Source organism: Blautia sp. MSK17_66 (genome assembly GCF_020538025.1).
Lineage (GTDB): Bacteria > Bacillota > Clostridia > Lachnospirales > Lachnospiraceae > Blautia_A.
In genome coordinates this window covers 115,344-173,014 of sequence record NZ_JAJBNQ010000001.1, presented here as the reverse complement: position 1 = coordinate 173,014, position 57,671 = coordinate 115,344, and the positions used below count along the sequence as shown (strand labels likewise).

Annotated in this window: 56 protein-coding genes (2 of these 56 cut by a window edge); 42 read left to right on the top strand and 14 right to left on the bottom strand. The window is 42.7% G+C overall.

Annotation, left to right across the window (positions count from 1 at the left end; all coding sequences use genetic code 11):
• From LIR34_RS00805 to LIR34_RS00790, 4 genes are all read left to right on the top strand, one after another.
• Positions 1–731, top strand: the final stretch of a protein-coding gene (locus tag LIR34_RS00805) for a GerAB/ArcD/ProY family transporter (RefSeq protein ID WP_173901554.1). 931 nt of this gene lie to the left of the window's left edge; only the last 731 of its 1,662 coding nucleotides appear in the window; its start codon lies beyond the left edge, outside the window; the stop codon is at positions 729–731.
• A 69-nt stretch (positions 732–800) separates the two neighbouring features.
• Complete coding sequence (locus LIR34_RS00800; RefSeq protein ID WP_161285029.1) at positions 801–1,046, top strand: hypothetical protein; 246 nt, start codon at positions 801–803, stop codon at positions 1,044–1,046.
• Between the two features lie 83 nt (positions 1,047–1,129).
• Positions 1,130–1,951 carry a glutamate racemase gene (gene murI, locus LIR34_RS00795; protein WP_173901555.1) on the top strand — a complete coding sequence of 274 codons (822 nt, stop codon included), beginning with the start codon at positions 1,130–1,132 and terminating at the stop codon, positions 1,949–1,951.
• A 19-nt stretch (positions 1,952–1,970) separates the two neighbouring features.
• The gene (locus tag LIR34_RS00790) at positions 1,971–2,417 is read left to right on the top strand and encodes a DUF1934 domain-containing protein (RefSeq protein ID WP_161285031.1); all 447 of its coding nucleotides are present in this window, start codon (positions 1,971–1,973) and stop codon (positions 2,415–2,417) included.
• A 58-nt stretch (positions 2,418–2,475) separates the two neighbouring features.
• Here the strand turns inward: LIR34_RS00790 and LIR34_RS00785 are convergent, their stop codons facing one another.
• The gene (locus LIR34_RS00785; protein WP_161285032.1) at positions 2,476–2,925 is read right to left on the bottom strand and encodes a hypothetical protein; all 450 of its coding nucleotides are present in this window, start codon (positions 2,923–2,925) and stop codon (positions 2,476–2,478) included.
• Positions 2,926–3,237: 312 nt separating this feature from the next.
• Between LIR34_RS00785 and LIR34_RS00780 the strand changes: the two genes are divergently transcribed.
• The 11 genes from LIR34_RS00780 to LIR34_RS00730 all read left to right on the top strand — a co-directional run bounded on the left by LIR34_RS00780 (position 3,238) and on the right by LIR34_RS00730 (position 19,463).
• On the top strand, positions 3,238–4,686 hold the full coding sequence (locus tag LIR34_RS00780) for a polysaccharide deacetylase family protein (RefSeq protein ID WP_161285133.1): 1,449 nt from the start codon (positions 3,238–3,240) through the stop codon (positions 4,684–4,686).
• 24 nt (positions 4,687–4,710) lie between these two features.
• On the top strand, positions 4,711–6,096 hold the full coding sequence (locus LIR34_RS00775; protein ID WP_173901556.1) for a polysaccharide deacetylase family protein: 1,386 nt from the start codon (positions 4,711–4,713) through the stop codon (positions 6,094–6,096).
• 32 nt (positions 6,097–6,128) lie between these two features.
• Positions 6,129–7,430 (top strand): trigger factor, encoded by a 1,302-nt coding sequence (locus LIR34_RS00770; RefSeq protein ID WP_173901557.1) that lies wholly within the window; start codon positions 6,129–6,131, stop codon positions 7,428–7,430.
• Between the two features lie 156 nt (positions 7,431–7,586).
• A complete protein-coding gene (locus LIR34_RS00765) occupies positions 7,587–9,092 on the top strand; it encodes a polysaccharide deacetylase family protein (protein ID WP_173901558.1) in 1,506 nt (501 codons plus the stop codon).
• A gap of 273 nt (positions 9,093–9,365) precedes the next feature.
• Positions 9,366–11,252, top strand: a complete 1,887-nt coding sequence (gene glgB, locus LIR34_RS00760) for a 1,4-alpha-glucan branching protein GlgB (RefSeq protein WP_173901559.1) — start codon at positions 9,366–9,368, stop codon at positions 11,250–11,252.
• 99 nt (positions 11,253–11,351) lie between these two features.
• Positions 11,352–11,585, top strand: coding sequence for a polya polymerase (locus LIR34_RS00755; RefSeq protein WP_161285037.1), 234 nt, complete (start codon positions 11,352–11,354; stop codon positions 11,583–11,585).
• 183 nt (positions 11,586–11,768) lie between these two features.
• The gene (locus tag LIR34_RS00750) at positions 11,769–12,926 is read left to right on the top strand and encodes a CobW family GTP-binding protein (protein WP_173901560.1); all 1,158 of its coding nucleotides are present in this window, start codon (positions 11,769–11,771) and stop codon (positions 12,924–12,926) included.
• Between the two features lie 21 nt (positions 12,927–12,947).
• Positions 12,948–13,901, top strand: a complete 954-nt coding sequence (locus LIR34_RS00745) for a TIGR03943 family putative permease subunit (RefSeq protein WP_173901561.1) — start codon at positions 12,948–12,950, stop codon at positions 13,899–13,901.
• A 20-nt stretch (positions 13,902–13,921) separates the two neighbouring features.
• Positions 13,922–14,500 carry an aminoacyl-tRNA hydrolase gene (gene pth / locus LIR34_RS00740; protein WP_173901562.1) on the top strand — a complete coding sequence of 193 codons (579 nt, stop codon included), beginning with the start codon at positions 13,922–13,924 and terminating at the stop codon, positions 14,498–14,500.
• On the top strand, positions 14,497–17,817 hold the full coding sequence (mfd, locus tag LIR34_RS00735; RefSeq protein WP_173901563.1) for a transcription-repair coupling factor: 3,321 nt from the start codon (positions 14,497–14,499) through the stop codon (positions 17,815–17,817). Before pth ends, mfd begins: the two co-directional genes overlap by 4 nt.
• Before the next feature lie 170 nt (positions 17,818–17,987).
• Entirely contained in the window at positions 17,988–19,463 is a 1,476-nt protein-coding gene (locus tag LIR34_RS00730; RefSeq protein WP_173901564.1) for an FKBP-type peptidyl-prolyl cis-trans isomerase, read from the top strand.
• A gap of 59 nt (positions 19,464–19,522) precedes the next feature.
• Here the strand turns inward: LIR34_RS00730 and LIR34_RS00725 are convergent, their stop codons facing one another.
• The 3 genes from LIR34_RS00725 to LIR34_RS00715 all read right to left on the bottom strand — a co-directional run bounded on the left by LIR34_RS00725 (position 19,523) and on the right by LIR34_RS00715 (position 21,799).
• Positions 19,523–20,674, bottom strand: a complete 1,152-nt coding sequence (locus LIR34_RS00725) for a DUF4317 domain-containing protein (RefSeq protein WP_173901565.1) — start codon at positions 20,672–20,674, stop codon at positions 19,523–19,525.
• 77 nt (positions 20,675–20,751) lie between these two features.
• The gene (locus LIR34_RS00720) at positions 20,752–21,393 is read right to left on the bottom strand and encodes an orotate phosphoribosyltransferase (RefSeq protein ID WP_161285044.1); all 642 of its coding nucleotides are present in this window, start codon (positions 21,391–21,393) and stop codon (positions 20,752–20,754) included.
• Positions 21,394–21,412: 19 nt separating this feature from the next.
• A complete protein-coding gene (locus LIR34_RS00715) occupies positions 21,413–21,799 on the bottom strand; it encodes a DUF6483 family protein (RefSeq protein WP_173901566.1) in 387 nt (128 codons plus the stop codon).
• A gap of 238 nt (positions 21,800–22,037) precedes the next feature.
• Between LIR34_RS00715 and LIR34_RS00710 the strand changes: the two genes are divergently transcribed.
• Positions 22,038–24,107 (top strand): diguanylate cyclase, encoded by a 2,070-nt coding sequence (locus LIR34_RS00710; RefSeq protein ID WP_173901567.1) that lies wholly within the window; start codon positions 22,038–22,040, stop codon positions 24,105–24,107.
• 20 nt (positions 24,108–24,127) lie between these two features.
• Positions 24,128–24,478, top strand: coding sequence for an Hpt domain-containing protein (locus LIR34_RS00705; protein ID WP_161285047.1), 351 nt, complete (start codon positions 24,128–24,130; stop codon positions 24,476–24,478).
• 54 nt (positions 24,479–24,532) lie between these two features.
• Here LIR34_RS00705 and LIR34_RS00700 read toward each other — a convergent pair whose 3' ends face one another.
• Positions 24,533–24,859 carry a branched-chain amino acid transporter permease gene (locus LIR34_RS00700; RefSeq protein WP_276530623.1) on the bottom strand — a complete coding sequence of 109 codons (327 nt, stop codon included), beginning with the start codon at positions 24,857–24,859 and terminating at the stop codon, positions 24,533–24,535.
• A 2-nt stretch (positions 24,860–24,861) separates the two neighbouring features.
• On the bottom strand, positions 24,862–25,560 hold the full coding sequence (locus tag LIR34_RS00695) for an AzlC family ABC transporter permease (RefSeq protein WP_173901569.1): 699 nt from the start codon (positions 25,558–25,560) through the stop codon (positions 24,862–24,864).
• Between the two features lie 342 nt (positions 25,561–25,902).
• On the opposite strand from LIR34_RS00695, the gene LIR34_RS00690 reads away from it, so the two are divergent.
• Together LIR34_RS00690 and LIR34_RS00685 are read left to right on the top strand one after the other, a co-directional pair.
• Complete coding sequence (locus LIR34_RS00690) at positions 25,903–26,280, top strand: VOC family protein (protein ID WP_173901570.1); 378 nt, start codon at positions 25,903–25,905, stop codon at positions 26,278–26,280.
• Between the two features lie 14 nt (positions 26,281–26,294).
• Positions 26,295–27,293, top strand: a complete 999-nt coding sequence (locus LIR34_RS00685) for an asparaginase (protein ID WP_173901571.1) — start codon at positions 26,295–26,297, stop codon at positions 27,291–27,293.
• A 7-nt stretch (positions 27,294–27,300) separates the two neighbouring features.
• On the opposite strand, the gene LIR34_RS00680 is transcribed toward LIR34_RS00685, so the two are convergent.
• Together LIR34_RS00680 and LIR34_RS00675 are read right to left on the bottom strand one after the other, a co-directional pair.
• A complete protein-coding gene (locus LIR34_RS00680; protein ID WP_173901572.1) occupies positions 27,301–27,960 on the bottom strand; it encodes a helix-turn-helix transcriptional regulator in 660 nt (219 codons plus the stop codon).
• A gap of 61 nt (positions 27,961–28,021) precedes the next feature.
• A complete protein-coding gene (locus tag LIR34_RS00675; RefSeq protein ID WP_161285053.1) occupies positions 28,022–28,426 on the bottom strand; it encodes a MerR family transcriptional regulator in 405 nt (134 codons plus the stop codon).
• A 231-nt stretch (positions 28,427–28,657) separates the two neighbouring features.
• On the opposite strand from LIR34_RS00675, the gene LIR34_RS00670 reads away from it, so the two are divergent.
• Together LIR34_RS00670 and LIR34_RS00665 are read left to right on the top strand one after the other, a co-directional pair.
• On the top strand, positions 28,658–29,782 hold the full coding sequence (locus LIR34_RS00670) for a DUF362 domain-containing protein (RefSeq protein ID WP_161285054.1): 1,125 nt from the start codon (positions 28,658–28,660) through the stop codon (positions 29,780–29,782).
• 167 nt (positions 29,783–29,949) lie between these two features.
• Positions 29,950–31,323: a sodium-dependent transporter gene (locus tag LIR34_RS00665; RefSeq protein WP_173901639.1), complete on the top strand. Its 1,374-nt coding sequence runs from the start codon at positions 29,950–29,952 to the stop codon at positions 31,321–31,323.
• Positions 31,324–31,389: 66 nt separating this feature from the next.
• Here the strand turns inward: LIR34_RS00665 and LIR34_RS00660 are convergent, their stop codons facing one another.
• Both LIR34_RS00660 and LIR34_RS00655 read right to left on the bottom strand, forming a co-directional pair.
• Positions 31,390–32,244 (bottom strand): YitT family protein, encoded by an 855-nt coding sequence (locus LIR34_RS00660; protein ID WP_173901573.1) that lies wholly within the window; start codon positions 32,242–32,244, stop codon positions 31,390–31,392.
• Positions 32,245–32,279: 35 nt separating this feature from the next.
• Positions 32,280–32,840, bottom strand: a complete 561-nt coding sequence (locus LIR34_RS00655) for a prolyl-tRNA synthetase associated domain-containing protein (protein WP_161285057.1) — start codon at positions 32,838–32,840, stop codon at positions 32,280–32,282.
• Positions 32,841–33,094: 254 nt separating this feature from the next.
• Here LIR34_RS00655 and LIR34_RS00650 point away from each other — a divergent pair, with 254 nt between their 5' ends.
• The 3 genes from LIR34_RS00650 to LIR34_RS00640 all read left to right on the top strand — a co-directional run bounded on the left by LIR34_RS00650 (position 33,095) and on the right by LIR34_RS00640 (position 34,638).
• Positions 33,095–33,412 (top strand): (2Fe-2S)-binding protein, encoded by a 318-nt coding sequence (locus LIR34_RS00650; protein ID WP_161285058.1) that lies wholly within the window; start codon positions 33,095–33,097, stop codon positions 33,410–33,412.
• Positions 33,413–33,437: 25 nt separating this feature from the next.
• A complete protein-coding gene (locus LIR34_RS00645; protein ID WP_330603576.1) occupies positions 33,438–33,899 on the top strand; it encodes an NAD(P)/FAD-dependent oxidoreductase in 462 nt (153 codons plus the stop codon).
• Positions 33,900–33,972: 73 nt separating this feature from the next.
• Complete coding sequence (locus LIR34_RS00640) at positions 33,973–34,638, top strand: amino acid permease (protein ID WP_173901574.1); 666 nt, start codon at positions 33,973–33,975, stop codon at positions 34,636–34,638.
• A 9-nt stretch (positions 34,639–34,647) separates the two neighbouring features.
• Here the strand turns inward: LIR34_RS00640 and LIR34_RS00635 are convergent, their stop codons facing one another.
• Both LIR34_RS00635 and LIR34_RS00630 read right to left on the bottom strand, forming a co-directional pair.
• A complete protein-coding gene (locus tag LIR34_RS00635; RefSeq protein WP_161285060.1) occupies positions 34,648–35,829 on the bottom strand; it encodes a sensor histidine kinase in 1,182 nt (393 codons plus the stop codon).
• Positions 35,826–36,503, bottom strand: coding sequence for a response regulator transcription factor (locus tag LIR34_RS00630; RefSeq protein ID WP_173901575.1), 678 nt, complete (start codon positions 36,501–36,503; stop codon positions 35,826–35,828). Before LIR34_RS00630 ends, LIR34_RS00635 begins: the two co-directional genes overlap by 4 nt.
• Positions 36,504–36,794: 291 nt before the next feature.
• On the opposite strand from LIR34_RS00630, the gene LIR34_RS00625 reads away from it, so the two are divergent.
• The 6 genes from LIR34_RS00625 (at position 36,795) to LIR34_RS00600 (ending at position 42,040) form a co-directional block, all read left to right on the top strand.
• Positions 36,795–37,970 (top strand): TlpA family protein disulfide reductase, encoded by a 1,176-nt coding sequence (locus LIR34_RS00625; protein ID WP_173901576.1) that lies wholly within the window; start codon positions 36,795–36,797, stop codon positions 37,968–37,970.
• Positions 37,971–38,000: 30 nt separating this feature from the next.
• Complete coding sequence (locus tag LIR34_RS00620; protein WP_005426325.1) at positions 38,001–38,153, top strand: CD1871A family CXXC motif-containing protein; 153 nt, start codon at positions 38,001–38,003, stop codon at positions 38,151–38,153.
• Entirely contained in the window at positions 38,146–39,006 is an 861-nt protein-coding gene (locus LIR34_RS00615) for a 4Fe-4S binding protein (protein WP_179978696.1), read from the top strand. The genes LIR34_RS00620 and LIR34_RS00615 overlap by 8 nt, the downstream gene beginning before the upstream one ends.
• A gap of 70 nt (positions 39,007–39,076) precedes the next feature.
• Positions 39,077–40,441: a TrkH family potassium uptake protein gene (locus LIR34_RS00610; RefSeq protein ID WP_265107691.1), complete on the top strand. Its 1,365-nt coding sequence runs from the start codon at positions 39,077–39,079 to the stop codon at positions 40,439–40,441.
• A 13-nt stretch (positions 40,442–40,454) separates the two neighbouring features.
• A complete protein-coding gene (locus tag LIR34_RS00605) occupies positions 40,455–41,102 on the top strand; it encodes a potassium channel family protein (RefSeq protein WP_161285065.1) in 648 nt (215 codons plus the stop codon).
• A 53-nt stretch (positions 41,103–41,155) separates the two neighbouring features.
• Positions 41,156–42,040 (top strand): putative ABC transporter permease, encoded by an 885-nt coding sequence (locus tag LIR34_RS00600; protein ID WP_173901578.1) that lies wholly within the window; start codon positions 41,156–41,158, stop codon positions 42,038–42,040.
• Positions 42,041–42,069: 29 nt separating this feature from the next.
• Here LIR34_RS00600 and LIR34_RS00595 read toward each other — a convergent pair whose 3' ends face one another.
• Positions 42,070–42,759 carry a FadR/GntR family transcriptional regulator gene (locus LIR34_RS00595; protein WP_173901579.1) on the bottom strand — a complete coding sequence of 230 codons (690 nt, stop codon included), beginning with the start codon at positions 42,757–42,759 and terminating at the stop codon, positions 42,070–42,072.
• Between the two features lie 281 nt (positions 42,760–43,040).
• Between LIR34_RS00595 and LIR34_RS00590 the strand changes: the two genes are divergently transcribed.
• The 7 genes from LIR34_RS00590 (at position 43,041) to LIR34_RS00560 (ending at position 50,128) form a co-directional block, all read left to right on the top strand.
• The gene (locus tag LIR34_RS00590) at positions 43,041–44,396 is read left to right on the top strand and encodes a GntP family permease (RefSeq protein ID WP_161285068.1); all 1,356 of its coding nucleotides are present in this window, start codon (positions 43,041–43,043) and stop codon (positions 44,394–44,396) included.
• A 13-nt stretch (positions 44,397–44,409) separates the two neighbouring features.
• Positions 44,410–44,646 (top strand): HPr family phosphocarrier protein, encoded by a 237-nt coding sequence (locus tag LIR34_RS00585; RefSeq protein WP_161285069.1) that lies wholly within the window; start codon positions 44,410–44,412, stop codon positions 44,644–44,646.
• 18 nt (positions 44,647–44,664) lie between these two features.
• Entirely contained in the window at positions 44,665–46,410 is a 1,746-nt protein-coding gene (gene ilvD / locus LIR34_RS00580) for a dihydroxy-acid dehydratase (RefSeq protein ID WP_173901580.1), read from the top strand.
• Positions 46,411–46,412: 2 nt separating this feature from the next.
• Positions 46,413–47,465, top strand: coding sequence for a sugar kinase (locus tag LIR34_RS00575; RefSeq protein ID WP_173901581.1), 1,053 nt, complete (start codon positions 46,413–46,415; stop codon positions 47,463–47,465).
• 29 nt (positions 47,466–47,494) lie between these two features.
• Positions 47,495–48,133 (top strand): bifunctional 4-hydroxy-2-oxoglutarate aldolase/2-dehydro-3-deoxy-phosphogluconate aldolase, encoded by a 639-nt coding sequence (eda, locus tag LIR34_RS00570; protein ID WP_161285072.1) that lies wholly within the window; start codon positions 47,495–47,497, stop codon positions 48,131–48,133.
• 197 nt (positions 48,134–48,330) lie between these two features.
• On the top strand, positions 48,331–48,786 hold the full coding sequence (locus tag LIR34_RS00565; protein WP_173901582.1) for a MarR family winged helix-turn-helix transcriptional regulator: 456 nt from the start codon (positions 48,331–48,333) through the stop codon (positions 48,784–48,786).
• Positions 48,773–50,128 (top strand): MATE family efflux transporter, encoded by a 1,356-nt coding sequence (locus tag LIR34_RS00560; RefSeq protein WP_173901583.1) that lies wholly within the window; start codon positions 48,773–48,775, stop codon positions 50,126–50,128. The genes LIR34_RS00565 and LIR34_RS00560 overlap by 14 nt, the downstream gene beginning before the upstream one ends.
• Here the strand turns inward: LIR34_RS00560 and LIR34_RS00555 are convergent.
• The gene (locus tag LIR34_RS00555; protein WP_173901584.1) at positions 50,109–51,470 is read right to left on the bottom strand and encodes an MATE family efflux transporter; all 1,362 of its coding nucleotides are present in this window, start codon (positions 51,468–51,470) and stop codon (positions 50,109–50,111) included. The genes LIR34_RS00560 and LIR34_RS00555 overlap by 20 nt on opposite strands.
• Positions 51,471–51,999: 529 nt before the next feature.
• On the opposite strand from LIR34_RS00555, the gene LIR34_RS00550 reads away from it, so the two are divergent.
• The 5 genes from LIR34_RS00550 to LIR34_RS00530 all read left to right on the top strand — a co-directional run.
• Positions 52,000–53,469 (top strand): aminotransferase class I/II-fold pyridoxal phosphate-dependent enzyme, encoded by a 1,470-nt coding sequence (locus LIR34_RS00550; RefSeq protein WP_161285076.1) that lies wholly within the window; start codon positions 52,000–52,002, stop codon positions 53,467–53,469.
• Between the two features lie 5 nt (positions 53,470–53,474).
• Positions 53,475–54,329: a polyamine aminopropyltransferase gene (gene speE / locus LIR34_RS00545; protein ID WP_173901585.1), complete on the top strand. Its 855-nt coding sequence runs from the start codon at positions 53,475–53,477 to the stop codon at positions 54,327–54,329.
• 3 nt (positions 54,330–54,332) lie between these two features.
• Positions 54,333–55,190, top strand: a complete 858-nt coding sequence (gene speB, locus LIR34_RS00540) for an agmatinase (protein ID WP_173901586.1) — start codon at positions 54,333–54,335, stop codon at positions 55,188–55,190.
• A 94-nt stretch (positions 55,191–55,284) separates the two neighbouring features.
• Positions 55,285–56,544, top strand: a complete 1,260-nt coding sequence (locus LIR34_RS00535) for a saccharopine dehydrogenase family protein (RefSeq protein ID WP_161285079.1) — start codon at positions 55,285–55,287, stop codon at positions 56,542–56,544.
• Positions 56,544–57,671, top strand: partial view of a carboxynorspermidine decarboxylase gene (locus LIR34_RS00530; RefSeq protein WP_173901587.1) — the 5' portion only. 87 nt of this gene lie beyond the right edge of the window; 1,128 of the gene's 1,215 nt are visible here — the first part of the coding sequence; the start codon lies at positions 56,544–56,546; its stop codon lies off the right edge, out of view. The genes LIR34_RS00535 and LIR34_RS00530 overlap by 1 nt, the downstream gene beginning before the upstream one ends.

Here is a 57,671-nt window from a genome sequence, read left to right as displayed (position 1 = left end):
GACTGTCATTATTGGAAGTATCAGGTATTGCGGTGAGGACGTTTTACAGAAACTACCTGGAAACCATATTTGTTCCGGGACTTTTATTTATACAGGTGCTGCTTCTTTTCTGTGGGCGGAAGAGAAAAACAAGAAAAACAACTATAGTCGCTTTGATGGCTTTTATTCTTGCATTAAATGGATGTGCAGGAATCGAACCGGAGAAACGAATGTATCCTCTTGCACTGGGAGCAGAGTGGTCAGAAGATGGCTGGACACTCATTTACGGAATGCCGGAACTTCCGAGTGCAGAAGGACAGGAAAAAGAGGAAAGTCAAAATTCTGTGCTGTCGATAAAAGGAAATGATTTTGATGAAATAGAGAAAATCTATAATCGTTCACAGGAAAAATATCTGGATATGGGACATTTGCAGGTGTTGATTCTTAAGAATCAGCTGGTGCAGTCGGAGCATTGGAAGGAACTGCTGGCATATCTGGAAAAAGAGCCTCTGATCGGTGAAAATGTGTATGTGTTTCGTTCAGAATATCCGGAGCAGATCATGAAATGGAACAAAAATGGAAGTTCGACAGGTGAATATCTTCTGGGAATTCTTGAGAACAGAATCCCGGAGCAGGAAAAAAATGGTGTTACATTGCGGCAGGTATATCAGCAGCACTATGAAAACAATACTTTGCTGGACATTCCTGAAATTATTCTGCAGGACGAAGAAATTCAGGTCTGTCTGGAATAAAAATCTGCAAAGTGTGCATACTCCGGACAGAGAATCATTTGCATTTAACAGATTTCCGGAGGTAATAAAATGGACTGGTTAAGAAACTGGAAAAAAAGAATGTTTTTTTCTGTAGCAGTGGGGATGGCGGTAGCAGTGATTTTTTCGGGTGCGCCGAAAAATGTCGAAGATTCTGGTATTATGGCGTGGTGGGGAACCCTGTATCCTCAATTCTGTTTTGAAGATACACATACAGCGGCAGACAATTATGAAAATACGGTAAAACAGCCGCCAAAGCTGTCCTTCTGGCTTGCGAAAGCGCTGGAGAGGTGGTAAGATGTTAAATAATCGTTCAGAAATGCAAGGTGTTTCTGAACGATCAACATCAAACAGAACAGAAGAACTGGAGAAATAGATTTATGAAAATAGACAGAGATGCACCGATCGGTGTATTTGATTCCGGAGTGGGCGGTCTTACTGTCGCAAGGGAGATCATGAGAAACCTTCCATCGGAGAAGATTGTTTATTTTGGTGATACAGCAAGGGTTCCTTATGGAAGTAAATCAAAGGAGACAATTATCCGCTATTCAAGGCAGATCATTCATTTTTTGAGAGAACAGCAGGTGAAGGCGATTGTGATTGCCTGTAATACAGCAAGTGCATTTGCCCTGGATGCAGTAAAGGATGAACTGGATATTCCTGTACTGGGAGTGATTGAAGCTGGGGCAAGGGTAGCAGCAGAGGAAACTCATAATAAAAGAGTTGGTGTGATCGGAACACTTGGAACTGTCGGAAGCGGCATTCATGAAGCATTCCTGAAGCATCTTGATCCGGAGATCACTGTGATCGGAAAAGCCTGCCCATTATTTGTTCCGCTGGTTGAAGAAGGCTGGCTTCATGATCCGGTAACTACCGAGGTTGCTTCCCGGTATCTTCAGGAATTGAAGCAGCAGGAGATTGATACGCTGATTCTTGGATGTACACATTATCCTCTGATACGTTCCACGATCAGAGAGGTTATGGGACAGAACGTACGTCTTGTTAATCCGGCATATGAGACAGCACTGCAGTTGAAGGCTCTTCTTGCAGAACTGGATATTTCCAGCAGCGGGACAGGAGAAGAGGAATTTTCGTATCGTTTTTATGTGAGTGATCTGGCAGATGAGTTTAAGGATTTTGCAAATTCTATTTTGCCATATGATGTGTCGATGGCAAAAAAAATCGACATAGAAAAATATTAAGATCAGGAGGAGCAGACAGATGAACAAAGATGTATTGATACATGTACGTGGTCTTCAGCTGATGGAAACAGACGATGAGCAGGAACCGATTGAGATTGTAGTGCCAGGACAGTATTATTTCCGAAATGGAAGTCATTATCTGCGATATGAAGAAATGCTGGATGATTCTGCACAGACAACGGTAAATTATATTAAAATGTCATCGGAGGGAGTAGAAATCCGAAAACAGGGACAGGTAAACGTACATATGGTTTTTGAACAGGGAAAAAAGAACAAAACTTTTTATAATACACCATATGGAACTCTTCAGATGGGAATTGCAGCAACAGGCCTGGAACTGAAAGAAAGTGAAGACGATATTCAGATGAAAGTGGATTACGCACTTGATATGAATGAAGAACATGTTGCGGACTGTTATCTGACAGTACAGGCACAGTCTAAGGATTCCGATGAATTTGTTTTATAAAGACAAAAATAATGCCCGCGAAGCATTTTGACTTGGCGGGCATTGTCTTTGTTTGATATTATTTGTTTTTGCTGAACATTCTTTTGAAGAATCCCTTTTTCTTAGGTGCCGGTGTTTCAAGAGAACCACGGATTCCCTTTACACCTACGATGTATAAACCGCTTACTTCGGCTTTTACTTCTTTCTTGACAGGGATCAGATCAAAAATTTTCTCATCTGCAATCAGTATGGAAATCTTCGGACCAACTTTAGCCTTAACGATCGGCAGTTTGGAACGGCGCATCAGCTTTGGAGCCTGGTCAATGACCATCTGAGGCAGACCGGATTCTTTGAGTGGAAGTCGTTTCTTATCAATGATCAGCATGGAAACGGTCTGTTTTGCAGCTTCAATCTGTGCCTGCTGTTCTTCTTGCTTTTTCTGAGCTTTCTTTCCGAAGAAATAAAGTGCAACCAGGGCAATGATCAGAATGACCAGGATAACAAGAAGGACGATGCTAAGTGTACTCATAGATACCCTCCTCAATGTGTATATATTTATAAATATTTATGCGAAATATATTCTAACATTATTTATTACAAAAGGCAAATAAATTCACGAAAAATCCGTGAAGAAAAGGAAAAACGGTGGAAATGATATTGGTAAACAGGTATAATATAAAGAACATAAATTGTAAGATCTGGAATAAGAAAAATAACATGAGGTATACTAAAAATTACAGAACAGACGAGATAAGGAGTTAGTATGGAAAGGTATAATGGTAAAAAGAAACCCAGACAACAAGCCGATAAAAAGACATCCCGATCTGTCCAAACAGGAAGGATGACAGAAGAAGAGCGTCAGCGGGAACGCAGGCGGAGACGTCGGGCGTTACAGAGAAAACGAGAGCGTCAGAGAAGGCTTATCCTGGGTATTATGGCTATTGGCATCCTGTTTGTGACAGCTGCGGCAGTCAGGGGAATTGCAGGACGACTCCTTTCATCGTCAGACAGTTCTGATAAGAAAACGGCGGTAAATGCTTCAGATGCTTCGATTTCAGTCAAAGATTCACAGACAACAGAGAAAGCTTCTTCTGAAGCTTCTGCAAAAGACACGCTCAAAGCGGCGAAACGAAAAGCAGCACAGTATGATTACGATGGTGCGATGGAGCTTCTTAAGAAAGATGCCTCATACAGCAGCAACTCTGATATGCAGAATGCAGTCAGCAAATATGAAGAAGCCAAAGCTTCCTGTAAATCATGGCCGCTGGAAGAAGTGACACATATTTTCTATCATACTCTTATCAAGGATCCGAGTAAGGCCTTTGATGGAGACTACAAAGAGGCTGATTATAATCAGGTTATGACTACGATAGATGAGTTTAACAAGATTACACAGACTATGTATGATAAGGGTTATGTAATGGTCAGTATCAAAGATATGGCAAAGGTGAATGAGGATGGAAGTATGTCACCGGGAGAAATCCTTCTTCCAGAAGGAAAGATTCCATTTGTGCTTTCACAGGATGATGTCTGTTATTATCATTATATGGACGGCGACGGATATGCCTCTAAACTGGTTGTAGATGATGAAGGTAAGATCCGAAATGAATATATTGAAGATGATGGAAGTGTATCAGTAGGAGATTATGATATGGTTCCACTGATCGACCGCTTTGTAGAAAAACATCCTGATTTTTCTTACAGAGGAGCCAGGGGTATTGTGGCATTAACCGGATATAATGGGATTCTTGGATATCGAACAGATATCAGCTATGAAACACGTCCGGCAGATCTGGATGATAATAAAGTAGAATGGCTGAATGCACATCCGGATTTCAGCCTGGAAAAAGAACGGGAAGAAGCAAAGAAAGTTGCAGAGGCCATGAAGAAAGAAGGATGGCTGTTTGCCAGTCATACCTGGGGTCATCAGAATGTTGCGCAGATTTCGCTGGAACAGCTTCAGGCAGATACACAGAGATTCAAAGATAATGTAGATCCTCTGATCGGAGGAACGGATATTATCATTTTTGCATTTGGAACAGATTTGACGGTGCAGGAAGATTATTCCGGGGACAAGTTTGAATACCTCAAGAGTGTCGGATACAATTATTACTGCAATGTGGATTCCAGCAAATATTTTGTGCAGATCCGAGACCGTTACTTCCGACAGGGAAGGCGAAATGTGGATGGATATCGTATGTATTATAATCCGGAACTTCTGGAAGATTTGTTTAATGTAAAGGATGTCTTTGATCCAAGCAGACCGACTCCGGTACCACCAATGACTTAAGTTAAGAAAGAGGGAGTTACAACTATGAAGAAAAGAGCTGTGATACTTGGATGTATTTTTTCAGCTTCGATACTTCTAAGCGGCAGTCATATTCTGTCGCTTTTGAATGATACAGCAAAAAAGGAAACAAAAACAGTCAGTACTTATCAGACTGCTTCTCAGGAAGAGGCAGAAACGGACAGTAATGACTCGGAGAAAGAGGATTCTTCAAAATCCAGTAAAGAGCAGTCCATTCTTGATCAGGCAACCATCATGTATCAACAGTATAATTATGATGAAGCAATCAAACTTCTGAAAGGTCAGAAGGAGTTTGTATCAAATAAAGATTATATGGATCTGGCAGCCAAATGTCAGATTTCCAAGTCTTCGCTTGTAGAATATCCGCTGGAAAAGATTACACATGTATTTTTTCATACACTGATCAAAGATACCAGCAAGGCATTTGACGGAGATTCCAAATCAGGTGGATATAATCAGGTAATGACAACGATCAGTGAGTTCAATAAGATCATACAGATTCTTTATGATAAAGGATATGTTCTTGTAAGTCCGCATGATATGGCAACGGTAAACAAAGACGGTACAATGAGCCGTGGAAAGATCATGGTTCCGGAAGGCAAGATTCCGTTTGTACTCTCACAGGATGATGTAAGCTACTATCATTATATGGATGGTGACGGTTATGCATCCAGGCTGGTGCTTGATGAGAATGGTGATGTCAAAACAGAATATATTGAGGATGATGGAAGTGTATCGGTAGGAGATTACGATATGGTTCCGCTTCTGGATGCATTTATCAAAGAGCATCCTGATTTTTCTTATCATGGACGTAAGGGAATTCTTGCGATGACTGGTTATGATGGTGTTCTTGGATATCGTACAGACATTGCCTATAAAGATAAAGAAAACCTTCAGGATGACCAGAAGGCCTTCCTGGACAGTCATCCGGATTTTGATTATGACCAGAATGTGAAGGATGCCAAGAAGGTTGCTGATGCCATGAAAGCAGAAGGATGGGAATTTGCCAGTCATACCTGGGGACATCGGAATGCAACGACTTCCACGGCAGAGGAACTGAAAACAGATGACAAGAAATGGAAAGCTTATGTGGCACCGATCCTTGGTGATACAGATATGGTTATCTTTGCTTTTGGCGCAGATATTGGTGACTGGGAGGGATATTCCAGTGACAATGCGAAATTTGCCTATTACAAAAAAGCCGGATACGATTATTTCTGTAATGTAGATTCCAGTCAGTATTTTGTACAGATCACAGACCAGTATTTCCGCCAGGGAAGAAGAAATCTGGATGGATATCGTATGTACTATAATCCTGACATGCTCAGTGACCTTTTTGATGTATCAGAGGTATGGGATTCTTCCAGACCGACACCGGTTCCGGAGATGTAGGATACAGATTGTTTTGAAAGGAGAATTTTTTTATGAAGAAAAAAGTAGTAGCAGCAATGTTAGTAGCGTGCATGGCAGTATCTCTGACCGCTTGTGGAAGTAAAGAAAATTCTGATAAAGATACCACAAAGACAGAGGCAGTCGCTGATAAATCAGAAGATAAAGAGGAGTCCAAAGATTCCGATTCTAAAAAAGAAGAGACAAGAATTGTTTCTGTAAAAGATATTTCCGACTATGTTACAATCGGGGAGTACAAGGGTTTTACTCTGGACCGTTACACACAGGCAGTAACAGATGATGATGTTAATGCAGAGATCAGTTATGAACTGCAGGACAAGGGAACGGAAGTCAAGGACGGAACCGTTGAAGAAGGAGATACTGTTACTATTAATTTCACCGGTACGGTTGATGGCGAGGAATTTGACGGAGGCTCAGCAGAAGATTATGAACTGGTTGTCGGTGAAGGTGACATGGGAATTGATGGCTTCGAAGAGGGTCTGGTTGGAATGAAAAAAGGTGAAACCAAAGAACTGACGCTTACTTTGCCGGAAGGATACAGTGATGATGATTCCCTTTCCGGCAAGGAGGCAATCTTTAAGGTTACTCTTCAGAAATTTACAAGACCTTCTGAATTGACGGATGAATGGGTTACTTCCAATACAGATTACAAGAGCGTAGATGAGTATAAGAAGTCTGTAAGGGATAATCTTGAAAAACAGGCTGCTACAACAGCAGACAATGAATTGTATGCAACAGCATGGTCTCAGGTACTTGATGCATCTGAAATCAAGAAGTATCCAGAGGAAGAAGTCAAAAAAGCAGAAGAAAATTATAAGGCGTTATATGAGCAGTCAGCAAAAGACAATGACATAGAACTGAGTGATCTGCTGGAAGCATGGGGACTTACAGAAGAAGACTTTGAGGAAGAATGCAAGAATTATGCTGAATCCAAAGTGGAACAGAATCTGATCGTTCAGGGAATTATCGATGCAGAAGGATTAAGTCTGAACGATAAAGAAACAGAAGACTTAAAGAATAATCTGCTTGCGGATTACGGAGTAGAAAGCATAGATGAACTGATTGAAGCATATGGCGAAGATGAAGTGAACGAATCACTGGCACTTCTTCGAGTAGAGAAATTTATTGTGGAACAGTCAACTGTAAACGAAAAAACTGGAAGTGCAGAGGATCCTATCGAGAATGAAGATGCATATTCTGACGCAGAAAATACAGACTCAGAACTGATGGAAGACGATGGAAGCGACGCGGAGCAGGAAGCCTCAGAGGAAGATATGGCAGGAGAAGTCATGGAGGATGATACGGTAGAGGAATAAACAAATATTTAACAAAAGACAATTGTATTTCCATAATAAATGCGTTATGATAATAAGATGAATGTGTTACTGAAGTACCATAAACAGTAACATCAGAGGCAACTGTGAGGGTACTGAACAGTTACCATCAGAGATAAAATACAGCAGGTGGAAATCATGGACAAAAAAGTATTGCGTGAGAGAATACGCAAAAAACAACAGCAGGTAAGACGACGCAAGATGATGCGGCTGGGCGCATGTGTCATTGCTGTGATTCTTGTCGTCGTGTTTGTTATAAGAGGAATTCTGATTCCTGTTGTCAACAGGATCAGCGGCAGGAATGTTGAGAAACCAGCCAAGGTTCAGGCTGAAGTTGATAATACAGATTCCGAAACCGTCTCGGATGGTACTGCAGACACTGCATCGGGAACGACAACAGCAGTAAATTCAGCAGTAAGGTATCCGCTTAAGAATGATTCGGCAAAGGCATTTCAGCTGTCTATTGGATGGAATGAAAATGAGAAAGGCAAATGGTATCAGAATGCAGATGGAACCTATTATGCAAATGGTATGCAGGAGATAGATGGTTCCAAGTATTATTTTGATGAAAACGGTTATATTCAGACCGGCTGGGTAAGTGTTGGATTTGATGATTATTATTTTAATGATGATGGTACATATGATCCGAATACACATAAACCGAGAATTGCACTTACTTTCGATGATGGACCGGGAGAATATACAGATGAACTTCTGGATTGTCTGGAAGAGAATAATGCGCATGCGACCTTCTTTATGTTGGGACAGAACGTGGGCTCCTGGCAGTCAACTGTACAGAGAATGGTAGATATAGGATGTGAGATTGGAAACCACAGTTGGGATCATCCGAGTCAGACACTGTTAAATATGTCAATGGATGATGTTCTGGCAGAATTTCAGAAGACGGATGATGCCTTGAAGGAAGCCTGTGGACAGATTTCTACAGTAGCCCGGGCACCATATGGAGCCGCAAACCAGGATATTTTTGATGCGGTACAGAAGCCATTCTTTATGTGGTCACTGGATACAGAGGACTGGAAACTGATGGATGCAACGGCAGATTATAACGCGGTTATGAATGGAGATCTGACAGACGGAACGATTATTTTGATGCATGATATTCATGAACCTTCTGTTCAGGCGGCATTAAAACTGATACCGGATCTTACTGCTCAGGGATATAAGCTGATGACAGTCAGTGAACTTGCAGCAGCCAAGAATGTAACCTTACAGAATGCAAGTTATTCACAGTTCTGGGACAGTCAGCTTCAGGCAGGAACGATCCCGGGATATAATGGAAACTCAGATTCAGCATCCACAGATGATGGAAGCAGTGATGTTTCTGATGGATCAGACAGTTCTTCTGATGGCACAGATGTAAGTGATGGAAGTTCTTCCGAAGATTCCAGTGATGGTTCGGAAGACAGTAGTTCAGGAGACAGCAGTTCGGGAGATGGAAGCTCCGATGGAGACGATTCGTCGGGCAGTGGTGATTCATCAGGAGGTGGTGATTCCGAAAGTGACGGTTCCTATGATGACAGTTCCGGATCGGAGGATTACGGAGATGATTCTTCCGGTGACAGTGATTCAGGGGATTATTATGATGAGGATTCCAGCGGTGATGATTCGTATGATACATACTAAATAAGAAGTACAGATGAGGACAAAGCAAAGAAAAAGTTTTGTCCTCATTTTTTATTTGCAGATATGAAAACTCACAGTACTTTTAGTTGACGAAGACAAACCACGTTGGTATAATATGACTATAAATGGGCTGAAATGAGAGTGGTAAAATGTGCAGATTACCGATAAATATGCGAATATAAAATCAGCCAGTATGGATCTGCTCTGTCAGAAACCATAAAGAAACTGATAGAGGATTGAAAGAAAGAGTGTATATTAAGGAGGAAGTTCTGGATGGGAGAGAAAATGCAGTTTACAGAACTGGATCAATATCTGTTTGGACAGGGAACGCATTATGACATTTATAAGAAATTAGGAGCACATCCTACGACACAGCGCCGTAAAAAGGGCGTTTATTTTGCAGTATGGGCACCAAATGCCAGATCTGTTTCTGTCATTGGAGATTTTAATAACTGGGATAACCAGGCGAATCCTATGAATAAAGTAGGAGAGATTGGAGTATACGAGCTTTTTGTTCCAGGTGCCAAGGCTGGAGATTTGTATAAGTTCTTTATAGTCGGCTATCATGGTGAGGAACTTTATAAGGCAGATCCATATGCAAATGAATCAGAGCTCCGACCGGGAACGGCATCCAGGATCACAGATATTACAGATTATAAATGGAAAGATACCACATGGATCAAGAAACGTCAGGAGTTTGACGAGAAGCGTGATCCAATGGCAATCTATGAGGTTCATCTTGGTTCCTGGAAGAAACATCCGGCAGAAAATGAGGATGATCCGGGATTTTATAACTATCGCGAATTTGCACATGAACTGGCTGCATACGTTAAGAAAATGGGCTATACGCATGTAGAACTTATGGGAATTGCAGAGCATCCGTTTGACGGATCCTGGGGATATCAGGTGACAGGATATTACGCACCGACATCACGATATGGTACAGCACAGGACTTTAAGTATATGGTGGATTATCTGCACAGAAATAAGATAGGTGTTATTCTTGACTGGGTTCCGGCACATTTCCCGAAGGATGCACATGGACTTGCCAATTTTGACGGAACTGCTGTATATGAACATGAAGATCCGAGACAGGGAGAGCATCCTGACTGGGGAACCAAGATCTATAATTATGGAAGACCGGAAGTAAAGAATTTCCTGATCGCAAATGCACTGTACTGGATCGAAGAATGTCATGTAGACGGACTTCGTGTAGATGCAGTGGCATCTATGCTGTATCTGGATTATGGCAAGAAAGACGGCGAATGGGTTGCCAACAAATATGGTGACAATAAGAATCTTGAGGCGATAGAGTTCTTTAAGCATCTGAATACGGTTGTTCTTGGAAGGAATCATGGTACGGTCATGATCGCAGAGGAATCTACAGCATGGCCTAAGGTTACCGGTAAGGCAGAGGATGATGGTCTTGGATTTTCTCTGAAATGGAATATGGGATGGATGAATGATTTCCTGGAATATATGAAGCTGGATCCATATTTCCGTAAAGGAAATCATAACAAGATGACTTTCTCCATGACATACGCATACAGCGAGAAATATGTACTCGTTATTTCCCATGATGAAGTTGTTCATCTGAAATGCTCTATGCTGAATAAGATGCCGGGTTATCCGGATGACAAATTCAAGAATCTGAAGGCCGCGTATGCATTTATGATCTTCCATCCGGGCAAGAAGCTTTTGTTCATGGGACAGGACTTCGGACAGCTTCGAGAGTGGAGTGAAGAAAGAGAACTTGACTGGTATCTTCTGGAAGAAGACAATCACAAAGATCTGCAGAACTTTGTGAAAACACTGTTCCATATGTATAAGAAATATCCTGCACTTTATGCCGGAGATAATGATCCGAATGGATTTGAATGGATCAATGCAGATGATGCAGACAGAAGTATATTCAGTCTGGTACGTAAGTCACCTACCAAACGAAACAATCTGTTGTTCGTTGTAAATTATACGCCGGTAGAACGTACAGATTATTGTGTTGGCGTTCCGAAGAATAAACAGTACAAACTTATCATGGATGAACACGGTCTTCTGGACAAACCGGAAGTATTTAAGGCAGAGGCAAAGGAATGTGATCACAGAGAGTTTTCTTTTGCATATCCGCTTCCGGCATATGGAATTGCTGTGTTTACATACTAATTTTTGTTATAAAGGCATTGCAATTTGCAAAAATATGGTTTATACTGAACGCGAATTAGAAAGCAACTAATTGATTAAAATCTCGAAAGGAGAATAAAAATGAAAGTATCCAACATTAAAGATATCGACAAATTTTTTGAAGTAGTAGACAGCTGCAAAGGAAGAGTAGAACTTGTAACAGGTGAGGGAGACAGACTGAATCTGAAATCCAAATTATCCCAGTATGTATCTCTGGCAAATATTTTCTCCGGTGGAGAGATCCCGGAACTGGAAATCGTTGCTTATGAGAAAGAAGATATTGATAAACTTCTGAGCTTCATGATCAACGGCTGATCAAAGGAATGAATAACATTACTGTAAACGGTAATGATAAACACAGTGGGGGCGTGACTGGTTCATGTCCCCACTGGCATTATGCATGGCAAAATTAACCAGGGGGTGCATGCACTTCCTGGTCAAGCTACGTTTGGAGTTAGCCTTGCTAAACACTGTATTAAGAAAGGATATGAATATACCATGGAAAAGACAAAAATTGATATTATTTCCGGTTTTCTTGGAGCCGGTAAAACAACTCTGATCAAAAAACTCCTCAAGGATGCGTTTAAAGACGAGCAGGTTGTACTGATCGAGAATGAATTCGGAGAGATTGGAATCGACGGCGGATTTCTTAAAGAAGCGGGAATCCAGATCCGTGAAATGAATTCAGGATGCATCTGCTGCTCACTGGTAGGAGATTTTGGCGCATCTCTCAAAGAGGTGATCAGCAAATATCATCCGGACAGAATCCTGATCGAGCCATCCGGCGTCGGAAAACTCTCAGATGTTATCAAAGCAGTTCAGGGTGTTGAAGAAGAAACAGGTCTGGTACTTAACAGCTATACAACGGTTGTTGATGCAAAGAAATGCAAGATGTATATGAGAAACTTTGGTGAGTTCTTCAATAATCAGGTAGAATATGCCGGTGCGATCATCATGAGCCGTACAGATATTGTGGATGAGGCAAAAGCTCAGGCCGCAATGGAACTTCTTCGTGAAATTAATCCAAAGGCAGCTATCATTACTACACCGATCGAAAAACTGGAGGGTGCAAAAATCCTGGAGGTTATGGAACATCCGGTATCACTGGAGCAGGAAATGATGGAAGAAGAAGTATGCCCGGAATGTGGACATGTTCATGAACATGGTCATCACCATCATGATCATGAGGAACATGAGCATCATCATGACCATGAGTGTGGATGCGGCCATGACCATGAACACGAGGAGCATGAGCACCATCATCACGATCATGAGTGCGGATGCGGCCATGACCATGAACACGAGGAGCATGAGCATCATCATCACGATCATGAGTGTGGATGTGGACATGATCACCATGATCATCACCATCATCATGCAGATGAGGTATTTACAAGCTGGGGACGCGAGACAATTAAGAAATATACAAGAGAGAATCTTGAGAAAATTCTTGAGACTCTGTCAGAGACAGAAGAATATGGAGTTATTCTTCGTGCAAAGGGAATGCTTCCGGCAGAAGACGGAACATGGATCTATTTTGATATGGTTCCGGAAGAAACAGAGATCCGCGAGGGGGCACCGGAATATACAGGACGTCTCTGCGTGATCGGTTCAAAACTTAAAGAGGATAAACTGGCTGAACTTTTTGGCCTGTAATAACGGAGGAACATACAGACAATGGAAGAAATCAAAGTGCCGATTTATTTAATGACAGGTTTCCTTGAAAGTGGAAAGACTTCTTTTCTGAATTTTACTATTCAGCAGGATTATTTTCACACAGACGGAAAAACTCTTCTGATTCTCTGCGAAGAGGGTGAGGAAGAATACGATGAGGCTGCACTGAAAGCAAACAATACAGTTGTGGAAATTATCGAAAATAAAGAGGATTTTACAACTGAAAGACTGGTTGCCATGGATATTCTTCATCAGCCGGAACGAGTTATCATTGAATATAATGGAATGTGGCTTGTAAGTGACTTCGAAAAAATGCAGCTTCCACAGGGCTGGGGGGTAGAACAGCAGATCACCTGCGTAGATGCCAGTACCTTCCAGATGTATATGGCAAACATGAAATCCATTTTTATGGATATGATAAGAAACAGCGATATGGTTATTTTTAATCGCTGTAAGGAGGACGATCCACTCCCGACATATCGTCGTGGAATCAAGGTTGCGAACCAGAGAGCAGAAGTTATCTTTGAAGATGAAGAAGGTGAACTTGGAGATATTTTCCAGGATGAAATGCCATTTGACATAAATGCACCGGTGATCGATATTCTGCCTGAGGATTATGGTATCTGGTTTGTAGATGCCATGGATCATCCGGAAAATTATGAAGGCAAAACGGTCAAATTTAAAGCCAGAGTCATGAAGCCGCGTGGAATGGGAAGTAAATTCTTTGTTCCGGGACGTACTGCTATGACCTGCTGTGCAGATGACACCACTTTTCTTGGCTATGTATGCAAGAGTGCCTATGCACCAAAGCTGAATCCAGGAGAATGGGTAGAAGTTACCGCAAAAATTGGTGTGGAGAGAAGAAACGAGTATCAGGGAGAAGAGGGAATCGTTCTTTATGCAGATCATGTAGAAGTCTGCGAACCGCTGGCAGATGAGATGGTTTACTTTAATTAAAACTAAGCGAGGAAATTTGAATGTATTTGATTGTAGGTTTGGGAAATCCCGGAAGGCAGTATGAAGCAACACGCCACAATATGGGATTTGATGTGATTGACAAACTGGTAGAAGAATACCAGGTTCCCCAGGGCGGTGTGAAGTTTAATGCCATGTATGGAAAAGGTATCATCGGAGGGCAGCCGGCTCTCCTTATGAAACCTCTGTCTTATATGAATCTCAGCGGAGGTCCGGTACGGGAGATGGCAAACTACTTCAAAATCGATCCGGAGACAGAGATGATCGTTATCTATGATGACATTGATTTGGATCCGGGACAGCTTCGGATCCGTAAGAAGGGCAGTGCCGGAGGACATAATGGAATCAAGAATATCATCCAGGAACTGGGAACGCAGAAATTTGTACGTATCAAAGTTGGGGTAGGTGCAAAGCCAAAGGGATGGGATCTTGCAGATTATGTTCTTGGCAGATTTGGAAAAGAAGACCGCAAACTCGTTGATGAGGCACAGGAACGGGCATGCAAGGCAGTAGAACTGATTTTGTCGGACGGCCCGGATGCTGCCATGAATGAATACAACAAAAAACTGGAGGTTGTATGAAAACATTTTTGCGTCCTCTGCAGAATCTTGCAGAGATGGAAGCAATATGCAGACAGGCAAAAAATAATCGTGGAATACTGGAGATCAGTGGTTGTATGGAGTCCCAGAAAGCTCATTTTATATATGGGCTTTCCGGGCTTTTTCCATCTCATCTGATTTTGGCAGAAGATGAGAAAGCTGCGAAAGAGCTGTATGAAGATTATCGTTTTTATGATAAGAATGTATATTATTACCCTGCAAAGGATCTGCTTTTTTTTCAGGCAGATATTCATGGAAATCTCCTGATCCGTCAGAGGATGTGCGTTATTAAGGCATTGCTGGAGCAGAAAGAGGATATTACAGTTGTCACCAGTATAGATGGATGCATGGATTATCTTCAGCCGCTTGATAAAATTGAAAAACAGCTGCTTCATTTCCGAAATGACAGTACACTGGATATGGATAAGCTCAAGGATGCACTTGTTCATATGGGATATGAGCGTGTGGGTCAGGTTGAGATGCCCGGACAGTTTTCTGTTCGAGGTGGGATTGTGGATATCTATTCTCTCACAGAAGAGAATCCGTGGAGAATTGAACTCTGGGGAGATGAGATTGATTCCATCCGTACATTTGATTCGCAGAGCCAGCGTTCTCTGGAAAATCTTGATGAAATTACCATCTATCCTGCTATAGAGCAGCCTGTCGAAAAGGGTGGAGTTTCTTTCCTGGATTATTTTTCGGAAGAGAACAGTCTTGTGTTTTTGGATGAGCCGAACCGTCTGGAGGAAAATGCAAAAGCAGTAGAAGAAGAATTTCGTCAGAGCTGCGAGAACCGTCAGCAGAAAGGGGAGGGAAATCTTTCCCAGAGCTGGATGTGCAGCTGGGAAAAACTGAGACATAAGCTGAATGACCGAAACTGTATTTCCGTGTCACTTATGGAACCCAAACGGGCGGACTGGAAGATCACAGAACAGTTTAATCTGACAGTGAAATCTGTGAGTTCCTATCAGAGTAGTTTTTCACTTCTGGTCAAGGATCTTAAACAGTATAAGAAGCAGGGATATCAGATTGTACTTCTTTCAGGATCCAGAACCAGGGCAGAGCGTCTTGCGAAGGATCTTCAGGATGAGGGATTGAGTGCCTTTTACGGAAAAGATTTTGATCATGTGCTGGAACCTGGTGTGATCATGGTTGCATATGGGCATGCCCGTCGAGGATTTGAATATCCTTTTATTAAATTTGCAGTTATCACCGAGACGGATATTTTTGGAAAAGAGCAGAAGAAGCGAAAGAAAAAGAAAGAATATAACGGAAAGCGGATTCAGGATTTCTCAGAGCTTTCTATTGGAGACTTTGTTGTTCATGAGAAGCATGGGCTGGGCATTTATCGTGGCATTGAGAAGGTTGCAGTAGATAAGGTTGCGAAGGATTATATCAAGATTGAATATCGTAATGGAAGCAATCTGTATATACTTGCCACGCAGCTTGATGCCCTGCAGAAGTATGCCGGGTCAGAAACTGCCAGACCGCCGAAGCTGAATCGGCTTGGTGGTCAGGAATGGAAAAAAACAAAATCCAGAGTTCGTGGTGCTGTTCAGAATATCGCGAAGGAACTGGTGGAGCTTTATGCGGTCCGTCAGGAAAAAGAAGGATATGTCTGTGGACCGGATACGGTATGGCAGAGGGAGTTTGAGGAGATGTTTCCTTATGAGGAAACAGAGGATCAGCTTGCTGCGATAGAGGATACCAAGAAAGATATGGAGAGCACCAAGATCATGGATCGTCTTGTATGCGGGGACGTAGGCTATGGCAAGACAGAGATTGCCCTTCGTGCGGCGTTTAAAGCCGTTCAGGAGAGCCGTCAGGTCGTCTATCTGGTACCGACTACTATTCTTGCACAGCAGGTCTATAATACCTTTGTACAGCGAATGAATGAGTTTCCGGTGCGAGTGGATCTTCTGTGCCGTTTTCGTACACCGTCCCAGCAGCAGAAAACCATTGCAGATCTGAAAAAAGGACAGATTGACATAATTATCGGAACGCACAGAGTGCTGTCAAAAGATGTCACATTCAAAAACCTGGGCCTTCTGATCATCGATGAAGAACAGAGATTTGGTGTTGCCCATAAAGAAAAAATCAAACAGCTTAAGAAAGACGTTGATGTACTGACACTGACGGCAACTCCGATCCCAAGAACTCTTCATATGAGCATGATCGGAATCCGTGATATGAGTGTTCTGGAAGAGCCGCCTATGGATCGTGTTCCAATTCAGACCTACGTTATGGAATACGATGAAGAAACTGTCCGGGAGGCGATCAACAGGGAACTTCGAAGAGACGGACAGGTTTATTATGTATACAACCGGGTGAATGACATTGCAGATGTGGCAGCACGTCTCTCTAAACTTATTCCAGATGCGAGAGTTGATTTTGCACATGGACAGATGAGTGAGAGAGAACTGGAGGCCGTCATGTATTCATTTATCAATGGGGAGATCGATGTGCTGGTTTCTACAACGATCATAGAGACAGGACTTGATATTTCGAATGTAAACACGATGATCATCCATGATTCGGATCGTTATGGGCTTTCGCAGCTTTATCAGCTTCGGGGAAGAATCGGACGTTCCAATCGTACTGCGTATGCATTCTTAATGTACCGCAGAAATACAATGCTTAAAGAGACAGCAGAAAAACGACTGTCAGCGATCCGAGAATACACAGATCTTGGAAGTGGATTCAAGATCGCCATGAGGGATCTTGAACTGCGTGGAGCAGGAAACCTTCTTGGCGCAGAGCAGCATGGTCATATGAATGCGGTTGGATATGATCTTTACTGCAAGATGCTCAGCGAGGCAGTAAAAGAAGCAAAAGGAATCCATACAATGGAAGATTTTGAAACAACGATCGATCTGAACATGGATGCTTTCATTCCGGATACCTATATCAGTAATGAGTATCAGAAACTGGATATTTACAAAAGAACTGCAGGCATTGAAACAACACAGGATTATGATGATATGCTGGAAGAGCTTCTGGATCGTTTTGGGGAGCCGCCGAAGGCAGTATTAAACCTTCTGACGATTGCCAGACTCAAGGCACTTGCACACAGGAGTTATGTGACGGAGATCAAGCAGACAGGAAAAGATATGAAGATCACGCTGTATGAACGTGCAAAGCTGAATCCGGCAGGATTTCCGGAACTGATGCAGAAATACAGGCGGGGGCTTCAGTTTAAAAATGAGCAAGAACCGAAATTCATTCTGACTCCGGTCGGAAATATTCTGACAGCCCTCACCGATTTTCTGAATGAACTGGAAAAGCTGGTGGAAGAATAAAGTAACTGTTCACAGCAACAGAATAAATCCTGACTTAAGGGAACAGCAGGAGAAACGTGTCTATTTTGTGAAAAAACATGGTTTCTTGAGGAATATCCTTGCCCTCAAAGAGAAAAAAGTTTATACTCATACTATTAGGTTATTGCCTACAGGCAATCATGGAGGAAAATATGAAAGAAATGACAAAGAAAACAGCCGTTGTTGCTATGGCAGGTATTATGGCTGCAGGGATGCTTACCGGATGCGGTGAGAAGAAATTAGACGGAAGCAAGACGGTTGCTACAGTAGATGGAACAAAGATTCCACTGGGAGTTGTAAGTCTTTCTGTCAGAGAAGGTCAGATGCAGACAGAAGCTATGTACAGAAGTTATATGGGCGGCTCTGATTTTGATATCTGGGATACAGAAGCAGAGAAAGGCAAAACCTACGGAGAGCAGGCTGTAGAAGAATCTCTCAAGGATGTAGAGCTTATGTACATCATGAAAGCAAAGGCAGCAGACTATGATGTTGAACTGACAGATGAGGATGAGAAGGCGATTGCAGAAGCAGCAGCTTCATTTATGGAAGCAAACTCTGAGGAAACGATTGCAGATCTGGCAGTGACAGAAGATCAGGTTAAGACTTATCTGGAACTTCAGACTTACAAACAGAAGATCCATGATCCGATCATTGCAGATGTAGACAAGAATGTTTCCGATGAGGAAGCACAACAGTCTTCTTTTGAGTATGTCAGCGTCAGCACAGCGGATTTAAGTGATGATGAGATCAAAGAAAAGAAGGAAGATGCACAGAAGATCCTGGATGGCCTTAAGGCAGATCCGGATGGAGATTTCAGTGAAATCGCCAAATCTGTAGATGATTCTTATTCTTCCCTGAGTGGTACCTTTGATGCAAACGAGACCAGTGAGGATGAGGACACAGATGACGAAGATGCAGATGAGGACAGCAGTTCTTACAGCGGTACTTATCCGGAGGAAGTGATCGATGTTCTTCGGACACTCGATGATGGAGAGGTTGCCTCCGATATCATCGAAACAGATACAGCATATTATGTTGTAAAACTGGACAAGAAGGATGATGAAGAAGCGACAGAGACCAAGAAAGAAAGCATCATTTCTACAAGAGAGCAGACACTGTATACAGACACTACAGAGAAGTGGCTGGATGATGCAGACATCAAAGAAGAAAAGAAAGTTCTCAAGACTCTTAAAGTAACAGACAATCATAAATATGTTGCACCGACTGCAACACCGGCTCCTACGGAGGAAGCTGCTGAGACTGAGGAGGTTACAGAAACTCCGGAGGTAACAGAAGCAGCAGATACCACAACAACACCGGAAGCTACGGAAGCACCTTCCTACAGTACAGATACATCTCTGACAGTTAAGGATGGAGATACTGTAAATATTGATTATGTAGGTAAGATCGACGGAACAGCTTTCGATGGCGGAAGTACTAATGGACAGGGAACAGACCTTGAGATTGGTTCCGGAAGTTATATTGATGATTTTGAAGATCAGCTCGTAGGAGCTCATCCAGGAGATGAAGTAGAAGTAACCGTAACTTTCCCGGATGATTACGGCGCGGCAGATCTTGCCGGAAAAGAAGCAGTATTTGATGTTACTGTGAATGGAATTTATGAATAAAAAACTGTAAAAATCGAGCCCCGCAGCATTCGCTGCGGGGCTGTTTAAATGGAAATATGTTAAAGTTGTTCACTATTATCCTCAGAAAAACTTCCTGTCACATGAATACCATTGATTTCAACATCTCCCTCCATTGGGATGACAATACATTTACGTCCATTAATGATCTGGGTTTCAATTAGTGCCGCGCGGTCCGGGTCCACATGGATGACAACGTCAGGGGTTTTGATTTCCGTCCGGCGGGTGTTAGTAATGTTGGACACCATGAGAGATGCATTTTCTCCGGCAGTGGCTTCATAACACTGGTCAAAGGTTTCCATTTTTTCTTCTTCGACACCACATTCTTCGAAGAGACGTTTTACTTCCGGCTTGGTTAGAACGGCCGGTTCAGGAGAATCCTTCTGTGATTCAATCCACTCATTTAACTTCTCATGAATGTTCATGACAGTATCATAAGCACAGTCTTCCCCCAGGGTTTCCTCTACAAGGGCATTGAAGGAATCTCTTTGTCCACCGGCTGAAAGCGGAGTCTCACAGCCAAACAGTTCGTCTACAAAAGTACTGCGGAGTTTTTCTGCATTTTTGGAGTAATAGAGAAGTCCGTGGATATCTGTGCTGCGGTCATTGAATACAGGGAACAGAAATCCAAGGTCAGGCATTTCTACGATCCAGTCACGGATACGATCCTCAATGTTATTGGTTTTGGCATTGTAGCAGAGCCCTGCCTTGGAAAGGTTTACAGGACAGATGCTGCACAGAATGTGATCATAAATTTCATCAGAGGCGTCAAACATTTCCTGGCCATCGGAGGACTTGCCGGGGATATCATATACGGCATGGATCAGGATGATGTAATAATTCTCCCCGTAATCATAAGCCTGGATAACCTTATCATAAAACTCTTCCAGAATAGAATCATCCTGGAGTTTACTTCCTCGCAGACGAAGAAGGAATTCCTGAGTACCTCCTTCTTTTTCCTGTTCAAGAGGAAAGTCCATATTGATGAGGTTTTTGCCGACGGTACCGGAAAGTGTTTTTTTGAAGATTTCAAAGTATTTGAACATTTCTTCTTCAGAAAGAGAAAGAAATGCTTCTTTCAGTTTGGTTTTTTTGTTTTTTTCTCCGTCAACATAGCAGCCGCAGATGCGTGTAATAGCACAGTTGTTGGGTGTGAATTGTTTCTTGATTTCGGATATTTCTTTTTTATTCATAAACAAACTCCTTGTATCTGAAAATATAAAAAGTATTTCTGGTCAGAAAAAAAGGGCCATAAGGCCCTTTTTACAAGTTAGATTTTGGAATAACCAAAACCGTTTACCAGTGCATCCAGTTTCTGTTTCTGGGCACATAAAGGACAGGTTGCAGCAGAATAAGAACCATAATTCGGAAGATCCTGATGGTTAAAAATACTGTAAACCGGCAGACCGGCAATGCTGGTAGCTGCACTGAAAATGGAAGCAATGCCGCGGATCGCACCGCCATAATACAAAATACTTTCAATTGCACGGGACAGAGTTTCTCCGGTAGTGATCGAGCCATCCAGGATCAGGATGTTTTTGCCACGGATCATTGGCTGAATGTTATCGCGGAAGATAATCTGTCCGGAGTTATTGTATTCCGGTGAAGTGATATAAATAGTCTGATGAGAATTCATGGAATAAACACCGGCTCTGGTAAGCGTTTCTGCCAGATAAGCTCCGACAACTTCCAGTCCGCTCATACAGATGATCGTATCGACAGGAATACTTGTTTCGTAGTTGGCAGCCAGTGCTTCCGCGATGCGCATTGCCTCAGAACTTCTGGAACGCATGGTAGTGAGATCCAGATAGTGGGTGATGTGAGACTGCGGCGTTGCAAAATGTCCAGCATAAACCTTGAGCTGGATCTTCTTATTGCTGCGAGCATAAATTTTGGTCATTTTTGATTCCATAAAATCCCTCCCTAAAATATTATAAGATTTCTGTGCGGAATGCTTCTGCAATCCCACTGAGCTGATAACGGTCAGCAAGATCCTGGATTCCGGTCATGATTTCTTCACGGCTGAAATTGTGGGCTTCCAGGAAGTCATCGTCCTTTCCATTAAGATTATAATAAAAAAGAAGGCCGATCTCCAGATTCTGGCGGTCACCATCACAGGTCATTTCATATAACTGGTTCTCTGCTTCATCGATCCGTCCCTCATCTGTTAAAGCAAGCAGTTCCTCAAGTACTGTTCTGGCAGAGGCATCTTCGATCACCTCCGGGGACAGTTCAGATGCATTTACCTGAAAAAGCATCCTCATAACTGCATGAATCATTTCACGGATCTGGCGAAGTATAAAATCATCCTGAAGCATTTGTTTCTCCCTTCTGAATCGTGCAGCTGCCAGTCTGGTGAACAGTCACGATTTCATAAAATATCTATCTTTAGATTACCACAAACGACACGGTTCTACCAGTGAAAAATTATTCATAATCCTTCCTAAATTTCTTTACGGGAAATTTTGGGAATGCTATAATATATTTTTATAGGAGTTAGTTATAGGAAAGTACGCGAATAGAAAGGATGCCATGGAAACACAGCAGGAATATAAAATGACAAAACATGAATGGGAAATCATGCTGAAGGAATTGCAAAAGGTATTTTCCATTGTGCGCCTCCTGAATGAAGAGGAACTGCGTACAGGCAGAATACAGGGAAGTACAGATATGACAGAAGGATGCGAATGCTATGCACTCTGGAACAAACGCACCCGCTGTGATAACTGCATCTCCAGGGCGGCCTTTGCAGAAAAAGACAAAAAAACAAAACTTGAATTTATAGACGGAGATATTTTTCAGGTAGTATCCAGGTATATTGAAATAGAGGGTATCCCCTATGTGGTTGAACTGGTAAATAAGCTTGATGGAGATATTCTGATAAATGAGGATGGCAGAGATGAGATGCTCAAGAAGCTGATCCGATATGACAGGGAACTGTATATGGACGCACTGACAGGAGCATATAACAGACGCTATTACGAAGATCAGCTTAAGCAGACTGAGATGGTTGCCGGAGTTGCAATGATCGATTTGGATGATTTTAAGCTTCACAATGATACCTATGGCCATAATGCCGGTGACCTTGTTCTGGAAACGGTTGTAAATGTTATACGGAACAGCATCCGTAAGACAGACGTGCTAGTACGCTTTGGCGGTGATGAGTTCCTTCTGGTTATGCCGGATATTCTGGAAGCCTCATTTCAAAAGAAACTGAAGCAGATACAGAACGAGATTCATGAAGCAGAAGTTCCGGGATATTCACAGCTTCAGGTTTCTGTCAGTATAGGTGGAGTATTGTCCACACATGGAACAATAGAAGATGCAATACATAAAGCAGATCAGTGTATGTATCAGGCAAAGACAAGTAAGAACATGGTTGTCACGGAAAGTGATCTGCAGCATGAAACACAGAATATCACAAATCCATCAGCAACTCATAAATACAAGATTCTGATCGTAGACGATTCAGAAATGAACAGAGAGATTCTTTCTTCCATTCTTGGAGATGAATTTGATATTCTTGAGGCAGCAGACGGAAAGGAATGTATTTCTGTCATAAGGAAATATGGACGTGATATTGCTCTGGTTCTTTTGGATATTGTGATGCCTGAGATGGATGGATTTGAGGTTCTGGAATTCATGAATAAACATGAGTGGATTGATGATATTCCGGTGATCATGATCTCAAGCGAGGATTCGGCAGCCAGTGTCAAAAAAGCCTACGAAATGGGTGTATCAGATTATATAAACAGACCATTTGATGTGGAGGTTGTTCATCGACGAGTGTTTAATACGATCAAGCTTTATGCAAAACAGCGCAGACTGATAGCTTTGATCACAAACCAGGTATATGAAAAAGAAAAGAACAACCGTATCCTGATTGAAATCTTAAGTCAGATCGTAGAATTCCGAAATGGTGAAAGCGGGCGTCATGTTCTGAATGTAAATATCATCACAGGAATTCTTCTGGAGCAGCTGACACAGATTACAGACAAGTATAATATTTCATGGTCAGACAGACTTATCATTACAACGGCGGCTTCTCTCCATGACATCGGTAAGATAGGAATTAATGAAAAAATTCTGAATAAGGCAGGCAGACTGACACCTCAGGAAATCGAAAAAATAAAAGAACATACGGTGATCGGGGCTTCTATACTGGAGAACATGGAACTGTTCAAGGATGAAGAATTAGTAAAAACTGCTTACCAGATCTGCCGCTGGCATCATGAACGTTATGATGGCAGAGGATATCCAGATGGACTGAAGGGTGAGGAAATTCCTGTTTCTGCACAGGTGGTCGCTCTGGCAGATGTCTATGATGCACTGGTAAGCCGAAGAGTTTATAAGAAATCTTATTCGCATGAAGAAGCCATGAAGATGATTCTTGGGGGAGAATGCGGTGCTTTTAATCCGGTTCTTCTGCAGTGTCTGACAGAAGCACAGGATAAGATAAAAGAGAGTATTGTAATAAAAGAAGAGAATGGAATTTCCTGCAGGCGAAATGTCATGAAAAAACTGAGGAAATACGAAGATACAAAGGAGCATCTGATGGAATCTATTACGCAGGATATCCAGAGGGAATGTTCTGAAATAGAGAAAGATACAGCATTTTACCAATAAAAGTTAAAGGAGAAAATAGAATGACAGTCAGAGAATGTTATGAGAAAATGGGGGCAAATTATGATGGAGTTTTATCCAGACTGGGAAATGAAATGCTGATCAGGAAATTTGTAATAAAATTTCTCAAGGATCCGAGTTTCCAGGATCTCACAGCTGCAATTGAAAAAAGTGATGCAGAAAGTGCTTTTCGTGCGGCACATACATTGAAAGGCATTTGCCTGAATCTGGGGTTTGATAATCTGTATAAGCCAAGTGAAGCACTGACAGAAAAGCTCCGCGGAGGAGAACTTAACGGATATGAAACATTGTATGATGAAGTGAAAGAGCAGTATGACAAAACAGTAGAGGCAATTAACGAAATTGCAGAATAAGAATAACCAGGAAGGGGATGTCGAAATGCGGTATTATCGACATCCCCTTTCTTTCTAATGGAAAACAGTCTGTACCAGTATCATATACAGGATGGTTCCGCCGCCGATACTCAGCAGAGTACTTTTTTTCCATTTGTGGAGCAGAACAATAAAAATGATTGCAATTGCCTCAGGAAGCCCATGTGTGCTGCTCGACGGGACATCTTTGAGACAGTAGATAATGAGAAGTCCGATTGCGGCATATGGAAGTACTGTTCCAAGATATTGTACAAATTCTGGCGGATTTTTCCCTTCGGGAAAAATCATAAACGGGATAAAACGGGTTGCCATCGTTCCAAGAACAACAGCAGCAATAGTAATGATCGCCTGTGTTGTTGTCATTGTCATTTCGCCGCCACCTCCGGTCTTTTACTGTATTTATGTTCTGCTGTAAAACACAGGATGATAAGGATCATGGAAGGAACAATAAACTTGCTGTTTCCAAAAAGCAGAAGGCAGACTGCAGAGCAGATCAATCCAGTCAGTGCAGGACGATGATCTTTTGCTTCTTCCCATTGATTCAGAAACATAACGACGAACAGTGCAGTCATGACAAATTCGATCCCTGTTGTATCAAAATGGATCACATAACCGAGAAGTGCACCAGCCGTAGCTGCGAGGACCCAGTAGATCTGATTTAGAAGGTTTACAAAGAACATAAACCATCCCCTGTCCACATCATCCGGTGGTGTCACGGTGCAGTTCACGGTAAAAGACTCATCGCACATACCGAAGATCAGGTAGAATTTTTTCCATCCGGTATTTTTGTATTTATCCAGCATGGAAAGTCCATAAAATAAATGTCTGGCATTGACTACCAGAGCCAGAAAAAATGCCGCGATCGGACTGAATGCCGACAACAGAAGATTGGCTGTCACAAATTCCATAGAACCTGCAAAGATAAACATACTCATAAAAAATGGATACCATACAGAAAAACCCTTGCTCTGCATCATAAATCCATAGGACATTCCAAGAAAAAGGAAGCCGATACCGATAGGAATCGTGTATGGAAATGCGGCTTTGAGTGCTTTTTTCTTCATCTGTAAAAACTCCTTAACAAAAAATGCAAATATATTTTATCACCGATTCCGGGAAACAACAATTATTGTTTTTCATAAACAACGGGAAAAATAATGTAACTGTTCACAGGTAATATCCCGCGAGGTGTTTTGCCATGAATATGGCAAAATCCCGAGACATACGGGGCAAAATGCTATCACCGAAGGTGATTTGGAATGCATTTTGACCAAGTTACTGTGAACGGAGTGAACAGTAACAAAATAATACCTGTAGTTTTGGAAATTATCAAAAACAGTCGACAGATAACAGGTATCTGTGAGATAATCAGGTAAATATTATTTTCAGAAAGGAAGATCATTAACATGAGTTTTCAGTTTGCACATTATAATTACAACGTTATGGATCTGGAGAAATCTATCAAATTCTATGAGGAGGCACTTGGTCTTAGAGAAGTGAGACGTAAAGAAGCGGAAGATGGAAGTTTTATTCTTGCGTATCTTGGAGACGGTAAGACAGGATTTGAACTGGAACTTACCTGGCTGAGAGACTGGGAAAAGGATCATTACGATCTGGGTGACAATGAAATCCATCTTGCATTTACTACAGATGATATGGAAGCATCTCACAGGAAACATGAAGAAATGGGATGCATCTGTTTTGAAAATCCGGCAATGGGTATCTATTTTATTAATGATCCGGACGGATACTGGCTGGAGATCGTACCTGAAAAACTTGGATGAGGGGAAATGCAGGCATGCAAAAAAGAATCCTGATTATAAATACAGGAGGAACTCTTTCCTCTGTGAAAGGCTGCAACGGACTCGTGCCGGGAATGAGCAGCGGAGATATGCTTGAAGAATTACGTATGGTTTCCAGAAATCTGGAACTGGAGGCAGAAGACTTCTGTTCGCTGGACAGTTCCAATATCGGACCGGAAGACTGGACCGGGCTTGCGAAACTGATCGCAAAGAGAAGCTATGATTATGATGGGATCGTAGTGATCCATGGAACGGATACTCTGGCATATACCTCTGCCATGTTGTCTTTTATGCTGCAGAATATCTCAATTCCGGTCGTGGTGACCGGAAGCCAGCTGTCTATCGCAAATCCTGTAGCAGATGCCCTGGAAAACTGTCGTTGTGGAATTCATATGGCAGCCAGTGGATATCCGGGAGTTTTTGTGGCGTTTAACCGTAAAGTTATACTTGGGTGCAGAGCATCTAAGGTTCGCACCATGAGTTTTGATGCATTTGAAAGCATCAATTATCCGTATGTCGGAGAAATCAGTTCTCTGGGACTTCGCGTGTTTGAAAAAAACCTTGTTGAGAAAAAAGGAATCTTTAAACCTCAGACAGAATATTTTGATCAGGTGGCACTTTTGAAATTATATCCGGGGATCAGTCCGGAGATACTGGATATGTACTATGAAAAAGGCTACAGGGCAGTCTATATCGAGGGCTTTGGACTGGGTGGAATGCCCTTCGTAAAAAATGATTTTACAGGAAAAGTCGGAGAGGTGATCGACAGGGGAATGCTGGTGCTGGCAGGAAGTCAGTGTCTGTATGAGGGAAGCAATCTGTCTGTGTATGAAACCGGCCGACTGGCCTTGGAGAAAGGTGTAATCCAGGCCTATGACATGACGACGGAAGCAGCCATGACCAAGCTTATGTGGGTGCTTGGTCAGACAGATAATCTTCGCGAAATGAAGGAATATTTTTCTATGAATATTGCCGGTGAGGTGAATATCGGATAGAGGTTTTTTATCTCCGTTTTCCGTGGACTTCATCCAGATAACTGTAAATGGTGACCTTATTGACGCCCATTTTAGCAGCTACCTGTTCTACACTTCCCTTCATAAGAAAGACTCCCTTGTTTTCCATAGAGCGGATTCTTTCGACACGTTCATCTCTGGTGGCCTCATCAGAGATGCCTTCCAGAATGTGATCGATGAGAGAAGAAACCATAGAAGAAACATTTTTTTCTTCCGTAACCCTGGGCACCGCTGCCTCGCTGCTGGCAGAGCCTGACGGCTGTTCAGGGAGATATCCTTTCAGAAATTCAATCATACTTGTGATGGGTTCTGTGTCCAGGTTGATGCAGAGTACACCATCCGGGGAACCATCCGGTCTGCGGAACAGAAAGGCTGAGGAACGGATAAGATGCTCTTTGTTATGGATTTCTGTATGAAAATAGTAGTTGGAAATAAAGTCTTCTTTTAAGTCAGGTGAACGGAGCATCTGGCTGACAGAAGAGGGAAGGTGGTCCCCAATCTGGCAATTGGTTACAGTGTTGTTGGCAGCGTAGACAACGGAATGCTGTGGATTCGTCATGTCGTAAAGAACAACTTCGCATTCTTTACCAAAAGTGCGTGCAAGCATATCAGCCATAGAGATATAGGGCTGTAAAGTTTCTCTGGTCATTATCAGGACCTCCATTTATAAAATAATTATTCTTTGTAACTGTGAGGGTACGGAACAGTTACTATTCTTCCTCCCATTCAGGCAGCGGCAGATCGTTTTCCAGTGCATGTCTGATCGCTTTGTAATATCTTACTTTGTGATGGACATGTGCGGAATCCTTCTGAAGCTGTCTGAGTTTTTTATCGAGCTGTTTTTCCTGATCTTCAAGTAACTGGATGATGTCATTGATATAAAGTGCCTCATCGGTTTCATATTCAAAAAATTTTCGAAGCTGTGGGATCGTCATGCCGGTACGCTTAAAACAGTTGATGCATTGAAGTCTGTCGATATGTTCCTTTGTGTAGATCCTCTGCCCGGAAGAATTTTTTTCTACAAGTGGAAGCAGCCCTTCGCTTTCATAATAGCGAAGGGTAGAAGCCGGAAGAGAAAAAAGTTCAGACATTTCCCGAATTGTATAAGTATGCATAATTAAAAAACCTCCTTGACTTCAAGTATACTTGAAGTGTTATTCTTTTGTAAAGGTAAAATAATTGTAACTGTTCACAGGTAATATCCCGCGAGGTGTTTTGCCATGAATATGGCAAAATCCCGAGACATACGGGGCAAAATGCCATCACCGAAGGTGATTTGGAATGCATTTTGACCAAGTTACTGCGAACGGAGTGAACAGTAACAAATAATTTCAGGAGGATCACAGATGGACAAATCTACAGTTTATTTTACAGATTTTCGCTGTCCGGTAGGAACCAGTCAGCTTGACAAGTTAAAAAAGCTCTGTATCGCAGCCGGTATTAAGGACATTGATATGGATGGGAAATTTGTGGCGATCAAGATGCATTTCGGTGAGCTCGGAAATATGGCATTTCTTCGTCCGAACTATGCGAAGGTAGTAGCAGATTTATGTAAGGAGCAGGGCGGTATGCCGTTTCTGACAGACTGTAACACATTATATCCGGGAAGCAGAAAGAATGCACTGGAGCATCTGAACTGTGCAAATCTGAATGGATTCAATACGATCACAACAGGCTGTCAGATCATTATCGGAGATGGACTGCGCGGAACAGATGAGGTAGAAGTTCCGGTTGTAAATGGAGAATACTGTAAGACTGCACGGATCGGACATGCTATCATGGATGCGGATATCTTTATCAGTCTGAGCCATTTCAAAGGTCATGAGTCAACCGGATTCGGCGGTGCACTCAAGAATATTGGCATGGGCTGTGGAAGCCGTGCAGGAAAGATGCAGCAGCATGCAAGCGGCAAGCCGGCGATCAATGAAGAACTCTGTCGTGGCTGCCATCGCTGTGCGAAAGAATGCGGAAGTGATGCGATTACTTATGTAAACAAAAAAGCCGTAATTGATTATGATAAATGTAAGGGCTGTGGACGTTGCATAGGAGCCTGCAGTTTTGACGCGGTATACAATCCGAACGACAGTGCAAATGAACTTCTTGATCGTAAGATGGCAGAATATGCACAGGCAGTCTGTCATGGCAGGCCACATTTCCATATTGCACTGGTTCAGGATATCAGCCCGAACTGCGACTGTCATGGAGAAAACGATGCACCGATTCTTCCGGATATCGGAATGTTTGCAAGCTTTGACCCGGTTGCACTGGATCAGGCATGTGCAGATGCCTGTCTCAAAGCAACACCGATCGAGAACAGCCAGCTTGGAGAACATCTGGCAGAACCGGGATGGCATTGCCATCACGATCATTTCAAAGATTCCAATCCGAACATTGAATGGAAGGCAACACTGGATCAGGCAGAAAAAGTCGGACTTGGAACCAGAGAATATGAATTAAAAAAGATTAAATAATGCAATATTAATAAAAATGGGATGCAGAGCAGGAAATATAAGCTTTGCATCTTTTTTTGATATATTATTTGCCTGAGGTACAAAAGCATGGTATCATCATATGGGCGGAAATTGAGAAGACATAAAGAAAGAACATGAAAAAAATATGTGATGGGAAAGGAAGAATTATGGAGAAACACAAACATGAGAGAAGTACATTTTCCGGGAAGATCGGATTTGTACTGTCTGCAGCCGGTGCTTCGGTAGGCCTGGGGAATATATGGAGATTCCCCTATCTGGCGGCAAAGTACGGCGGTGGAATTTTTTTACTGATCTATATCATTTTGGCATTGACCTTCGGATACTCTATGATCGTGGCAGAGACAGCTCTGGGACGTATGACAAAGAAAAGTCCGGTAGGTGCGTTTGGAACTTTTGGTAAATCAAAGTGGCTGTCTTTGGGAGGCTGGATTAATGCGATCATACCGGTTCTGATCGTACCATATTATTCTGTGATCGGTGGCTGGGTAATTAAATATCTGGTGGAATATGTAAAGGGAAACAGCCAGACCCTTGCTGAGGACGGATATTTTTCCGCTTTTATATCCGATGGATTTTCAACTGAGGCCTGTTTTCTGTTTTTTACGCTGCTTACGCTGATGATCATTTATGCAGGTGTGCAGAATGGCGTGGAACGAGTTTCCAAAGTAATGATGCCGATACTGGTTTTCTTGTCTGTAGTCATTGTCGTTTATTCGGTAACAAGACCGGGAGCACTGGAAGGTGTGAAATATTTCCTGATACCAAATATCAAAAACTTCTCCTGGATGACAGTGGTTGCGGCAATGGGACAGATGTTTTATTCTCTGTCGATCGCGATGGGTATTCTGGTAACTTTTGGTTCCTATATGAAAAAGGATGTATCTATTGAAGGTTCTACACAAAATGTAGAAATTTTTGACACAGCGATCGCAATGATGGCAGGTCTGATGATCATTCCGGCAGTGTTTGCATTCTCTGGTGGAGATCCGGATACGTTACAGGCGGGCCCGGCACTGATGTTTATTACGATTCCGAAGGTATTTGCAAGCATGGGCTTTGGAACTCTGGTTGGAATCCTGTTTTTTGTACTGGTTCTCTGTGCAGCCCTGACCAGTTCTATTGCCCTGACTGAGAGTGCAGTATCTACTTTTCAGGATGAGTTGAAATGGGGACGCAAGAAGGCAACAGTATTTGTCGGAGTTGTCATGGTTGTTCTCGGAAGTCTTTCTTCTCTTGGCTATGGTCCTCTGGCGTGTGTTAAGATCATTGGAATGCAGTTCCTTGATTTCTTTGATTTCCTGACGAACTCTGTCATGATGCCGATTGCAGCGATTGCTACCTGTCTTCTGATATCCAGAGTAGTCGGTACAAAGAAAATTGAAGATGAAGTACTGCAGGAAGGTGGTACTTTCCGCAGAAAAAAAATCTTTAATTTTATGATCCAGTATCTTTGCCCGATCTTTGCGGCAATTATTCTTTTCAGTTCTGTAGCAAATGCATTTGGATGGATTTCCATGTAAATAAGAAAACCGCAGAAACCTGATAAATACAGGAATCTGCGGTTTTGTCATATAACAGGATGCTTTTTATACCTTGGGCTGATAACGCATATCAGAAACGTTGTATACGGTGATAAATGCCAGAGGATCTTCCTGGTTGATAAAGTTCATAAGTTTCTGATATTCTGTTTTATCAACGATCGTGATGATCTCGTTTCGTTTCTGCATATTATATGCCCCGGTGGCTTCATAGATAGTTGCTCCGCTGTGCAGATCATGGATGATAAAATTCCGGAGTTCTTCTTCTTTTTGGGTGATAATGCACACACGTCGCTTAATATTGTGGTCAAAGATAAAATGATCCAGGACAATGCCGTTGAAATAAGTGCCTAGGATACTCAGAACGACGGTCTTTTTGTCATAGACAAGTGCGGCAGAAAGTGCGACGCACATGCCTGAGAGTGACATTGCCTTTCCGAGATCCATATGCAGATATTTGTTCATGATCTTGGCAACGATATCCAGACCGCCGGAGGATGCATTGCGATTAAAAAGAATGCTGAGTCCTACGCTGACAATCAGAATATAACAGAGAACATCCAGCTCCTGGCTGTTGGTCATAGAGCCAAAATCCGGAAAGATTTTTTCAAACAGTCCGAGGAACAGAGGGAGCATAATGCTGGTGTAGACGGTTTTTACGCCAAATTCCTTTCCACAGGTGATAAAACCAATGATCAATAGTACCACATTCAGGATCATGGTGATTGCAGATAATGGAAGGGGTATGAAATTGGACAGTACAATTCCAAGACCGGAAATACTGCTGACAGAAGTATGACTTGGCACCAGGAAAAAGTATACAGCGGCAGCGATAATTGCGACTGCACCTGTCAGGATGATTGTTTCCATGAGAAATTTTGTATAAGTCAATTGCTTTTTCATAAATAAAATCCTTTTCTGGTCAGTGTTCGAAATTATTAATTATGTGATTCCGGAACCGGCAGATTCACAGTAATTGGATCGTGTCCGAGAGCCGGGATGATTTTTCCGGTAAGATCTTCTGTTGCAAATTTGAGACTTGAAGTATTGATGCATGGATGGCATCCAAAATAAGGTTCTTTCATGATGTCTTCGTCAATCAGAAGCTGTACTTTGTTTTCGGAATCGTTCATCAGTCCCATGATACTGACAGAACCCGGGGTGATATCCAGATATTTTTCCATATATTCCGGTTTGGCGAAGGATAATCTGGCAGAGTGAATCTGGGCAGAAAGATCTTTGGTTTTAAAAGGTTTATCGCCAGGCATTAAAAGCAGATAGAAGTTTGTCTCCTGGCGATTGCATAAGAATAAATTCTTGCAGATCGTGGTATCATCACCGAGGGTGCGGTCAATTTCTTCGCAGGCTTCCATGGTCATGGCTGCCTCATGATCTACTCTCTGGTAATCAATTCCCAGCTTATCTAAAAAATCATATACGCGGATTTCTTTGTCAAGTCGTTTGTCGGTATTTTCAGGTCTTCCATTTTGTAGTTCCATTTTTTGATACTCCTTTATTTTTGCAGATATTTGATAACTGGATTTTTTATGTAATCATTGTAGCGGCATTTGACGAAAGTGTAAAGTCTTATTCTGGATACGTATCGGAATGCTTTACAGGTCAGTATCGTTTTTTACAATACGAATTTAAAACTAAATGATAAAGTCTAATCAGTTAATGAGAGAGACAAAGGCGTCAACGATAAATTCGTTGGCGCTTTTCTGTTTTATAGATTTATGAGGAGGATGAGATCATGGACAGAATTAAGAATCACCCGATACTTGGAGAAACGCCAAAGAGAAAAAAAGTTACATTCAGTTATGATGGGAAATTGCTGGAAGGCTATGAAGGCGAACCAATTGCAACAGCATTGAAAGCAGCAGGAGTCATGGCTCATCGATATACGGCAAAAACACATGAACCACGAGGAGTGTTCTGTGCGATAGGAAGATGTACGGACTGTGTAATGATCGTAGATGGTAAACCAAACATCAGAACATGCATCACACCACTTGAGGCAGGCATGGTTGTTCAGACACAGTATGGAGTTTCGGCAGCACCGCAGAAATAAAATAAATGGATGGGAGACTGGAATTATGAAGATAGAACGATACGATATGATAGTAATTGGCGCCGGTCCGGCTGGTTTGTCTGCGGTAATCGAAGCCGCCAAAAAAGGTTTAAAGCCAATTGTGTTTGATGAAAATGCAAAGCCGGGCGGACAGCTTTTTAAACAGATCCATAAATTCTTTGGTTCGAAGGAACACAAGGCAAAGGTAAGAGGCTTTAAGATTGGGCAGGAACTTCTTGCCGAGGCCGAGAAATATGGAGTGGAAGTAGTCTTAAATGCTATTGTAGTTGGTTTATATCCAGAGAAGGAAGTAACCGTAAAAATCGGAGACAAAGTAAAACATTATAAAGGCGATGCAGTTCTTGTTGCAACAGGTGCAAGCGAAAACATGGTAAATTTTGAGGGATGGACAAAACCTGGTGTAATCGGAGCAGGAGCTGCACCAAGAGTTGGAGGTTATGGTGTTCATGCCGCAAAGATAGCTTGAAAAGCTGAACTGTCCACAGCTGGGAATTTCACATTTTTATGAGTTTTCGCTGAGACAGGGAAAATCACATGAGATGAAAGCAGTTCCGGATGGGAGTATCGATCTGCTTTTCAATATAGGAAGTGATAAAGTTACAACCTATATAAGCGGAACTGTATTTGGTGTGAAGGCATGGAATCTTGGAGATGCAGATACGTGCTTTGATGTCAGATTTCAGCCGGGTCAGGGAATGGCAAAGATGAATATGCTGCCAAAAATTTTCTCAAAGACCAATAAACACAACGTTCCATGGTTTGGTCAGATGTTTGTAAGTGCAGCGATTCTTATCTTTGGATATTTCAGTGACAGTTCTGCAGATATGATCTCTTTTCTTATCCTGGCAGGTTCGGTATTCTGGATGATTTCATACATACTTGCACACGTTGACGTACTGATTTTCAGAAAACGTCTTCCAAATGCACCGAGAAACTTTAAAGTGCCTTGTGGTATATTATTTCCGGTTATAGGAATTGTTGGAACGGCATATATGATTCTTAATATATCCAGTGATCCACAGGAGCGTATGAATATCTGGCTTCTGACAGGGGTATGCTTTATTGTACTGGGAATATATTCGGCTGTATGGATCAAATTCAAGATGAAGATGAAAGTGTTCAAAAGTATCCCGCTCGAAAAAGTTATGGCCATGGAAAATGAGCTTTACTATTATGTACGGAAAAGTAAAGGAATATGGAAATAAGGCAGTTTTTTATAAAGGCAGTATCAATGCAATTGTACTGCCTTTTTTGCTGCTTTCCAGTACTTTGACCAGTCCGCCATGTTGTCTGGCAATTTCATTTACAAGGGCGAGTCCAAGGCCGGCACCGCCCATGGCACGGCTTCTGGACTTGTCCACCCGGAAAAATGGATCAAAGATTCTTTCCTGAAATTCAGGAGGAATACCAATTCCGGTGTCTGTTACCTCAACAAAAGCACAGTCAGTTGAAACAGAAGGGGCAGAGCAGTCAGGCTCTGCTTTTTTTTGTGATATTTTTACAGTCACTTTTCCACTGGGATGATTGTATTTGATGGCATTTTCCACAAGATTATACACAGCCCGGTAGAGAAGCAGATAGCTTCCGATAACGGTACAGTCACCGTCCTTTTGGATCAGTTCGACTTCTTTTTGGTCGGCAACAGAAATCAGATCACAAAATACTTCATCTGTGAGTGCTGCCAGTGAAATAGAATCGGAACGTTCTATGGACTGTATGCCGGTCATATCGAGAAGAACCTCGGACAGGTGAGAAAGCCGCTCGGTCTGTTCCTGGATCATTCTGAAAATTTCCTGATATTCTTCGATATCAGGATTGTTTTTGCGGGCAAAAACCTCCAGATTTGTCTGCATAACGGCAAGCGGTGTCCTGAGTTCATGTGCTGCACTGGCAGAAAACTGTTTCTGTGCGGTAAATGCCTCGTCCAGACGGGAGAGCATCTTGTTGAAGGAGCCTGTCAGATGTGAAATTTCATCATTCGTATCAGGAACTTCAAGAGATTCCGATAAATTCTGAGCTTCTATTTTATTAACCTCGTTACTGAGACTGCGCAGAGGCTGCAGTGCACGCCGACTGATAAAATAAGTGCAGATACTGCTCAGAAGAATGATGATCCCAGTGGCGATGATACTTCTGACACGGAACTGATCTTTGGTTGCCTGTACCTGATCGGAAAGTCCCGAAAATAACGTAGACGGATTAATGTTAAAGGTAATTGGCGTGGAATCGGTTTTGTTGATCCGTACAACATAATCTCCCAGATCTTCGATTCCGGTGACAGCGGAACGACTGATAAAAAAGTACATCAGAACACAGGTAATGGTCATCAGAAGTGTAATGATCAGTGTCAGACGCCATTGCAGAGAAAGCTTTTTTATTGGATTTTTTTTGTTCATTTCAGATCCTCCGTCAGAATATAGCCCTGTCCGATCTTGTTCTGGATCGGATCATTACCAAGAGCTGTGCGCAGCTTTTTGCGAAGTGCAGAAATATGGACGCGTATAGAATTGCTGAAGCTGTTGACGCTTCCGTCCCAGATATGTTCGATCAGTTCTTCCGGGCTGATGATACGATTCTGGTGGAGCATAAAATATTCCAGCAGTGCGGTTTCTTTCCGGGTGAGAGAAAGTTCTTCGCTGTCAATGGCAGCCTTTCTTGTGCGGGTATCGAAGGTGATGCGTCCGCATTTCAGGCAGATATTTTCCTGAATAAATTTTCGCCGTGTCAGGCTGCGGATCCGGGCTTCCAGTTCCTCGAAGTGAAAGGGCTTTGTCAGATAGTCATTTGCTCCAAGATCAAGTCCTTCTACCTTGTCCTGGATCTGTCCTCTGGCTGAGAGGATCAGAACAGGGGTGGAGGAGTTTATTTCCCGGAATTGCCGCAGGATTTCCAGACCATCTATGCCGGGAAGATTCAGATCCAGAAGAATCAGATCATAATTTTCGGTCAGGCACAATTCCAGTCCGTCATCTCCATCAAAACAGGTATCTGTTTCGTATCCATTCATGCGAAGACCCTCTGCAATCGAGCGGCAGAGCTGTTCTTCATCTTCTATTACTAATATGTGCATAAGAAATCTCCTTTGTCAAATATGATGTCGAGGTTAAAAATGTTTATATGTTACTGTGAACGGAGTGAACAGTAACGTTTATATTGGAACTCTGGTATTATCATATCATGTTCCATATAAAATTCCCGTAAAAAATACAGGAATAAAAAGAAATTTTGATTTTTTTGATTTCTTAACAGAGATTTTATAGACAGGATGATATAATACGGTTACAGTAATCAAAGCGTGTATAATAAAAACACAAAATGATTTATAAATTACAGGACAAATATGAAGGGAGATATAAATATCATGAAATTCAGAATGAAAAAAATAACAGCACTTATGGCAGCAGCAGTATTGGGAGCATCTACATTTGGAAGTGTATCAGTAATGGCAGCAGAAAGTACAGAAGCAATGGCGGTTCCGGCAGACGAAGCGGGAATGGTGGTTGATGGAGATGCGGTTGCAGCAGATGGTGATGCAATTCCGTCTGATTTTATACAGGGTACTTTTAAACCATCTGAGACAACTGTGCAGGCACAGGATTCTTATGAGTATCCATTCCTTGGACTTAACATGAAACTTCCGGAGGAACTGCTTAAACAGATAAAAGCGCAGACCATTGCGATGATCACAAATGAAGTATGGAATGACAATGCAGATGCAATTAAATATGCATATATAAGCTGGAGCGAAATGACCGAGGAGCAGAAAGAGGCAGAGGTTGACAAGATGGGAACAGCATATGATGACTGGTACAATAGTCTTGCAAAAGTTGGAGCGATTGGAATCTATGACGAAGATTCTGAGAAAGAACTGGATAAGATCACAGGCTGCACAGAACACAAAGAAATCGGAAGCAGCAGTGATGGAAAGTATAAATATTATCTGAGCACTAATAAAGATGCAGATGAATCCCTGAAAAAAGAAGTGGAAGAAATTGATGTGACACTCACAGAGATGACACCATTCCAGAAGCTTTCCGCATTTGACCAGCCACAGGAGACAAGCAATGAAGGTGATTCTACAACTGTAGGCAAGTTTGAGACAAAAGGCGTTGATGGAAAAGATTATACAGAAAAAGTATTCAGCGATTATGATCTTACACTTGTGAATGTTTTTACTACCTGGTGTTCTCCATGTGTAAATGAGATTCCGGAGCTGGAAAAACTCTATGAAGAGATGAAGGAAAAAGGTGTTGGAGTTGTCGGTGTCGTTCTTGATACAGTGAGTGATGATGCCAAACAGAATGAGGATACAGTGAAAAAAGCCGGTGTCCTTCAGGAGAAGACAAAAGCATCCTATCCGTTCCTGGTCCCGGATTCAACAATGATGAATGGACGTTTAAATGGTATCTCTGCTTTCCCGGAAACATTCTTTGTTGACAAAGAAGGAAATATTGTAGGAGAAACCTATTCAGGAAGCCATACACTGGACGAATGGAAAGAAATCGTAGAAAAAGAACTCAAGAACATTTCTAAATAATAAAGCGATTTTGACAGAAAGATAAGAAAAATGATGAAAAAAATAACAGATTCAAAGTGGATAGGTCCTGCGCTGGCGATTCTGGGAATCCTCCTGATGATATTTGGAATTTACCGGGGCGAAGTGGATGTAGTCTTTACAAAGGCAATTAATATCTGTATGGAGTGTATTGGAATTGGATAATAAGAAGATAAAAATAAACGAGTGGCCGAGGCATGGGATTCAGGCACTGTGGGCGGCGCTTACAAACAGTCATGTTTCCGGATTTGTGACTGGAAAGATTTATACCGGAAAATTGAAAAATGTATGTGTTCCGGGGCTGAACTGCTATTCCTGCCCCGGGGCCACAGGTGCCTGTCCTATTGGTTCCTTTCAGGCAGTGATCGGCAGCTGGAATTTCAAAATGGCATATTATATAGTTGGATTTCTGATTTTTATCGGAGCTCTGCTGGGAAGACTTGTCTGTGGATTCCTCTGTCCGTTTGGACTGATCCAGGATCTTTTGAATAAGATTCCTTTTCCCAAAAAGATTCGGACATTCAGGGGAGATAAGCTGCTTCGTAAACTGAAATATGTGATTCTTCTGGTATTTGTAGTTTTGATGCCATTATTTGTGGTGGATATTATGGGGCAGGGCTCCCCTTATTTCTGTAAGCTGATCTGTCCGGCAGGTACGCTGGAAGGCGGGCTTCCACTGGTGCTTTTGAATAAATCCATGCGCAGTGCAGTGGGATGGCTCTATGTGTGGAAGAATACGATCCTGGTGATCACAATCATACTCTCCATTATCATTTATCGGCCGTTCTGTAAATATATCTGTCCGTTGGGTGCTTTTTATTCTGTATTTAATAAAGTTTCTGTTTTCCGTTATCGAGTGGATGCAGAAAAATGCGTTCACTGTGGAAAATGTGCAAAAGCATGTCAGATGGAAGTAAATCCGGTGGAAAACCCGAACAGCTTAGAATGTATTCGCTGTGGAAGATGTAAAAAGATCTGTCCGACACAGGCAATTCAGTGTGGGACAAAAAGAAAATAAAATTTTTATATGGGCTTAATATCAGATGATAATCAATATTAAGCTTGTATAACTTCTTTTTTGGTATATAATACTATTAAAATCAAAAAAGAGGAGATTAGTTATGCCAGAAAAACATAAAAGAAAACATCTGACATCCTTTCAGATGATTATTTTAGGTTTTGCAGGAGTGATTCTTTTGGGAGCACTCCTGCTTATGTTACCCGTCTCATCTGCGGAGAGAGTTGTAACGCCATTTGATCAGGCACTTTTTACTTCAACTTCTGCTGTATGTGTGACGGGTCTTGTTGTGCAGGACACAGGAAGCTACTGGTCAGGTTTTGGACAGGCAGTGATATTGCTACTTATACAGACAGGCGGCCTGGGAGTTGTAACGGTTGCCGTTTCGGTGTTTATGCTGTCAGGACGAAAGATATCACTGATGCAGCGAAGTACCATGCAGGATGCCATCTCAGCACCAAAAGTCGGTGGTATTGTCCGCCTGACAAAGTTTATTCTGAGAGGAACGTTTCTGATCGAAGGAATTGGTGCGGTTTTGCTTCTTCCGGTATTTTGCCGTGATTTTGGAATAAAAGGTATATGGATGTCGATTTTTCATTCCATATCGGCCTTTTGTAATGCGGGATTTGATATACTTGGTACCGCAGATAACACTTTTGTATCACTGAGTGGTTATGCCGGAAATTTCTGGTTAAATATAGTGATTATGCTTCTGATTATCATTGGTGGCATTGGTTTTCTTACATGGGATGATGTTTATACGAATAAACTCCGATTTAAACGTTATCGTATGCAGAGCAAGATTATTCTGTTAACGACCGCAATCCTGATTTTTGTCCCGGCGATCTTCTTTTTTGTCTGTGACTTTGGACAGGTATCGATTGGGAAAAGGACGCTGTTATCGCTTTTTCAGTCTGTAACGACAAGAACGGCTGGTTTTAATACCGCAGATCTGTCATCGATGACTGAGGCAGGACAGGCGATCATGATACTTCTTATGCTGATCGGAGGATCACCAAGTTCTACAGCAGGTGGTATGAAGACAACGACAGCGGCAGCCCTGCTTTTGAACGCATTTGCGACATTTCGAAGTCGTGAGGATGCGGGTGCTTTTGGAAGAAGATTCGACGGTCAGGTAATAAAAAATGCCGCAACGATAGCAATGCTGTACTTTGTATTGTTTTTCTTTGGAGGAATAACCATCAGTGTTTATGAAGGGCTTTCATTACAGCTTTGTCTGTATGAGGCTGCTTCAGCAGTAGGAACCGTAGGACTTACTCTGGGAATCACACCGGGGCTTCATATCCTGTCACGACTGATACTGATCGTGCTTATGTATCTGGGACGTGTAGGAGGACTGACCCTGATCTATGCAGTATTATCCAGAAGAAATATGAATGCCAAAATGCCATTGGAAAAAATAACAGTTGGATAGAAGAGGAGATAGAATGAAGAATATTTTACTTATTGGTCTTGGACGATTTGGAAAACATATTGCAATGCAGCTGAATGAAATGGGACACGAAATCATGGCAGTGGATATCAATGAGGAGCGAGTCAACAGAATCCTTCCTTTTGTCACCAATGCCCAGATTGGAGACAGTACAGATGCCAGTTTCCTGGAATCACTGGGAATAGGAAATTTTGATATCTGCTTTGTTACCATTGGAGGCAGTTTTCAGAATTCGCTTGAGACAACATCATTATTAAAAGAACTGGGAGCAAATCTGGTAATTTCCCGGGCAGAGCGTGACGTACAGGAAAAATTCCTTTTACGGAATGGTGCAGACAGAGTCGTTTATCCTGAAAAACAGGTGGCAAAATGGTCATCTATCCGTTATGCGGATGATCATATCCTTGACTATATGGAAGTAGATGCGTCTCATGCGATCTTTGAAGTAGCAATCCCAGATGAATGGATTGGAAGATCTGTTGGAGAACTGGATATTCGAAGAAGATATAATATAAATATTCTTGCAGTAAAAAAAGAAAGAGAAGTCAGTGTGACAATTTCTGTAGATACAGTTCTTGAAGCTGACAGTACGCTTCTGGTTCTTGGAGATTATAAAGCAATTCAGAAATTTTTCCACATCTGATAACAGTGCATTAACAGACAGGTGAAAGAAGTGATTTTTAGGAGGAGAGAGGCATGATTTTTGGAATGACATATTTTCAGATATGCCTGTATTTTCTGGTTTATTCTTTTGGCGGCTGGGTTGTTGAAGTTATTTTTCATGCGGTAGCACTTGGAAAGGTTATAAACCGAGGATTTTTGAACGGACCGGTATGCCCTGTGTATGGATTCGGAGTGCTTTCTGTGTTTGCCATGCTCAATACGATTCAGAGTGGCGGACATCAGATGAATGATGCAATGATCTTTCTGTTTGGAATTATCCTTGCAACGGCAGTGGAGCTGATCGCCGGCTGGCTGCTGGATGTATGTTTTCATGCGAGATGGTGGGACTATTCAGATAAGCCGTTCAATTTCCACGGATATATCTGTCTGGAGTTTTCGCTGATCTGGGGACTTGCGATCGTTATGGTAGTAAAGGTTTTTCAGAAATATGTAGAAAGTCAGGCATCCCATACACCGGCAACCTGGGAATGGATCGTGATAGCAATTTTATATGCAGTGTATCTGACAGATTTTATTGTTACAGTAGCGGTTATCCGAGGTTTGAACAAAAAGCTTACCCGACTGGATAAGGTTCGTTCTGATCTGAGAATTGTGAGTGACAAGCTCAGTGATACCCTGGCCACAACTACGATCGATACAGCACAGAAGGTTGGCGAAAGAAAGGTTCAGGCAGCACTTGCGAAGGCAGAATTCCGTGATGCAACTGCAGCTCAGAAAGAAAAATCCATCGAAATGCTCCGCGTGAAGAGAGCAGAGCTCCAGGCACAGTTTGATGAACTTTCCAATTCTATCACCAACCACACGATCGTTGGACAGGGACGTATCATCAAGGCCTTCCCTAAGATGAAACACAGAGATTACTCTGAACTGATTCAGGAGCTGAAGAAAAGACTGTAATTGGTGAGTACAGGAGATTCAATCCTGTTTTATTTTTCTATCATCTGAATCCGTTTACGGTTGTAAACCAGATGCAGATACATGGCATCCTGTGCCCGGAGTGGGTCATGGGATGCTATGGCATCCGTAATCTCACGGTGAGTCTCGATAGTCTCTTCATGCAGTGAACCGCCAGTTGTTTCCACGAACAGAGGAATAGAACTGTTGATCACAGGAATCAGTCTTGGAACTACAACGTTCTTACTGCTCATAGCGATCGCTGTATGGAATTCGATATCTTTTTGCGTGTGATCCTTATGATTTTTTAATAATTTTTCAACTTCATCGCAGAGTGCGGTGATTTTTTTTATGTCTTTTTCGTCGGCATGTGTGGCGGCCATCGCTGCGATAGATGGCTCAAGGAGAAAGCGGACTTCCAGGAGGTCATTGATCAGCTTCTGCTTGTTGCCGATAAAAGTAAAGCCCAGTGGGTCTTCCACCATTCCTGGAGAGGAGGCAATGTAAGTACCGGAACCCTGGCGGATCGTGACAATATTGCGGGAGGCGAGAAGCTTCATAGCTTCGCGTACAGAACTTCTTCCCGCATTCAGACGTTCGGACAGAATAGTTTCATTAGGTAATTTATCTCCTGGCTGCAGATTCTCTTCTAAAATAAGTTCAATAATGTCTTCAGATATTTTTTGAGGAAGACTTTTCTCTTCAGATGACAGATTCATCATATGATTTACCTCATTTCTAATAGATGTAATTCTTTCTTTCCATGATAATGTTTTTCAATTCCAATGTCAAAATGCTAAAATGCACAAAAATAAATACAAAATTTTAGATAAAATTCCAGTATTGCGTTTTTTGAAAAGAGAATATATGATAAATACATCAGATGAATTCTAGGAAAAATACCTAAAATATCAAAGAAAAGCATAAAAAACAACAAAATAGGTCAGATGAATTCACGAGAGAAACGTAAAACATCAGATGAATCAAGGAGGTTAAAGGAAAAATGGAAGAAACAACTTTTGCGGCGGATCCGATGAGACTGATGATCGCTGCTGCGGTAGGAATTGTAATCCTGCTGATACTGATCATCAAATTTAAGCTTCACCCGGTCCTGTCAATGATGATTTCTGCCATCATCATCGGAGCAGGAGCTGGAATGCCGCTTACGATGATCTCAGACACGGTAGAAAAAGGTGTTGGAAAGACATTGCAGGGAATTGCACTTCTGGTAGGACTGGGTTCCATGTTTGGTGGAATTCTGGAAGTAAGTGGAGGTGCCCAGAGAATAGCGGAGACTCTGATTGGTAAATTCGGTCAGAAGAAAGCCGGATGGGCACTTGGACTCACAGGACTTGTCATTGGTACAACGGTATTCTTTGAGGCTGGTGTTGTGGTACTGATTCCGCTGGTATTCAGTGTTGCAAAACAGACCAAAAAATCTACATTGTATTATGCAATCCCACTTCTTTCAGGTCTGGCAAGTGGATATGCGTTTGTCCCACCGTCTGCAGGATCCGTACTTGTGGCAAATGCACTTGGTGTGAATCTGGGAACCATGATCATGGTAGGAGTTCCAACAGCACTGATCTGTATGATGGTTTCAGGAATCTTCTGGGGAAGCTTTATTGGTAACAAAATCCATACAGAGCTTCCGGCAAATGTGGAAGAGATCAAAGATGATGGAAAAGAACTCCCACCTTTTGGACTGGTCCTGGGAGTGATTCTGATTCCGCTTGTTCTGATCCTTCTCAGTACTTTATCAAAATACATGCCGCTTCCGGCGGGCGTTCAGGATGTTCTTGGATTTATCGGAAAACCATTCCTGGCATTAACAATCGCAACTCTCGCATCCATGTATTTTCTGGGAATCAAAAGAGGATTTACCGGTGCACAGTTGAAGAAGATTCTGGATCATTCACTCAGACCGGTTGGTATGATCCTTCTGGTGATCGCCAGCGGTGGAGTGATCCGATGGATGCTTCAGGATTCCGGTCTTGGAAACATTATCGGACCAGTACTGGAGAAGAGTGGTCTTCCATTGATCCTGATCGCATTTCTGATTGCACTTCTGGTCAGAGCATCTGTAGGAAGTTCCATCGTAGCAATGACAATGGCATCCGGAATTATGGCAACTATGCCGGCAGTAATGGATACGAGTATGATCTACAGAGCTGCGATGTGCTGCGCAATCTGTGGTGGAGCAACAGCACTGAGTCATGTAAATGATGCAGGATTCTGGCTGGTAACATCTTTCCTTGAGATTGATGAAAAGACAACCCTGAAATCCTGGACGATTATGGAGACCTTAATCGGTGTTACGGCACTTATTGTAAGCTTTATTGTTTCAATCTTTGCATAGGAGGCAGAGCACAATGATAAAGATACCGGTTTACCTAAGAGATATGTATGATGCAAAGCATTTAGTACAGGCGGCATCTGGCTGTAAGAAAGATGTAGACCTGATTTGTGGAAGATATATTGTAGATGCAAAATCGATGCTGGGTGTGTTCAGTTTACCGACATTTGATACGGTAGAACTTGGAGTAGAAGAAGAGGACGAAGAGAAGCTCAGAGAAACACTGGAAAGTTTAAATCTTATCAGAGAATAAAAAATGGAGGAAAAAATCATGCAGTTAAAAAGTCAGGAAATGAGAAAACTTGCACCGGAGCTTGATCCGCTGCGTATTGGAACCGGATGGACAAAAGAAGATCTGGGAAAAGTTCAGGTTATGGTTGAGAGTACTTATGGTGACAGTCATCCGGGAAGCGGACATCTGAACATCCTTGTAGAAGAGGTACGCAAAGGAATTGCAGAAGAAGGTGGATTTGGAGCACGTTACCATTGTACAGATATCTGCGACGGTGAAAGTCAGGGAACAGACGGAATCAACTACAGTCTGGCAAGCCGTGAGATGATCGCAAATATGATCGAGATTCATGCAAATGCAACACCGTTTGACGCAGGTGTATATCTTTCAAGCTGTGATAAAGGTGTGCCGGGAAATCTGATTGGACTTGCCAGAATAAATATCCCGTCTGTATTTGTTCCAGGTGGAACCATGAATGCCGGCCCGGAAATGCTGACTCTGGAACAGCTTGGAATGTACAGCGCAGGATTTGAACGTGGTGAAATTGATGAAGAGAAGCTTGACTGGGCAAAATGTAATGCATGCCCAAGCTGTGGAGCATGTTCCTTTATCGGAACTGCATCTACTATGCAGATCATGGCAGAGGCACTTGGCCTTGCACTTCCGGGTACAGCACTGATGCCGGCAACCAGTCCTGACCTTCTTGACTTTGCAAGAGAAGCAGGAAGACAGGCGGTAAGAATCGCACAGATGGAAAATATGCGTCCTTCTGACATTGTGACCATGGACAGCTTTGAGAATGCAATCTTTGTGCATGCTGCAATTTCAGGAAGCACAAACTGTCTGCTCCATATTCCGGCAATTGCACATGAGTTGGGTATTGAGATTACAGGAGATACTTTTGATAAACTGCACAGAAATGCAAGATACCTTCTGGATGTACGTCCGGCAGGCCGCTGGCCGGCAGAGTGCTTCTACTATGCAGGTGGTGTACCGGCAATCATGGAAGAGATCAAAGAGCATCTTCACCTGGATGTAATGACCGTTACCGGAAAGACATTAGGAGAAAACCTGGAAGAACTGAAGAACAACGGATTTTATGAAAAATGTGATAAATGGCTTCAGGAGTTTAATAAACGTTACAACGTAAATGTTACCAAGGAAGATATTATCCGTCCGTATGACAAAGCCATTGGAACAGATGGAAGCATTGCAGTTCTTCGTGGAAATCTTGCTCCGGAAGGTGCCGTAATCAAACACACTGCATGCCCGAAGGAAATGTTTAAATCTGTTCTTCGTGCGAGACCGTTTGACAGCGAAGAAGAATGTCTGGATGCAGTTCTGAAACATAAGGTTCAGAAGGGTGATGCAGTATTCATCCGCTACGAAGGACCAAAGGGAAGCGGAATGCCGGAAATGTTCTATACTTCTGAGGCAATCAGCAGCGACAAAGAACTTGGAAAGAGCATTGCCCTGATCACTGACGGACGTTTCTCAGGTGCATCTACCGGTCCGGTTATCGGACACTGCAGCCCTGAGGCTGTTGATGGAGGCCCGATCGCACTTGTTGAAGAAGGCGATCTTATCGAAATTGATGTTATGGAAAGAAAACTGAATATCATCGGAATCGCAGGGGAGCGCAAGTCTATGGAAGAAATCGATCAGATTCTTGCAGAAAGACGTAAAAACTGGAAACCACGTGAAATGAAATACAAAAAAGGTGTACTCAGACTTTTCAGTCAGCATGCTGCAAGTCCGATGAAGGGAGCCTATCTGGAGTATTGATTATGAAGCATAAATTTATTACGATTGGCGAGATCATGCTTCGACTGACTCCGCCGGATTATGAAAAAATCAGAACAGCAACATCTTTTGAGGCAAGATACGGGGGAAGTGAGGCCAATGTGGCCCTCTCCCTTGCAAATCTTGGAGTAGATGCATCATTTTTTACAGTAGTTCCGGGAAACAGTCTTGGAAAAAGTGCTGTGCGTATGATGCGAAGCAATGATGTAAATTGTGACAGCGTAATTTATTCAACAGAGGAAGAGACACCTGCACATCGCCTTGGAACCTATTATCTGGAGACAGGTTACGGAATCCGCCCAAGTAAAGTCGTTTATGACAGAAAACACAGTGCTTTTTCAGAGTATGATTTCAGCAAAACAGATGTAAAAAAACTTCTGGAAGGCTATACCTGGCTTCATTTGAGCGGCATTACTCCTGCACTTGGAAAAAGCTGCAGTGAACTGATCCTGACATGCCTGAAAACAGCAAAAGAAAACGGCATGACAGTCAGCTTTGACGGAAACTTCCGAAGCACCCTGTGGAGCTGGGAAGATGCGAGGGATTTCTGTACTCTCTGCCTTCCATATGTAGATGTTCTTTTTGGGATTGAACCATATCATATCTGGAAAAATGAAGAAGATCATAGTGCTGGCGATGTAAAAGATGGTGTTCCATTCCAGCCGGACCGTGATCAGCAGGAAAAAGTTTTTAAAGCTTTTGTGGAGAGATATCCGAATATCAAATGTATTGCAAGACATGTACGTTTTGCACACAGCTGCAGTGAGAACAGTCTTTCCGCATATCTCTGGTTAAATGGAAAAACCTATGAGAGCAAACGCCTGACGTTCCATATCCTTGACCGTGTCGGTGGTGGAGATGCTTTTGTAAGTGGCATCATCTATGCTCTGATGAACGAATATACACCAGATGATATTGTAAACTTTGGTGTTGCGGCAAGTGCAGTGAAGCACACGATCCATGGTGATGGAAATATCACAGATGATGTTTCTCTGATCAGACATGTGATGGAAATGAATTTTGACATTAAAAGATAACATAGTTTTTTGAGTGAAAGGAAATTGAAATGATGGATCTAGCAGAGAAGTTTCAGAAAATCGGAGTTGTTCCGGTAGTAGTACTGGAAGATGTAAAGGATGCAGTTCCGCTTGCAGAGGCACTTGTTGAAGGGGGACTTCCATGTGCAGAAGTTACATTTCGTACTGAGGCAGCGGAAGAATCTATCCGTCTTATGGCAGAGCAGTTTCCGGATATGCTTGTAGGAGCAGGAACTGTTCTTACTAAGGAACAGGTGGATGCAGCTGCAGCAGCAGGTGCAAAGTTCATTGTAAGCCCAGGATTTGACCCAGAGATTGTAGACTACTGTCTGGAAAAAGAAATCCCTGTTTACCCGGGATGTGTTTCACCATCTGAGGTTGCTCAGGCAGTTAAAAGAGGACTTAAGGTTGTAAAATTCTTCCCGGCAGAACCGGCAGGCGGACTTCCGATGATCAAAGCAATGGCTGCTCCTTATGTAGGACTTAAGTTTATGCCGACAGGCGGAATAAATGCAAAAAATCTTGAGGAATATCTTTCCTGCGATAAAATCATCTGCTGTGGTGGAAGCTGGATGGTAAAAGGAGAGCTTGTCAAAGCAGGAGAGTTTGACAAAATCAGAGAACTGACCGCAGAGGCAAGAAAACTGGTTGATTCCATCCGAAAATAATTGGAAATCTTACACATATTCATATTCAGCGAAAAGCAGAGCCTTGTATTAAAACAGGGTTCTGCTTTTTTTTCGATTACAGCAATTTTTTATTCAAATTGCTTTGGTATAGTGAAAGAGAAATCTTGACAAATTCTTCAATCACTATATAATTACTAATGGTAATTAACAAAGGTAACTATATAGGAGCGTGCGATATGACAAACGAAAAAGTTAAGAGAATGCTTGATGCATGTTATCAGGCAAAACGAATACGGGAATTACTTCCGCCACTCCCACAGGGAGTTATGCCGTCTTATATTCAGTATATGGATACGATCCAGAAACTGGAAAAGCAGGGAATTCAGGTAAAGATTTCGGATATCAGTAGTGTAATGAATCTGCCGCGTCCGGGAGTGACCAGAACAGTAAAAGAGATGGAAACAAAGGGATATCTTCACAAGTTTGCATCTAAGGAGGATGGACGTGTCACATACATATCCATCACTGACGAGGGAAGAAAATTATCACAGAAATATGACCGAGATTATTTCAGCGAGCTGGCTTTTTGTCTCAGTGACATTTCAGAGGAAGACGCGGATTGTATGATCCAGACTATCGAGAAATTCTATCAGATCATGTGTGAGAGGAGAAAAGAATATGACAAACGATAAAGCAGATTTTACCCAGGGAAGTATCCTGAAAAAGCTGGTCTCGTTCATGATGCCGGTTCTTGGAGCATTAATCCTGCAGGCTATGTATGGCGCGGTTGACCTTCTGGTTGTAGGAAGGTTTGGTTCCACATCAGGACTTTCCGCAGTTTCCACCGGAAGTCAGGTATTGAACCTGGTAACTTTTGTGGTAGTTCAGTTTGCAATGGGCATTACTGTTCTGATCGCCCGTTATCTTGGTGAAAAAAGACCGGAGAAAATAGGTGCAGTCATTGGCGGCGGAGCCGTTGTGTTTACAATCATATCTGTAGTATTGTTTTTTGTAATGGTGTGTTTTGCACATCCGATTTCGGTACTTATGCAGGCACCGGCAGAGGCTGTTGACCTGACCTCCAGTTATGTACGGATCTGTGGAGGCGGTATCTTTTTTATCGTGTCTTATAACCTGTTGTCGGCAATTTTCCGTGGTTTGGGCGACAGTAAATCACCGCTTCTTTTTGTGTTGGTTGCCTGTATCGTAAATGTGATCGGAGATATGGTTCTGGTAGCCGGATTTCATATGGATGCAGCCGGTGCTGCAATTGCAACGGTCACAGCACAGGCACTTAGCGTAGTATTTGCTGTACTTCTTCTTATCAAAAAAGACTTGCCGTTTACGATTAAAAAGAGTGATTTCAGACTCAATCCACAGTGTAAGAGATTTCTTCAGATTGGATTGCCGCTTGCACTGCAGGAGTTTCTGACTCAGCTTTCTTTCCTTGCACTCTGTGCATTTGTCAACCGACTTGGTCTGGAGGCTTCCTCCGGATATGGAGTTGCCTGCAAGATCGTTAACTTTGCGATGCTTGTACCAAGTTCGCTGATGCAGTCCATGGCATCCTTTGTATCTCAGAATGTGGGAGCGGGCAAGACAAAACGTGCGAAACAGTCCATGTTTACAGGAATCGGAGTTGGGCTGGCGGTCGGATGTCTGGTATTTGTGCTTGTTATGTTTAAAGGCGATGTGGTCGCAGGTATTTTCTCAACAGATGCATCCGTTATCCAGAATGCCTTTGCTTATCTGAAAGGTTTTGCACCGGAAACGATTGTAACTGCGATTTTGTTCAGTATGGTTGGTTATTTCAACGGAAATAACAAGACGGTCTGGGTCATGATCCAGGGACTGGTACAGACACTTCTGGTTCGTCTGCCGCTGGCATATTATATGAGTATTCAGCCAAATGCAAGCCTAACAAAGATTGGTCTGGCAGCACCGGTGGCAACTGTGACAGGAATTATTTTGAATGTGGGATTCTTTGTATATCTGAATCGGGCAAAAAAAACAGCTACTTCTCCATCTTTTTAAGCTCCGGCAGCACAGTACAGAGCATGGTCACAAAACAGATGCTTCCTCCGATGACGTTTGACACTGGTTCAGCGAGGAACACGCCTCTGGTTCCCATATGTAAGGCATATGGCATCAGATAGGTAAGCGGAACTACAATAAATACCTTGCGGAGCAGAGAGAAAAAAATCGCGAATTTCTTTTTGTTCAGGGACTTAAATACAGTCTGTCCGATATACTGCAGATCCATAAAAATAAAGGCAGCGAAATACTGTTTTAATGCGATTACTGCATCCTTTAATAAAACCTTATCGGAACTGAAAATGCGGATCAGTACTTCCGGGATTAAAATAATCATACTCCATGTAACAGCGGTATAGATAAGAACCATGACTGACAGTATAACACCGGCTTTGCGTACGTGCTTTGGGCGGTATGCACCATAATTGTAGCTCAGGATTGGAGATGCTCCTTCATTCATTGCATGAAGAGGTGTCTCTATCAGCTGGCGTACACTGGAGACGATAGTCATAACAGAGATATAGATATCTCCTCCGGTAACAGAAAGTACATTGTTGCAGCAGATCGTTACAAGACTGTTTGTCAACTGCATGATAAAGCCGGCAGAGCCGAGACTTACAATATCTTTGGCATGACCGGTACACGCAGAAAACTCGTTTTTTCTAAGAAAACGTACTCTTAATTCTGCTTTTTTTGTAAGGAAGAATAAAACAAATGCCGCGGATAAAGACTGAGATAATATGGTGGCAATTGCAGCTCCCTGCACTCCAAAACCAAGGACAAAGATAAACAAAGGATCAAGCAGAAGGTTTGCAACAGCGCCAATGGCAACAGAAAGCATACCGATGGTTGAGTATCCCTGAGCATTGATAAAAGGATTCATTCCAATGGAGATCATGGATGGAATAGTTCCGATCAGGTAGATCATCATATAAGAATAAGCATAGGTCAGAGCATTCTGAGAAGCACCGAATACGGTCAGTATCGGGCGTGCAAACAGAAAGCCGACGAGCATCAGGAAAACACCGCAGGTGCAGAGCATAGAGAAAGAGGTATCCATGATCTGTACGGCAGAGTTTTCCTGTTTTTTTCCTCTGTAAATAGAAAACAGCGGTGCACCGCCACTTCCAAAGAGGTTTGCGAAGGCAGTGATGATCACGATCAGTGGGAAACAAAGCCCCACTGCACCAAGTGCAGCGGTTCCTACTTCAGGGATTCGTGCAATATAAACACGGTCGACAATGTTATATAACAGGTTTAAAATCTGGGCAACCAGCATGGGCAAGGTGGCTGCCAGAATATTTCCGGTTACGGTTCCGTTTTCGAAGTCAATTCTTTTCATTTTGCAGATATTCCTTTAAAAATTATTAATAACTGTTCATAATCATTATTATTTAAGTATAGCACGGGGGAATTTGTATGTAAATTGCTGTGAAGCGTTACTTCGAGAAAATGTTGACAGTTGTTTCTCTACATGATATGATAAATTCGATTTTGAGAGACGAAGATGCAGAGTAACAGACAGAGTCTTTTCAAAGCAATTGTTTTGGATCACTCCACTGGGGTTAAGGCCATACGGACAGCCGGGTCCACTGCCGATTATGGTAACTTTGGTTACCTTATTGATTGAGTTAGAAGCTCAAATTTTATAAGTAGGTTCCTTTGATAACCGAGATGCGCCCAAAGCGCAGACTTGTGAAACGATCAATAAGAGTAGTAAAAGTATGATTGCTATATAGACTCTGACACGCATGCGAATACAGATCAGACGCAGGTTTGTGGCTTAGTGCCCTAATCTGCGTTTTTTTATTTTTGCTCAGTCTGTGGAATGTGGTTTGAGGGTTGAGACAAAGGAAACTGGAAATGGAGGAATGATGAAAGGAAGTCGATTTAAACTGAACCAGAATCATGCACCGATACATGAAGCTCTGGAGACTTTCCGACGCATGAGAGTTGTACCTTTTGATGTCCCCGGTCATAAGCGGGGGAGAGGTAATCCGGAACTGACAGAATTTCTGGGACAAAAATGTGTAGGGGTGGATGTCAACAGCATGAAACCACTGGACAACCTCTGTCATCCTGTATCTGTAATACGGGAAGCAGAAGAACTGGCAGCAGATGCTTTTGGAGCAGCACATGCATTTCTGATGGTAGGAGGCACGACAAGTTCCGTACAGACGATGGTGTTGACGGCCTGCAAGCGCGGAGATGAGATCATACTGCCCCGTAACGTTCACAGGAGTGTTTTGAATGCACTTGTCTTGTGTGGTGCAATTCCTGTTTATGTAAACCCGGAGGTGGATCAGAGACTTGGAATTTCACTGGGAATGCGCAGGGAGCAGGTAGAAAAAGCAATAAAAGAACATCCGAAGGCAGTTGCGGTACTGGTAAATAATCCGACGTATTATGGAATATGCAGTGATCTGCGTGCGATCGTCAAGATGGCACATGATGCAGGAATGCTGTGCCTGGCAGATGAGGCTCATGGAACGCATTTTTATTTTGGCGGAGGTCTTCCGGTTTCGGCTATGGCAGCAGGTGCAGATATGGCATCGGTATCCATGCATAAGAGTGGGGGAAGTCTTACACAGTCTAGTCTTCTTCTTACAGGGCCGAACGTACATGCAGGATATGTACGCCAGATCATTAATCTGACACAGACTACTTCAGGAAGCTATCTTCTGATGTCAAGCCTTGACATTTCAAGAAGAAATCTTGCACAGCGCGGTCGTCAGATTTTTCACCAGGTAGCAGATATGGCGGAATATGCCAGAGAAGAAATCAATGCGATCGGCGGTTATTATGCGTTTGGAAAAGAACTGGTAAATGGAAATTCGGTTTTTGATTTTGACATTACGAAATTAAGTGTACATACGCTGGATATCGGACTTGCAGGAATCGAAGTTTATGATATTCTGCGGGACGAATATGATATTCAGATAGAATTTGGTGACATTGGAAATATTCTTGCGTATCTTTCCATCGGAGACCGAGCACAGGAAATAGAACGACTGGTAAGTGCACTTGCAGAGATCCGCAGACGTTTTCAGACAGACGGCTCAGGACTTCTCAGTCAGGAGTATATTGATCCTCAGGTAGTGACAAGTCCTCAGGAGGCTTTTTATGCAGATAAATGCAGCCTGCCGCTTCGAGAAACCGAAGGAAAGGTCTGCAGTGAGTTTGTGATGTGTTATCCGCCGGGAATCCCGATTCTTGCGCCTGGAGAACGGATCACAGCAGAGATCCTGGATTATATTGAATATGCAAAGGCAAAGGGCTGCAATATGACAGGACCTGAAGATCCGGATATTTTGAGACTGAATGTTCTGGCAGGGAGGTAATGACAATGGAAATGTGGTTTTCAGAATTTCATACACCGGATGTCAAGCACAGTATCCGGGTAAATCGTCAGCTCTATTCGAAACAGAGCGACTATCAGAGAATTGATATCTTTGAGACACCGGAATTTGGACGTGTGCTGACTCTGGATGGAAATGTAATGCTGACAGAGCGTGATGAATTTATCTATGATGAGATGATCACGCACGTGCCGATGGCAATACATAAGGAAGCAAGGGATATTCTTGTGATTGGTGCCGGAGATGGCGGCGTTGTTCGTGAACTGACCAGATATGACAGAGTACGGCATATTGATCTGGTAGAAATGGATCCGATGGTTGTGGAAGCCTGTCGCGCATATCTTCCGGAAAATGCCTGCAGACTGGATGACAGAAGAGTACATCTTCATTATGAAAATGCGCTGAGATTTATCCGTCGGTGTGAAGCAAAATATGACCTCATCATTGTGGATTCTTCTGATCCGTTTGGCCCTTCTGAAGGTTTGTTTACCCGTGAATTCTATGGAAATTGTTACAATGCGCTGAAAGATGACGGGATTATGGTAAACCAGCAGGGAAGCCCGTTCTATGCGGAAGATGCACATGCCATGCAGCGCAGTCATAAGAGAATTGCCAGCACTTTTCAGATCAGCCGTGTTTATCAGGCACACATACCGACTTTTGCTGCGGGTTACTGGCTGTTTGGATTTGCCAGTAAAAAATATCATCCGGTGGATGATCTGGATGCAGAGGCCTGGAATGCATTAAATCTTCGCACGCGCTACTATACGACAAGACTCCATAAAGGAGCATTTTATCTTCCGGCATTTCTGGAGGATATGCTGAAAGAAGTGGAGGAATAATTTATGATGTTACCTAATATAGAAACTTTTATCGGCTGTGAAAGCAGTTTTGAGGAGGCATCTGTTGTTCTTTACGGTGCACCCTTTGATTCTACAACAAGTTTCCGTCCGGGTGCCCGGTTTGGTCCGTCAGCAATGCGACATGAGAGCTTTGGCCTGGAGACCTACAGTCCATATCAGGATAGAGATCTTATGGACATCAGAGTATTTGACAGCGGAGATCTGGAACTTTGTTTTGGAAGCAGTGAAATGGCACTTTCAGATATTGAAAAGAGAGCAGAAGAGATATTAAACGCAGGCAAATTCCCCCTGCTTCTGGGAGGCGAACATCTGGTGACACTGGCAGCTGTGCGTGCCGCAGCAGCTAAATATCCGGACCTTCATATCATTCATTTTGACGCACATGCAGACTTAAGAGATGATTATCTGGGAGCAAAATTAAGTCATGCCTGTGTGCTTCGAAGATGTCATGAGATTCTGGGAGATGATCACATTCATCAGTTCTGCATCCGAAGCGGTGAGAGAGAAGAATTTCAGTTTGCCAGAAAGCATACAGATTTTCATCCGTTTACGTTTGAGGGATTGAAGGAAACGGTCAGGGAACTGAAAGAGAAACAGGTTCCGGTATATTTTACAATTGATCTGGATTGTCTGGATCCGTCAGTATTTCCAGGAACAGGAACTCCGGAGGCAGGCGGCGTGAGTTTTGTGGAACTTCTTGAAGCTATCCGTACGGTTTCTCAGGTGAACTTGGTAGGAGCAGATGTCAATGAACTGGCGCCTATGCTGGATGCAAGCGGTGTTTCAACTGCAACGGCCTGCAAGGTTCTTCGTGAACTGCTTCTGGCAGTTGCAAAATAAAATGATACCAGTGTCGTCCCCGACACCATAAAAATAACACTATAAAATAAAACTGTTGAAGAAACAGTCAGTTATCAGGAAAAGGAGAAAAATTATGAGCAGAGTACTTGTAATCGGCTGCGGAGGCGTAGCCAGTGTAGCAATTCAGAAATGTTGTCAGGTTGATGAGGTATTTACAGAAATGTGCATTGCAAGCCGTACGAAGGAAAAATGTGATGCACTCGTGGAAAAACTGAAAGGAAAGACAAAGACAGTTCTTACTACAGCGAAGGTTGATGCAGATGATGTGGATCAGCTGATCGAACTGATCAACAGCTATAAACCAGAGCTGGTAATGAACATTGCACTTCCATATCAGGATCTGACGATCATGGATGCATGTCTGGCATGTGGCGTAAACTATATGGATACAGCAAACTATGAGCCGGAAGATACTGATGATCCAAAGTGGCGTGCGATCTATGAAAAACGCTGTAAAGAAGAAGGATTTTCCGCATATTTTGACTATTCCTGGCAGTGGGCATACCGTAAAAAATTCGAGGATGCAGGTCTTACAGCACTGCTTGGATGCGGATTTGACCCGGGTGTTACACAGGCATACTGTGCCCATGCATTAAAGCATGAGTTTGACCAGATTGATACCATTGATATCCTGGACTGCAACGGCGGTGATCATGGATATGCATTTGCGACAAACTTTAACCCGGAAATCAATCTTCGTGAAGTAAGTGCACCGGGAAGCTACTGGGAAGACGGACACTGGGTGGAGATCCCGCCAATGGATATCAAAAGAGAATATAATTTTGACCAGGTTGGAGATAAGGATATGTATCTGCTTCATCATGAGGAAATTGAGTCTCTTGCAAAAACAATCCCGGGTGTAAAACGTATTCGCTTCTTTATGACTTTCGGACAGAGTTATCTGGATCATATGCGTTGTCTTGAAGATGTAGGAATGCTTTCCACAACACCAATCCAGTACAATGGACAGGAGATCGTTCCAATCCAGTTTTTGAAAGCACTGCTTCCGGATCCGGCAAGCCTTGGACCACGTACAAAAGGAAAAACAAATATCGGCTGTATCTTTACAGGTGTAAAAGACGGAAAAGAAAAGACATACTATATCTATAATGTATGCGATCATCAGGAATGCTATCACGAAGTTGGAAGTCAGGCGATCAGCTATACAACCGGTGTTCCGGCAATGTGCGGAGCGCTTATGATGCTGACAGGAAAGTGGATCAGACCAGGTGTGTATACAGTTGAAGAATTTGATCCGGATCCGTTCCTGGATGCACTCGACCGTTATGGCCTGCCGCGCAGTGAAAGCCACGATCCGAAGCTGGTAGACTGATGGAAGGATTGGATAAAAGAGCACCATTTACAGCCACCGGCGGAATCATTCCGCCGGAATTCAGGAATATAAAAACACCCTGCTATATCCTGGACGAAAAAGCACTTATAAAAAATGCAAAACTGCTCGGTGAAGTGGCAGAGCGGACAGGATGTAAGATGCTCCTGGCGCAGAAAGCGTTCAGCAATTATGACTGTTATCAGTTTTTTGAGCCGTATCTTGCGGGTACAGAGGCCAGCGGACTGTTTGAGGCAAGACTTGGAGCTGAGGAAATGCCGGAAAAAGAGGTTCATATATTCTGTGCCGGTTATCGGGCAGATGAATTTGAGGAACTTCTTCAGTATGCGGATCATATCGTGTTTAATTCGCCAATGCAGCTTCTTCGTTTCGGACCAGGAGCAAAAGAAGCGGGAAAGAGCGTGGGACTTCGGATCAATCCGGAATGTTCCACTCAGGATGGACATGAGATTTATGATCCCTGTGCGCCGGGAAGCCGAATGGGAACGACAAGAGCGCAGTGGAATGAAGCATCTCAGAAAAACCCGGAACTTCTAGACTTACTGGAGGGCATTCATTTCCATACTCTCTGTGAGCAGGATTCCGATGATCTGGAGACAACTCTTGTTTTTGTAAAGAAGCATTTTGGAGATTTGGCTTCCAGAGTGAAGTGGATCAATTTTGGCGGCGGTCATCATATTACAAGACCAGGTTATGATATTGAACGACTGGAACGATGCATCCGGATGGCAAAAGATGAATGGAAGGTAGAGGTTTATCTTGAACCAGGAGAAGCATGGGCATTAAATGCAGGATTCCTTCTGACCCGTGTGCTGGATGTCCTGAAAAATGGAAAGACAGAGATTGCGATCATAGATGCCAGTGCGGCCTGTCATATGCCGGATGTACTGGAAATGCCTTATCGCCCGCCCCTTCTTGGAGCAGATGATACAGAAGAGGATAGGATTACAGTTCGACTGGGAGGACCAACCTGCCTGTCAGGAGATGTGATCGGAGATTATAAATTCAGACAGCTTCCCCAATATGGAGATCTTCTTATGTTTGGAGATATGGCCATCTATACTACCTGCAAAAATAATACATTTAACGGGATGCCGTTGCCGGATATC

Coding starts and splice junctions, on each gene's coding strand:
- LIR34_RS00800 (WP_161285029.1), top strand. CDS start 801: ATGGACTGGTTAAGAAACTGGAAAAAAAGAATGTTTTTTTCTGTAGCA.
- murI (WP_173901555.1), top strand. CDS start 1,130: ATGAAAATAGACAGAGATGCACCGATCGGTGTATTTGATTCCGGAGTG.
- LIR34_RS00790 (WP_161285031.1), top strand. CDS start 1,971: ATGAACAAAGATGTATTGATACATGTACGTGGTCTTCAGCTGATGGAA.
- LIR34_RS00785 (WP_161285032.1), bottom strand. CDS start 2,925: ATGAGTACACTTAGCATCGTCCTTCTTGTTATCCTGGTCATTCTGATC.
- LIR34_RS00780 (WP_161285133.1), top strand. CDS start 3,238: ATGACAGAAGAAGAGCGTCAGCGGGAACGCAGGCGGAGACGTCGGGCG.
- LIR34_RS00775 (WP_173901556.1), top strand. CDS start 4,711: ATGAAGAAAAGAGCTGTGATACTTGGATGTATTTTTTCAGCTTCGATA.
- LIR34_RS00770 (WP_173901557.1), top strand. CDS start 6,129: ATGAAGAAAAAAGTAGTAGCAGCAATGTTAGTAGCGTGCATGGCAGTA.
- LIR34_RS00765 (WP_173901558.1), top strand. CDS start 7,587: ATGGACAAAAAAGTATTGCGTGAGAGAATACGCAAAAAACAACAGCAG.
- glgB (WP_173901559.1), top strand. CDS start 9,366: ATGGGAGAGAAAATGCAGTTTACAGAACTGGATCAATATCTGTTTGGA.
- LIR34_RS00755 (WP_161285037.1), top strand. CDS start 11,352: ATGAAAGTATCCAACATTAAAGATATCGACAAATTTTTTGAAGTAGTA.
- LIR34_RS00750 (WP_173901560.1), top strand. CDS start 11,769: ATGGAAAAGACAAAAATTGATATTATTTCCGGTTTTCTTGGAGCCGGT.
- LIR34_RS00745 (WP_173901561.1), top strand. CDS start 12,948: ATGGAAGAAATCAAAGTGCCGATTTATTTAATGACAGGTTTCCTTGAA.
- pth (WP_173901562.1), top strand. CDS start 13,922: ATGTATTTGATTGTAGGTTTGGGAAATCCCGGAAGGCAGTATGAAGCA.
- mfd (WP_173901563.1), top strand. CDS start 14,497: ATGAAAACATTTTTGCGTCCTCTGCAGAATCTTGCAGAGATGGAAGCA.
- LIR34_RS00730 (WP_173901564.1), top strand. CDS start 17,988: ATGAAAGAAATGACAAAGAAAACAGCCGTTGTTGCTATGGCAGGTATT.
- LIR34_RS00725 (WP_173901565.1), bottom strand. CDS start 20,674: ATGAATAAAAAAGAAATATCCGAAATCAAGAAACAATTCACACCCAAC.
- LIR34_RS00720 (WP_161285044.1), bottom strand. CDS start 21,393: ATGGAATCAAAAATGACCAAAATTTATGCTCGCAGCAATAAGAAGATC.
- LIR34_RS00715 (WP_173901566.1), bottom strand. CDS start 21,799: ATGCTTCAGGATGATTTTATACTTCGCCAGATCCGTGAAATGATTCAT.
- LIR34_RS00710 (WP_173901567.1), top strand. CDS start 22,038: ATGACAAAACATGAATGGGAAATCATGCTGAAGGAATTGCAAAAGGTA.
- LIR34_RS00705 (WP_161285047.1), top strand. CDS start 24,128: ATGACAGTCAGAGAATGTTATGAGAAAATGGGGGCAAATTATGATGGA.
- LIR34_RS00700 (WP_276530623.1), bottom strand. CDS start 24,859: ATGACAACAACACAGGCGATCATTACTATTGCTGCTGTTGTTCTTGGA.
- LIR34_RS00695 (WP_173901569.1), bottom strand. CDS start 25,560: ATGAAGAAAAAAGCACTCAAAGCCGCATTTCCATACACGATTCCTATC.
- LIR34_RS00690 (WP_173901570.1), top strand. CDS start 25,903: ATGAGTTTTCAGTTTGCACATTATAATTACAACGTTATGGATCTGGAG.
- LIR34_RS00685 (WP_173901571.1), top strand. CDS start 26,295: ATGCAAAAAAGAATCCTGATTATAAATACAGGAGGAACTCTTTCCTCT.
- LIR34_RS00680 (WP_173901572.1), bottom strand. CDS start 27,960: ATGACCAGAGAAACTTTACAGCCCTATATCTCTATGGCTGATATGCTT.
- LIR34_RS00675 (WP_161285053.1), bottom strand. CDS start 28,426: ATGCATACTTATACAATTCGGGAAATGTCTGAACTTTTTTCTCTTCCG.
- LIR34_RS00670 (WP_161285054.1), top strand. CDS start 28,658: ATGGACAAATCTACAGTTTATTTTACAGATTTTCGCTGTCCGGTAGGA.
- LIR34_RS00665 (WP_173901639.1), top strand. CDS start 29,950: ATGGAGAAACACAAACATGAGAGAAGTACATTTTCCGGGAAGATCGGA.
- LIR34_RS00660 (WP_173901573.1), bottom strand. CDS start 32,244: ATGAAAAAGCAATTGACTTATACAAAATTTCTCATGGAAACAATCATC.
- LIR34_RS00655 (WP_161285057.1), bottom strand. CDS start 32,840: ATGGAACTACAAAATGGAAGACCTGAAAATACCGACAAACGACTTGAC.
- LIR34_RS00650 (WP_161285058.1), top strand. CDS start 33,095: ATGGACAGAATTAAGAATCACCCGATACTTGGAGAAACGCCAAAGAGA.
- LIR34_RS00645 (WP_330603576.1), top strand. CDS start 33,438: ATGAAGATAGAACGATACGATATGATAGTAATTGGCGCCGGTCCGGCT.
- LIR34_RS00640 (WP_173901574.1), top strand. CDS start 33,973: ATGAAAGCAGTTCCGGATGGGAGTATCGATCTGCTTTTCAATATAGGA.
- LIR34_RS00635 (WP_161285060.1), bottom strand. CDS start 35,829: ATGAACAAAAAAAATCCAATAAAAAAGCTTTCTCTGCAATGGCGTCTG.
- LIR34_RS00630 (WP_173901575.1), bottom strand. CDS start 36,503: ATGCACATATTAGTAATAGAAGATGAAGAACAGCTCTGCCGCTCGATT.
- LIR34_RS00625 (WP_173901576.1), top strand. CDS start 36,795: ATGAAATTCAGAATGAAAAAAATAACAGCACTTATGGCAGCAGCAGTA.
- LIR34_RS00620 (WP_005426325.1), top strand. CDS start 38,001: ATGATGAAAAAAATAACAGATTCAAAGTGGATAGGTCCTGCGCTGGCG.
- LIR34_RS00605 (WP_161285065.1), top strand. CDS start 40,455: ATGAAGAATATTTTACTTATTGGTCTTGGACGATTTGGAAAACATATT.
- LIR34_RS00600 (WP_173901578.1), top strand. CDS start 41,156: ATGATTTTTGGAATGACATATTTTCAGATATGCCTGTATTTTCTGGTT.
- LIR34_RS00595 (WP_173901579.1), bottom strand. CDS start 42,759: ATGATGAATCTGTCATCTGAAGAGAAAAGTCTTCCTCAAAAAATATCT.
- LIR34_RS00590 (WP_161285068.1), top strand. CDS start 43,041: ATGGAAGAAACAACTTTTGCGGCGGATCCGATGAGACTGATGATCGCT.
- LIR34_RS00585 (WP_161285069.1), top strand. CDS start 44,410: ATGATAAAGATACCGGTTTACCTAAGAGATATGTATGATGCAAAGCAT.
- ilvD (WP_173901580.1), top strand. CDS start 44,665: ATGCAGTTAAAAAGTCAGGAAATGAGAAAACTTGCACCGGAGCTTGAT.
- LIR34_RS00575 (WP_173901581.1), top strand. CDS start 46,413: ATGAAGCATAAATTTATTACGATTGGCGAGATCATGCTTCGACTGACT.
- eda (WP_161285072.1), top strand. CDS start 47,495: ATGATGGATCTAGCAGAGAAGTTTCAGAAAATCGGAGTTGTTCCGGTA.
- LIR34_RS00565 (WP_173901582.1), top strand. CDS start 48,331: ATGACAAACGAAAAAGTTAAGAGAATGCTTGATGCATGTTATCAGGCA.
- LIR34_RS00560 (WP_173901583.1), top strand. CDS start 48,773: ATGACAAACGATAAAGCAGATTTTACCCAGGGAAGTATCCTGAAAAAG.
- LIR34_RS00555 (WP_173901584.1), bottom strand. CDS start 51,470: ATGAAAAGAATTGACTTCGAAAACGGAACCGTAACCGGAAATATTCTG.
- LIR34_RS00550 (WP_161285076.1), top strand. CDS start 52,000: ATGATGAAAGGAAGTCGATTTAAACTGAACCAGAATCATGCACCGATA.
- speE (WP_173901585.1), top strand. CDS start 53,475: ATGGAAATGTGGTTTTCAGAATTTCATACACCGGATGTCAAGCACAGT.
- speB (WP_173901586.1), top strand. CDS start 54,333: ATGATGTTACCTAATATAGAAACTTTTATCGGCTGTGAAAGCAGTTTT.
- LIR34_RS00535 (WP_161285079.1), top strand. CDS start 55,285: ATGAGCAGAGTACTTGTAATCGGCTGCGGAGGCGTAGCCAGTGTAGCA.